Source organism: Acinetobacter sp. (genome assembly GCF_041919735.1).
Lineage (GTDB): Bacteria > Pseudomonadota > Gammaproteobacteria > Pseudomonadales > Moraxellaceae > Acinetobacter.
The window spans coordinates 1-56,611 of record NZ_JAYRTF010000010.1; the positions used below are offsets into that span (position 1 = coordinate 1).

The 56,611-nt window shown below is 44.8% G+C and carries 56 protein-coding genes, 1 other RNA gene and 1 pseudogene (1 of these 58 cut by a window edge); 34 read left to right on the forward strand and 24 right to left on the reverse strand.

Annotated features, from left to right (window positions below; translation table 11 throughout):
* Positions 1–110: pseudogene (locus ACE3T3_RS07555) on the forward strand (IS982 family transposase); the annotation flags it as partial.
* Here the strand turns inward: ACE3T3_RS07555 and ACE3T3_RS07560 are convergent.
* Entirely contained in the window at positions 107–2,041 is a 1,935-nt protein-coding gene (locus ACE3T3_RS07560; protein WP_374665587.1) for an SIR2 family protein, read from the reverse strand. The pseudogene ACE3T3_RS07555 and the gene ACE3T3_RS07560 overlap by 4 nt on opposite strands.
* A gap of 348 nt (positions 2,042–2,389) precedes the next feature.
* Between ACE3T3_RS07560 and mhpT the strand changes: the two genes are divergently transcribed.
* Both mhpT and ACE3T3_RS07570 read left to right on the forward strand, forming a co-directional pair.
* Complete coding sequence (mhpT, locus tag ACE3T3_RS07565; protein WP_374665589.1) at positions 2,390–3,604, forward strand: 3-(3-hydroxy-phenyl)propionate transporter MhpT; 1,215 nt, start codon at positions 2,390–2,392, stop codon at positions 3,602–3,604.
* 259 nt (positions 3,605–3,863) lie between these two features.
* Complete coding sequence (locus tag ACE3T3_RS07570) at positions 3,864–4,190, forward strand: hypothetical protein (protein ID WP_374665591.1); 327 nt, start codon at positions 3,864–3,866, stop codon at positions 4,188–4,190.
* 89 nt (positions 4,191–4,279) lie between these two features.
* Here ACE3T3_RS07570 and glnG read toward each other — a convergent pair whose 3' ends face one another.
* On the reverse strand, positions 4,280–5,758 hold the full coding sequence (gene glnG, locus ACE3T3_RS07575) for a nitrogen regulation protein NR(I) (protein ID WP_374665593.1): 1,479 nt from the start codon (positions 5,756–5,758) through the stop codon (positions 4,280–4,282).
* Complete coding sequence (gene glnL, locus ACE3T3_RS07580; RefSeq protein WP_374665595.1) at positions 5,745–6,854, reverse strand: nitrogen regulation protein NR(II); 1,110 nt, start codon at positions 6,852–6,854, stop codon at positions 5,745–5,747. Before glnL ends, glnG begins: the two co-directional genes overlap by 14 nt.
* Positions 6,855–7,197: 343 nt before the next feature.
* Here glnL and rimO point away from each other — a divergent pair, with 343 nt between their 5' ends.
* The 12 genes from rimO to lpxA all read left to right on the forward strand — a co-directional run bounded on the left by rimO (position 7,198) and on the right by lpxA (position 19,631).
* Entirely contained in the window at positions 7,198–8,541 is a 1,344-nt protein-coding gene (gene rimO / locus ACE3T3_RS07585; protein ID WP_374665597.1) for a 30S ribosomal protein S12 methylthiotransferase RimO, read from the forward strand.
* Between the two features lie 57 nt (positions 8,542–8,598).
* Positions 8,599–9,327 (forward strand): UMP kinase, encoded by a 729-nt coding sequence (pyrH, locus tag ACE3T3_RS07590; RefSeq protein ID WP_374665599.1) that lies wholly within the window; start codon positions 8,599–8,601, stop codon positions 9,325–9,327.
* A gap of 78 nt (positions 9,328–9,405) precedes the next feature.
* Positions 9,406–9,960 carry a ribosome recycling factor gene (gene frr / locus ACE3T3_RS07595; RefSeq protein ID WP_374665601.1) on the forward strand — a complete coding sequence of 185 codons (555 nt, stop codon included), beginning with the start codon at positions 9,406–9,408 and terminating at the stop codon, positions 9,958–9,960.
* Positions 9,961–9,966: 6 nt separating this feature from the next.
* Positions 9,967–10,719, forward strand: coding sequence for a polyprenyl diphosphate synthase (gene uppS, locus ACE3T3_RS07600; protein ID WP_374665603.1), 753 nt, complete (start codon positions 9,967–9,969; stop codon positions 10,717–10,719).
* 3 nt (positions 10,720–10,722) lie between these two features.
* Positions 10,723–11,547 (forward strand): phosphatidate cytidylyltransferase, encoded by an 825-nt coding sequence (locus ACE3T3_RS07605; RefSeq protein WP_374665605.1) that lies wholly within the window; start codon positions 10,723–10,725, stop codon positions 11,545–11,547.
* Positions 11,548–12,744 carry a 1-deoxy-D-xylulose-5-phosphate reductoisomerase gene (ispC, locus tag ACE3T3_RS07610; protein ID WP_374665607.1) on the forward strand — a complete coding sequence of 399 codons (1,197 nt, stop codon included), beginning with the start codon at positions 11,548–11,550 and terminating at the stop codon, positions 12,742–12,744.
* A 4-nt stretch (positions 12,745–12,748) separates the two neighbouring features.
* Entirely contained in the window at positions 12,749–14,104 is a 1,356-nt protein-coding gene (gene rseP / locus ACE3T3_RS07615) for an RIP metalloprotease RseP (RefSeq protein ID WP_374665609.1), read from the forward strand.
* A gap of 44 nt (positions 14,105–14,148) precedes the next feature.
* Positions 14,149–16,734, forward strand: coding sequence for an outer membrane protein assembly factor BamA (gene bamA / locus ACE3T3_RS07620; RefSeq protein WP_374665611.1), 2,586 nt, complete (start codon positions 14,149–14,151; stop codon positions 16,732–16,734).
* Positions 16,735–16,783: 49 nt separating this feature from the next.
* Positions 16,784–17,281, forward strand: a complete 498-nt coding sequence (locus ACE3T3_RS07625) for an OmpH family outer membrane protein (protein WP_374665613.1) — start codon at positions 16,784–16,786, stop codon at positions 17,279–17,281.
* Positions 17,282–17,284: 3 nt separating this feature from the next.
* Positions 17,285–18,355: a UDP-3-O-(3-hydroxymyristoyl)glucosamine N-acyltransferase gene (lpxD, locus tag ACE3T3_RS07630; RefSeq protein ID WP_374665615.1), complete on the forward strand. Its 1,071-nt coding sequence runs from the start codon at positions 17,285–17,287 to the stop codon at positions 18,353–18,355.
* A 5-nt stretch (positions 18,356–18,360) separates the two neighbouring features.
* A complete protein-coding gene (gene fabZ / locus ACE3T3_RS07635; protein WP_374665778.1) occupies positions 18,361–18,846 on the forward strand; it encodes a 3-hydroxyacyl-ACP dehydratase FabZ in 486 nt (161 codons plus the stop codon).
* Entirely contained in the window at positions 18,843–19,631 is a 789-nt protein-coding gene (gene lpxA / locus ACE3T3_RS07640; RefSeq protein WP_374665617.1) for an acyl-ACP--UDP-N-acetylglucosamine O-acyltransferase, read from the forward strand. The genes fabZ and lpxA overlap by 4 nt, the downstream gene beginning before the upstream one ends.
* A gap of 55 nt (positions 19,632–19,686) precedes the next feature.
* Here the strand turns inward: lpxA and ACE3T3_RS07645 are convergent, their stop codons facing one another.
* Positions 19,687–20,595, reverse strand: a complete 909-nt coding sequence (locus ACE3T3_RS07645) for a YbgF trimerization domain-containing protein (protein ID WP_374665619.1) — start codon at positions 20,593–20,595, stop codon at positions 19,687–19,689.
* A gap of 319 nt (positions 20,596–20,914) precedes the next feature.
* Between ACE3T3_RS07645 and ffs the strand changes: the two genes are divergently transcribed.
* An RNA gene (gene ffs / locus ACE3T3_RS07650) (signal recognition particle sRNA small type) lies at positions 20,915–21,011 on the forward strand.
* Positions 21,012–21,114: 103 nt separating this feature from the next.
* On the opposite strand, the gene ACE3T3_RS07655 is transcribed toward ffs, so the two are convergent.
* The 4 genes from ACE3T3_RS07655 to ACE3T3_RS07670 all read right to left on the reverse strand — a co-directional run bounded on the left by ACE3T3_RS07655 (position 21,115) and on the right by ACE3T3_RS07670 (position 24,220).
* Positions 21,115–21,723 carry a regulatory protein RecX gene (locus tag ACE3T3_RS07655; protein WP_374665621.1) on the reverse strand — a complete coding sequence of 203 codons (609 nt, stop codon included), beginning with the start codon at positions 21,721–21,723 and terminating at the stop codon, positions 21,115–21,117.
* Between the two features lie 129 nt (positions 21,724–21,852).
* Entirely contained in the window at positions 21,853–22,896 is a 1,044-nt protein-coding gene (gene recA, locus ACE3T3_RS07660) for a recombinase RecA (RefSeq protein ID WP_374665623.1), read from the reverse strand.
* A 141-nt stretch (positions 22,897–23,037) separates the two neighbouring features.
* On the reverse strand, positions 23,038–23,481 hold the full coding sequence (locus ACE3T3_RS07665; RefSeq protein ID WP_374665625.1) for an RNA-binding S4 domain-containing protein: 444 nt from the start codon (positions 23,479–23,481) through the stop codon (positions 23,038–23,040).
* Positions 23,474–24,220: an HAD-IA family hydrolase gene (locus ACE3T3_RS07670; RefSeq protein WP_374665627.1), complete on the reverse strand. Its 747-nt coding sequence runs from the start codon at positions 24,218–24,220 to the stop codon at positions 23,474–23,476. Before ACE3T3_RS07670 ends, ACE3T3_RS07665 begins: the two co-directional genes overlap by 8 nt.
* Positions 24,221–24,234: 14 nt before the next feature.
* Between ACE3T3_RS07670 and ACE3T3_RS07675 the strand changes: the two genes are divergently transcribed.
* The gene (locus ACE3T3_RS07675; RefSeq protein WP_374665629.1) at positions 24,235–25,086 is read left to right on the forward strand and encodes a 3'(2'),5'-bisphosphate nucleotidase CysQ; all 852 of its coding nucleotides are present in this window, start codon (positions 24,235–24,237) and stop codon (positions 25,084–25,086) included.
* Positions 25,087–25,138: 52 nt separating this feature from the next.
* On the forward strand, positions 25,139–25,879 hold the full coding sequence (locus ACE3T3_RS07680; protein ID WP_374665631.1) for a histidine phosphatase family protein: 741 nt from the start codon (positions 25,139–25,141) through the stop codon (positions 25,877–25,879).
* Positions 25,880–25,955: 76 nt separating this feature from the next.
* On the opposite strand, the gene ACE3T3_RS07685 is transcribed toward ACE3T3_RS07680, so the two are convergent.
* Positions 25,956–26,396, reverse strand: coding sequence for a hypothetical protein (locus ACE3T3_RS07685; RefSeq protein ID WP_374665633.1), 441 nt, complete (start codon positions 26,394–26,396; stop codon positions 25,956–25,958).
* 517 nt (positions 26,397–26,913) lie between these two features.
* On the reverse strand, positions 26,914–27,180 hold the full coding sequence (gene rpsT / locus ACE3T3_RS07690; protein WP_005010321.1) for a 30S ribosomal protein S20: 267 nt from the start codon (positions 27,178–27,180) through the stop codon (positions 26,914–26,916).
* 213 nt (positions 27,181–27,393) lie between these two features.
* Here rpsT and ACE3T3_RS07695 point away from each other — a divergent pair, with 213 nt between their 5' ends.
* From ACE3T3_RS07695 to ACE3T3_RS07715, 5 genes are all read left to right on the forward strand, one after another.
* Positions 27,394–28,059, forward strand: a complete 666-nt coding sequence (locus tag ACE3T3_RS07695) for an NAD(P)H-binding protein (protein WP_374665636.1) — start codon at positions 27,394–27,396, stop codon at positions 28,057–28,059.
* Between the two features lie 11 nt (positions 28,060–28,070).
* On the forward strand, positions 28,071–28,583 hold the full coding sequence (gene rraA, locus ACE3T3_RS07700; RefSeq protein ID WP_374665638.1) for a ribonuclease E activity regulator RraA: 513 nt from the start codon (positions 28,071–28,073) through the stop codon (positions 28,581–28,583).
* A gap of 301 nt (positions 28,584–28,884) precedes the next feature.
* Positions 28,885–29,664, forward strand: a complete 780-nt coding sequence (locus tag ACE3T3_RS07705; RefSeq protein ID WP_374665640.1) for a glutathione S-transferase N-terminal domain-containing protein — start codon at positions 28,885–28,887, stop codon at positions 29,662–29,664.
* Between the two features lie 186 nt (positions 29,665–29,850).
* Positions 29,851–30,531: a response regulator gene (locus tag ACE3T3_RS07710; RefSeq protein WP_374665642.1), complete on the forward strand. Its 681-nt coding sequence runs from the start codon at positions 29,851–29,853 to the stop codon at positions 30,529–30,531.
* Positions 30,532–32,415 carry a sensor histidine kinase gene (locus ACE3T3_RS07715; RefSeq protein WP_374665644.1) on the forward strand — a complete coding sequence of 628 codons (1,884 nt, stop codon included), beginning with the start codon at positions 30,532–30,534 and terminating at the stop codon, positions 32,413–32,415.
* A 92-nt stretch (positions 32,416–32,507) separates the two neighbouring features.
* Here ACE3T3_RS07715 and ACE3T3_RS07720 read toward each other — a convergent pair whose 3' ends face one another.
* The 3 genes from ACE3T3_RS07720 to ACE3T3_RS07730 all read right to left on the reverse strand — a co-directional run bounded on the left by ACE3T3_RS07720 (position 32,508) and on the right by ACE3T3_RS07730 (position 34,818).
* A complete protein-coding gene (locus tag ACE3T3_RS07720; RefSeq protein WP_374665646.1) occupies positions 32,508–33,677 on the reverse strand; it encodes a JmjC domain-containing protein in 1,170 nt (389 codons plus the stop codon).
* Between the two features lie 164 nt (positions 33,678–33,841).
* A complete protein-coding gene (locus tag ACE3T3_RS07725) occupies positions 33,842–34,435 on the reverse strand; it encodes a nucleoside triphosphate pyrophosphatase (RefSeq protein WP_374665648.1) in 594 nt (197 codons plus the stop codon).
* On the reverse strand, positions 34,435–34,818 hold the full coding sequence (locus ACE3T3_RS07730) for a DUF2237 family protein (RefSeq protein ID WP_374665650.1): 384 nt from the start codon (positions 34,816–34,818) through the stop codon (positions 34,435–34,437). The genes ACE3T3_RS07725 and ACE3T3_RS07730 overlap by 1 nt, the downstream gene beginning before the upstream one ends.
* Before the next feature lie 139 nt (positions 34,819–34,957).
* Here ACE3T3_RS07730 and ACE3T3_RS07735 point away from each other — a divergent pair, with 139 nt between their 5' ends.
* From ACE3T3_RS07735 to ACE3T3_RS07750, 4 genes are all read left to right on the forward strand, one after another.
* A complete protein-coding gene (locus tag ACE3T3_RS07735) occupies positions 34,958–36,145 on the forward strand; it encodes a phosphoglycerate kinase (RefSeq protein ID WP_374665652.1) in 1,188 nt (395 codons plus the stop codon).
* A gap of 213 nt (positions 36,146–36,358) precedes the next feature.
* The gene (locus tag ACE3T3_RS07740) at positions 36,359–36,625 is read left to right on the forward strand and encodes a hypothetical protein (RefSeq protein ID WP_374665653.1); all 267 of its coding nucleotides are present in this window, start codon (positions 36,359–36,361) and stop codon (positions 36,623–36,625) included.
* 120 nt (positions 36,626–36,745) lie between these two features.
* Complete coding sequence (gene fba / locus ACE3T3_RS07745; RefSeq protein WP_374665655.1) at positions 36,746–37,780, forward strand: class II fructose-bisphosphate aldolase; 1,035 nt, start codon at positions 36,746–36,748, stop codon at positions 37,778–37,780.
* 113 nt (positions 37,781–37,893) lie between these two features.
* Positions 37,894–38,751, forward strand: a complete 858-nt coding sequence (locus ACE3T3_RS07750) for an EamA family transporter (RefSeq protein ID WP_374665657.1) — start codon at positions 37,894–37,896, stop codon at positions 38,749–38,751.
* Between the two features lie 584 nt (positions 38,752–39,335).
* Here ACE3T3_RS07750 and ACE3T3_RS07755 read toward each other — a convergent pair.
* Together ACE3T3_RS07755 and nfsB are read right to left on the reverse strand one after the other, a co-directional pair.
* Positions 39,336–39,500: a hypothetical protein gene (locus ACE3T3_RS07755; RefSeq protein ID WP_374665659.1), complete on the reverse strand. Its 165-nt coding sequence runs from the start codon at positions 39,498–39,500 to the stop codon at positions 39,336–39,338.
* A gap of 175 nt (positions 39,501–39,675) precedes the next feature.
* On the reverse strand, positions 39,676–40,329 hold the full coding sequence (gene nfsB / locus ACE3T3_RS07760) for an oxygen-insensitive NAD(P)H nitroreductase (protein ID WP_374665661.1): 654 nt from the start codon (positions 40,327–40,329) through the stop codon (positions 39,676–39,678).
* 269 nt (positions 40,330–40,598) lie between these two features.
* Between nfsB and hpaI the strand changes: the two genes are divergently transcribed.
* Both hpaI and ACE3T3_RS07770 read left to right on the forward strand, forming a co-directional pair.
* On the forward strand, positions 40,599–41,396 hold the full coding sequence (hpaI, locus tag ACE3T3_RS07765) for a 4-hydroxy-2-oxoheptanedioate aldolase (RefSeq protein ID WP_374665663.1): 798 nt from the start codon (positions 40,599–40,601) through the stop codon (positions 41,394–41,396).
* A gap of 342 nt (positions 41,397–41,738) precedes the next feature.
* A complete protein-coding gene (locus tag ACE3T3_RS07770) occupies positions 41,739–41,957 on the forward strand; it encodes a transposase (RefSeq protein WP_374665779.1) in 219 nt (72 codons plus the stop codon).
* Positions 41,958–41,993: 36 nt separating this feature from the next.
* On the opposite strand, the gene ACE3T3_RS07775 is transcribed toward ACE3T3_RS07770, so the two are convergent.
* Together ACE3T3_RS07775 and ACE3T3_RS07780 are read right to left on the reverse strand one after the other, a co-directional pair.
* Complete coding sequence (locus ACE3T3_RS07775) at positions 41,994–42,713, reverse strand: UDP-2,3-diacylglucosamine diphosphatase (RefSeq protein ID WP_374665665.1); 720 nt, start codon at positions 42,711–42,713, stop codon at positions 41,994–41,996.
* A 118-nt stretch (positions 42,714–42,831) separates the two neighbouring features.
* Entirely contained in the window at positions 42,832–43,341 is a 510-nt protein-coding gene (locus ACE3T3_RS07780; RefSeq protein WP_067665756.1) for a peptidylprolyl isomerase, read from the reverse strand.
* A gap of 166 nt (positions 43,342–43,507) precedes the next feature.
* Here ACE3T3_RS07780 and ACE3T3_RS07785 point away from each other — a divergent pair, with 166 nt between their 5' ends.
* From ACE3T3_RS07785 to ACE3T3_RS07795, 3 genes are all read left to right on the forward strand, one after another.
* Positions 43,508–45,235, forward strand: coding sequence for a glutamine--tRNA ligase/YqeY domain fusion protein (locus tag ACE3T3_RS07785; protein ID WP_374665668.1), 1,728 nt, complete (start codon positions 43,508–43,510; stop codon positions 45,233–45,235).
* A gap of 157 nt (positions 45,236–45,392) precedes the next feature.
* The gene (locus ACE3T3_RS07790; RefSeq protein WP_374665670.1) at positions 45,393–46,304 is read left to right on the forward strand and encodes a bestrophin family protein; all 912 of its coding nucleotides are present in this window, start codon (positions 45,393–45,395) and stop codon (positions 46,302–46,304) included.
* 115 nt (positions 46,305–46,419) lie between these two features.
* On the forward strand, positions 46,420–46,878 hold the full coding sequence (locus ACE3T3_RS07795) for an SRPBCC domain-containing protein (protein ID WP_374665672.1): 459 nt from the start codon (positions 46,420–46,422) through the stop codon (positions 46,876–46,878).
* Positions 46,879–46,986: 108 nt separating this feature from the next.
* Here the strand turns inward: ACE3T3_RS07795 and ACE3T3_RS07800 are convergent, their stop codons facing one another.
* The gene (locus ACE3T3_RS07800; RefSeq protein WP_374665674.1) at positions 46,987–47,520 is read right to left on the reverse strand and encodes a lecithin retinol acyltransferase family protein; all 534 of its coding nucleotides are present in this window, start codon (positions 47,518–47,520) and stop codon (positions 46,987–46,989) included.
* A gap of 106 nt (positions 47,521–47,626) precedes the next feature.
* On the opposite strand from ACE3T3_RS07800, the gene ACE3T3_RS07805 reads away from it, so the two are divergent.
* A complete protein-coding gene (locus ACE3T3_RS07805; RefSeq protein ID WP_374665676.1) occupies positions 47,627–48,412 on the forward strand; it encodes a phosphodiester glycosidase family protein in 786 nt (261 codons plus the stop codon).
* A 116-nt stretch (positions 48,413–48,528) separates the two neighbouring features.
* Here the strand turns inward: ACE3T3_RS07805 and ACE3T3_RS07810 are convergent, their stop codons facing one another.
* The 5 genes from ACE3T3_RS07810 to putA form a co-directional block, all read right to left on the reverse strand.
* Entirely contained in the window at positions 48,529–48,786 is a 258-nt protein-coding gene (locus tag ACE3T3_RS07810) for a hypothetical protein (protein WP_374665678.1), read from the reverse strand.
* A 47-nt stretch (positions 48,787–48,833) separates the two neighbouring features.
* Positions 48,834–49,004: a hypothetical protein gene (locus ACE3T3_RS07815; protein WP_374665680.1), complete on the reverse strand. Its 171-nt coding sequence runs from the start codon at positions 49,002–49,004 to the stop codon at positions 48,834–48,836.
* 50 nt (positions 49,005–49,054) lie between these two features.
* Positions 49,055–49,279 carry a hypothetical protein gene (locus ACE3T3_RS07820; protein ID WP_130144758.1) on the reverse strand — a complete coding sequence of 75 codons (225 nt, stop codon included), beginning with the start codon at positions 49,277–49,279 and terminating at the stop codon, positions 49,055–49,057.
* A 253-nt stretch (positions 49,280–49,532) separates the two neighbouring features.
* Positions 49,533–50,615 (reverse strand): tRNA (uridine(54)-C5)-methyltransferase TrmA, encoded by a 1,083-nt coding sequence (gene trmA / locus ACE3T3_RS07825; RefSeq protein WP_374665683.1) that lies wholly within the window; start codon positions 50,613–50,615, stop codon positions 49,533–49,535.
* A gap of 175 nt (positions 50,616–50,790) precedes the next feature.
* Positions 50,791–54,540, reverse strand: a complete 3,750-nt coding sequence (putA, locus tag ACE3T3_RS07830; protein ID WP_374665685.1) for a trifunctional transcriptional regulator/proline dehydrogenase/L-glutamate gamma-semialdehyde dehydrogenase — start codon at positions 54,538–54,540, stop codon at positions 50,791–50,793.
* A 125-nt stretch (positions 54,541–54,665) separates the two neighbouring features.
* Here putA and ACE3T3_RS07835 point away from each other — a divergent pair, with 125 nt between their 5' ends.
* Positions 54,666–55,163: an Lrp/AsnC ligand binding domain-containing protein gene (locus ACE3T3_RS07835; protein WP_374665687.1), complete on the forward strand. Its 498-nt coding sequence runs from the start codon at positions 54,666–54,668 to the stop codon at positions 55,161–55,163.
* Positions 55,164–55,245: 82 nt separating this feature from the next.
* Here the strand turns inward: ACE3T3_RS07835 and putP are convergent, their stop codons facing one another.
* On the reverse strand, positions 55,246–56,611 hold the 3' portion of the coding sequence (gene putP / locus ACE3T3_RS07840; protein ID WP_374665689.1) for a sodium/proline symporter PutP. 149 nt of this gene lie beyond the right edge of the window; 1,366 of the gene's 1,515 nt are visible here — the last part of the coding sequence; its start codon lies off the right edge, out of view; its stop codon occupies positions 55,246–55,248.

The window sequence follows — 56,611 nt, forward strand, 5'->3', positions numbered from 1 at the left end:
AAGCTCGTAGTATTCATGGATTTCTGAGTGGGATTTACGCATCGTTATGTGCATATCAACTTAATCATCAAAATAAACCAACAATTCAAATTATGGAATCATTGGCTTAAGCAGGATTCGGGTTATTATAAGCATAGTAACAAGCTAGGTTGTATGTATTGGTTGAATCTAATGCTGCCGCTTTAGTTAAGTAATCATAAGATAATTGATGTTTTGAATCTTGATTTTCTATTTTTCCATACTCAAATAAAATTATTCCATACATTCTTAGATATTCGGGCCTATTTTTTAATTTTTCTAGTGCGCTTTCACTTTTGGTTTTTGCAGATTCTAGATAACTGATATCCTTATTTATTGTATAAGTATTATACATTATCATGCTTGCGTTATGTTGGTAGTTTGATTCAGATGGATTTATTTCTAATGCTTTTTCAAAATATTTAATTGCTTGCTTAAGAATAGATTCATCTTTTGTGAGAAGACCCAATAGTCCTAATGTTGAACCATAATTACTTAAATGATTATCATCTAAAGGGTTTAAGTCAGTAGATAGTTTTAATTGTGCGATGGCATTTTTGTATATATTTATATCTGATGTAAAGTAAGCATAATCAGATAAAAATAAGCCATAGTTACCTATCAGATTGGCATCTAAATTTTCTTTTTGTAATAAGTTCTTGTATAAATCATCGGTTTTTTTAAATATACCAATCTCTTGTTTGTACTGTGAGTAAAGTGCGTTTGCACTACAGTAATCCGTTAATATAGCTGGGTTATTAAGATCAGGTTTTATTCTAAAAACATTTTGAAAATATATAATTGATAGTTCTATATACTCTCCTTTTTTAGTGTCTTCGAAAAATTTTGCACAGACAGTACCTGCTTTTGTATATGCTTGATAAAAATTTGGTTCCAGTTTTATGGCTTTATCAAAGTTGAAGTGAAATTGATTATCATCTTTTGTTAAAAATAACAGGGCTTTACCTAAATAAGCTGATGACAGAATTTTAGAGATGGGCTTGATACTTAAATCTAGATTTTTTTCTTGATTAATTATTGTTTCAAACTTTTTAGCATGCAACAGTTCGGCTAGCTTTATAGTTGTAATCGCAGGTTTATTTGCGTCTGCTATTGCTAAGGTTTTTTTGGTGTCTTCTAAAATATCAATTTCAGTATCTGAGGTTGGAAGGGGGAATTGATTAACTAACTCACAGATTCCTTTTAAGTGCTTAATAGGATCTTTAAATAACTCAGTCGGAAAGCAATTTAATTCTATAGCAAGTTCAAGGAGAAATCTGTCAGCATCCTGTTCTCCAATGAAATTCCTGTGATTAGAATTTACGTCAATAAATTGCTTAACATTAATGTTTGGCTCTTTTGCGTAATCAATCCAAAACAAGCGATGTTGACCAATAAAATTTTCTTCTACTAATTTAAAGAAAGCATCAGCGCCACCGCTATAGCCAATAAATAATGTAGGAGAATTATTGATAGTATTTTTAATGAAAGTTTTTAATTTTTCGGCTTGTTGCTTTGTATCAATATCTGAGTTTGCAAGTTGAAAACCACTCCATTGTCCGTGAAGGTGAACAATTGATTGATTAGGTATAGCAGTAAAGTATTCTTCTGATAGAACTTTAAGATCATAAGTTGGTGGGTAAAAACTATCTAAGCTACATGCGCGATTAAGGATATTGTCAAAGTTAAACGTTAAAACTTTACCAAGATAGCCATTTTTTAAAAGACTTGATAAAGCAATATTAGCCCAATTAATCTTTGCTTTAGAAATGTGTTTCTCAATTAATATTTTTTGCTCATGAGGTGTGAGCCTACTCATGCACACACCGTAATCTTTACGTTGTTCTTCAGTTAAACTTTTGAAATTACCTTTAAATTTTTTATTAATCTCGGCAATCAATTCATTTGCTAAGGGCATACCCGCACTTTTAGAGCAACCTGCACCAGTAAAGACTATTACGGGAGTTCCTTGTTTTCTACTGTCTCTTAGGTTTTTTGCTATATCTTTTACCGTAAAGCTCATTATCAATATTTATTAGTAAGTAATTGTTTGATTGTAATGGATATGAAAAGGATTACATATCCAAATCTTCATTCAAAAATAATTTAAATATTATCTGAAAAATTTAGGAACAATTGTTTTTAGCTATCGCTGTATAGTTTTAAACTTTTATAAATATAAGCAATTGATTTTATGATTTATTTTAAGATATTAAGCGCTAATAAGTATTGATATGCATCCTTTTGGCTATAAGTGAGTGAAATTATTAAATAAAAAACACTTTAATCCGACTATTGTAGAGGTATTTATTCATAGGCATTCATCCCAAAATGCACGGGCAGGCGGCGCAGTGCAGCTTGTGTACTACGGATGGAGTTGGATTATGGCACAAGTACACACAGGGAAAATGCAAAAATTTTAACGGTATTTTTGTGTTTCTGGGTCGCATTCTTTGAAGGTTTTGATCTTCAAGCGCCTGGAATCGCGGCAAAGGGAATCGCAGCGACATTTTCATTAGATCAAGTTCAAATGGGCTATGTATTTAGCCTAGGTGTATTTGGCATGCTGTTCGGCGCATTTTTTGGCGGCCGTGTAGCAGATTATTTAGGGCAAAAGAAAGTACTGATGCTTTCAATTGCAATCTTTGGCGTATTCATGTCTTTAACTGCTTTGGCGCCAAGCGTAGAAGTGCTTTATATTGCTCGCTTCTTTACTGGTCTGGGTTTGGGCGCCGCAATGCCAACTATGATTTCAGTAGTAGGCGATGAAGCAACCGAAGCAAACCGAGGTCGATTGAATAGCTTGATGTACTGCGGTTTACCTGTAGGTGCAATCTTTGTTGCAGGCTTGGCAATCATCTTTAAAGATATTTCTTGGCATACGCTGTTTTTGATTGGTGGTTTAACCCCATTGCTGTTGATTCCGTTCATGGCCATTATCTTGAAAGATAAGCGCACGGAAAAAGCAGAATCAGCATCAGTGGAGGCTGTCCCGCCAATGGCGCAAGTATTGTTTGCTGAAAATCGCTACAAATACACGCTGCCACTTTGGGTGAGCTTCTTCTTTACGCTGATGGTGAACTACATTTTAATCAGCTGGCTGCCAAACTTGCTGATGGAGCAAGGTTTGGAAAAACAGCAAGCGTTCATGATCATGCTGGTATTCCAAGTGGGTGCAGTGATTGGCACTTTGGGTTTGGGCTATTTGCTGGATCGTCTGAAATTGTGGCAAATGTCTGTGCTGATTTACACCGGTTTGTTTATCGCGCTGTTTGCCTTGTTTACCACTTCATCCATCCCTGTGCTGATTGTGGCTGGTGTGGTTGGCGGGATGTTCTCAACCGGCGGTCAATCCATCTTGTACGGCATTTCACCCATCTTTTATTCAAATGCAGGCAAAGTGACGGGTGTTGGCAGTGCAATTTCTCTGGGCCGTTTGGGCGCAATGACAGGCCCATTGCTGACGGGTAAAATTTTAGCGCTAGGATTGGGCACAACTGGTATTTTAGTTGCCAGCGCACCGGGCATTGCGCTTTCAGCAGTCGCGGTGGCTGCGTTGTCAGCCTATAAGGCAAGCAAAAAATAAATTGGCAGTATTGAACTGCTGTCAAGGAAAGGAAGCTAAGGCTTCCTTTTTTTTATGCTGAAGTCTTTTGTTGAAGCCTTTTATAAATAGCAAATAGCTGAAAAGAAGATAGCTGCGGATTTGAGATGGCTGCTTTAGCGCATTTATAAAAGGACGATTTAAAAAAAGCGTTTTAAGCTGAATGGTGAATTGTGCGGAACTGCTAAGAAAATTGGCAGGATTTTGCTAAACTAAGCCGTCTTTTTATGATTGTGATTTTATGACCTATCAATTGGTGCAGCTTGAGATACAAGCAACAGATAACATTCAATGCCCGCATTGCCAGCAGCACGTGATTGACTGGGCAGAAGAGCAGTACGTGCAGCCTTGTGAGCATGTGCTGTTTATTGCAATGGATATTGGCTTTGAATACATCACTGATGAATTTGAGCAAAGCATGCGCCGTACTGTGGATGATTTGCATGCCAATGATGATCAAGTCAATATTTTTGCTGAGCTTGCAGCGGCAAGCTATCCTGAGTTTATGATTTACAAGTCTGATCTCGGGGGTGAGGGCTATTCGCGCTATGTGGGCTTTACAGCATAATGATAGTTTGCTGTATTTAATCTTTTAGATTCGAAACTTAAAGCATAAAAAAGCCAGTCAATAGACTGGCTTTTTTATTGAAGTTGAAATCAGCCGTCGATTTCTTCTTCTACATCATCTTCAGCGCTGTCCATGCCGAGTTCTTTCAGTTTGCGGGTCAGCGTATTGCGGCCCCAGCCTAAAAGCTCTGCCGCATGGCGCTTGCGGCCGCGGGTTTGCTGCAAGGCGGCGTTAATCAATGTGCGTTCAAACATCGGTGTAGCAATGTCTAAAATCTTCATTTCGCCATTTTTCAGCTTTTGCACTGCCCATTGACCGAGCATTTCATCCCAGTGGTGAATTGAGATGCGGTCAATGTTTTGCGGCGCTTGCGCACCGTCGCCGCTTTGCTGAATAGGAATCTGCTTCAACTCAGAAGGCAGATCTTCAGGATAAACCTCACGGCCGGTAATCATCACGGTCAGCCAGCGGCAAGTGTTTTCCAGCTGACGCACGTTGCCTTGCCAAGGCAGCTTCTGCATATATTCCTGAGTTTCTGGACGCAGGATTTTAGGGCTGACGCCAAGCTCTTTGCCGGCACGGGCCAGGAAGTGCTGCGCCAGCATAGGGATGTCTTCGCTGCGGTGCGCCAGTTTTGGAATGTGAATGCGGATCACGTTCAGGCGGTGATATAAGTCCTCGCGGAAGCGGCCTTCATGCACCAGCTTTTCCAAGTCTTGATGCGTGGCTGCCACAATACGCACATCGACTTTTACTGGGATGTGCCCGCCAACCCGGTAGAACTCGCCATCAGCCAAAACGCGCAGCAAGCGGGTTTGGGTTTCAAAGGGCATATCGCCGATTTCATCTAAAAACAGCGTGCCGCCGTTGGCCTGCTCAAAACGGCCTTGGCGCTGGGTGTTGGCGCCGGTAAATGCGCCTTTTTCATGGCCGAATAATTCAGTTTCAATCAGGTCTTTGGGGATGGCTGCCATGTTCAGCGCAATAAACGGCTTGCTGCTGCGCGGTGAATGGCGGTGCAAGGCATGCGCAACCAGTTCTTTGCCTGTGCCGGATTCACCGTTAATCAGCACCGTGATGTGTGATTGCGACAGGCGGCCAATGGCGCGGAATACTTCCTGCATGGCAGGCGATTCGCCAATAATTTCGGTCGATTGAATCGGCTGTGCGGTTTTGGCGGATTCCTGCTGCTGCAGCTTGGCAATATGCAGAATGGCGCGGTTGACCAAGGCTAAGGCTTCATCAATATCAAAAGGCTTAGGCAGATATTCAAATGCGCCGGTTTGGTAGCTGGATACGGCCGACTCTAAATCGGAGTGCGCAGTCATGATGATCACAGGCAAATCCGGATAGCTGCCTTTGACTTTGCTTAAGAAAGTCAGGCCGTCGATGCCCGGCATGCGGATATCTGTCAAAATTACATCAGGAGCATCTGTACTCAGCTGATCAAGCGCAGATTGGGCTTCCTCAAAACTGGTGACATCAAAACCTTCTTCTTTGAATGTTTTTTCCAGCACCCATCGCATGGCGCGGTCATCATCAATTACCCATATTTTATTTCGCGACATGGTCGGACTCCCAAGGTAAATATAAGCTAAATACTGTTTTTCCAGGAACAGATTGGCACTCAATCATCCCGTTATGTTGGTGCATAATGTTTTGCGCAATGCTCAATCCTAAGCCGGTGCCTTTGGCGCGGCCGGTGACCAGCGGATAAAACACCGATTCTAGAATGTCTTCCGGCACGCCTGGGCCGTTGTCTTCAATGTCGATGCGCACAGCAGAGCGCTTCAGCACGCCATTAATGGTGACGAGGCGCTGAATGCGGGTTCTTAAAATCAGTTCAGGCTGATGGTTTTTGAAAAATTCTTTATTTTCCGTCATGGCTTGAATGGCGTTGACGCTGATGTTCAGCATGACTTGAATCAGCTGATCGCGGTCTGCAAGGACGTTAGGCAAAGACAGGTCATAGTCACGGGTAATCTTAATTTTCTTTTTGGTTTGATTGACAATCAGCGCGCGGACACGTTCCAGCGGCTCATGCACATTGACCGGCGCATAGCTGGGCAGCTGGCGTGAACCCAGCATGGTGTCTGCAAGATTTCGCAGGCGGTCAACTTCACTGATGATAATGTCGGTAAACTCGCTGTATTTCGGGTCATTCAAGCTGCGCGCCAGCAGCTGCGTTGCGCCGCGGATGCCGCCTAAAGGATTTTTGATTTCATGCGCCACCCCGCGGATCAGCTGGCGCGCGACTTGATGCTGCTGAATCAGATTTTCTTCTTTTGAAATTTTCAGCATGCGGTCAATTTGGTTCAGCTCAATCAGCAGCAGCGGGTGATACGGCTTGCCGGAGTTTAGCTGAGATGCAGTATAGTCAACGTGAATGTCTTTAAAGTTTACATTGATGGTCGCTTCCCGGCGCGTGTAGTGCTGGCCGGAGTGCAGGGTGTTTTTTAGCGCTTCTTCGGTATTGAATTCATCGTTCGGCATATGCAGCAGATTCAGTACAGGTATGCCGGATGCGCGAAGCAGGCTGATGTCAAATAAGGCTTCGCATGCAGAGTTTAAGTAAAAAATATTCAGATCACTATCGACCAGCAAAATAGCAGTGGTCATATTGTCGACCAAAAGGCGGTAATCGATAGTTATAGGATGATCCATTAGCGATGGTTCCCTGTATTAAAATAGCGCAATGGCATCTTCATAAAAGCATCTGTATAAACGTATTTGGACTGATATGATGCAAAATGCACGCCAACTTTGATAAAAAAGCTCTAAGTTTTGGTGCTTATTTAATAAAATGCGCTGAAAGTGGACTTATATTGAAAGGTATAGCGGATTCTGTTTTTTCTGTAAATATAAAATGAACCAAATTGGTGCAATGCGAATTATATTGAAGAATTTATGGCCTTATTTTAGTGCGTGATGCAAAGAGTCAAGATTCTACCTGTTTTTATCGACCGAAAAGACATACAATACGCGGATTCTAGTGGAGCGCAGATTCATGAAATCCCCCAAAGTCGGTTTTGTTTCTTTAGGTTGTCCTAAGGCATTGGTAGATTCCGAACGAATTTTAACTCAGTTGAAGACTGAAGGTTATGACGTCGCATCAGATTATGATGGGGCAGATTTAGTTGTTGTAAATACCTGTGGTTTTATTGAATCTGCAGTACAAGAGTCTTTAGACGCCATTGGCGAAGCCATGAGCGCAAATGGCCGTGTGATTGTCACCGGCTGTTTAGGCAAAGACGAAGACAAAATCCGCCAAATGCATCCGAATGTCTTAAAAGTGACCGGTGCGGCGGCATATCAAGAGGTGATGGAAGCTGTACATGAGTACGTTCCGGAACCGCCGAAGCATAATCCATTCATTGATTTAGTGCCGGAACAGGGCATTCGCCTGACACCGAAACATTATGCTTATTTAAAAATCTCAGAAGGCTGCAACCATCGCTGCACATTCTGCATTATCCCGAGCATGCGCGGCGACTTGGTGTCCCGTCCAGTCGGTTCCGTGCTGAATGAAGCGCAAGCGCTGAAAAAAGCGGGCGTGAAAGAAGTCTTGGTGATTTCGCAAGATACCTCAGCTTATGGCGTGGACACCAAATACAAATTGGACTTCTGGAACGGCCAGCCGGTCAAAACCAAATTCTTTGATATGTGTGAGGCTTTAGGTCAGCTGGGCATCTGGGTGCGTTTGCATTATGTCTATCCGTATCCGCATGTGGATGCAGTGATTGACCTGATGGCGCAAGGTAAAATTCTGCCGTATTTAGATATTCCTTTTCAGCACGCCAGCCCGCGCATCTTAAAATTGATGAAGCGTCCAGCCCATAGTGAAAATACGCTGGAACGCCTGAAAGTATGGCGTGAAAAATGTCCAGATTTAGTCATCCGTTCAACATTTGTGGTCGGCTTTCCGGGTGAGACTGAAGAAGATTTCCAAATGCTGCTGGATTGGCTGCAAGAAGCGCAGCTGGACCGCGTGGGCTGCTTTACCTATTCACCGGTAGAAGGCGCAACAGCCAATGACTTGCCGGACCATGTGCCGGAAGAGATCAAGCAAGAACGCTATGAGCGCTTCATGGAAGTGCAGCAGGCAATCTCTGCCGCTAAACTGCGAAAACGCATCGGTCAAACCATGACTGTGCTGGTGGATGATCTTGAAGAAGAATTCCCTGTTGCGGTTGCGCGTTCATATGCAGATGCGCCGGAAATTGACGGCAACGTTTTTGTTGAAGATATCGACAAGTCACAGATTAAAGCAGGCGATTTGCTTGAAGTGGAAATTACCGATGCGGACGAGTATGACTTGTTTGCGAAGCTGATCCGCGTTAAATCTGCTTAATGGCTGCATACGAATAAAATTTTAGATTAGATTTAGATATAGGTATTGGAGTTTTAGATGATGGACTCAAAAAAACCGCGTTATGAACGTATTTTGCTGAAACTTTCGGGTGAAGCGCTTGCCGGCAATAAAGACATGGGTATCGATGCGCAAGTGCTCGATCAAATGTCTTTGGCTATTGCTCACTTGGTCGGTTTAGGCGTGCAAGTCGGCATCGTGGTTGGCGGCGGCAACTTATACCGCGGCAGCCAATTGCAGCAAGACGGTTTGGTTGGCCGTGTAACAGGCGACCAAATGGGCATGCTGGCAACGGTGATGAATGGCTTGGCGCTGCGTGATGCTTTGGTGCGCCGCAACATCAAAACTCGTTTAATGTCTGCTTTGCCAATTGGCGCTGTTGTAGAGTCTTACTCTAGCCGTGATGCCATCCGCCATTTAACGCAAGGTGAAGTGTGCGTATTTGTTGCAGGTACAGGCAACCCATTCTTTACGACTGATACAGCAGCGTGCTTGCGCGGCATCGAGATCGAAGCGGATCTGATTCTCAAAGCGACTAAAGTTGACGGCGTATATAACAAAGACCCAAGCAAATTTGATGATGCGGTTAAATATGACACATTGACCTTTGATCAAGTGCTGGATGAAAAATTAGGTGTGATGGATTTGACGGCAATTTGCTTATGCCGTGATCACAATGTGCCGTTGCAAGTATTCGATATGAATAAAAACGGCTCATTGCTTTCTGTGGTTATGGGTGAAAAAGAGGGAACTCACGTCACCAAATAATGACGTGAGCCTGAAAGCGCTTTATACTGCAAATTATTTTATAAATTACACCTTTTAAAATTAAGTAAGGAAGATCACATGATTAACGATCTTAAAAAAGACGCTGAAGACCGTATGAATAAATCACTCGAGTCTTTGGAACATGGTTTTGCAAAGGTTCGTACTGGCCGTGCGCATCCATCAATTCTGAACGGCGTGATGGTTCCTTACTATGGTTCTGATGTGCCTTTAAACCAAGTGGCAAACGTTGGTGTTGAAGATTCACGCACATTATTGGTTCAGCCTTTTGAACGCAATATGGTTGCAGCGATTGATAAAGCCATCCGTGAATCTGATTTGGGCTTAAACCCGATCACTGCGGATGCGATTCGTGTGCCAATGGCTGCTTTGACGGAAGAAACCCGTAAAGACATGCAGAAAGTTGCCCGCAATGAAGCTGAAAATGCCAAAGTCGCTATCCGCAACATCCGCCGTGACGTATTAGGCGATATCAAAGCATTGTTGAAAGAAAAAGAAATTTCTGAAGATGATGAACGCCGCGCGGGTGATGACATCCAGAAAATCACAGACAAATTTGTTGCTGAAGTGGATAAGCGTTTAGCTGCAAAAGAAGCTGAATTGATGAAGGTCTGATTCTGCATGACCTCTTCTGAAGAAAATTCCCGTCTTCCGAAACATGTTGCCATCATCATGGATGGCAACAATCGTTTTGCCAAAAAAAAACAAATGCAAAAGGGCGATGGACACCGTGAAGGAAAAAATGTCCTAGACCCAATCGTTGAGCATTGCCGTTCACATCAAATTCAAGCTTTGACTGTTTTTGCTTTTTCCAGTGAAAACTGGAACCGCCCGCAGTTTGAAGTCGATTTGCTCATGAAGCTGCTTGAAGAAACCATCCGCGAGCAGCTGCCGCGCATGAAAAAATTCAATATTGCTTTGCGCTTTATCGGCGACCGTTCCCGCTTGTCTCCTGAACTGCGCAGTTTGATGCAGCATGCAGAAGACAGCACAGCGCAGCACACAGAAATGACCTTAACGATTGCGATCAGTTATGGCGGAATGTGGGACATGGCGCAGGCGGCCAAGCAGATCGCGGCAGCTGTGCAAAGTAAAAAAATAGATATTGATGACATTGATGTTGACTTATTTGGACAATATGTCAGCTTAAATGATCTGCCGGCTGTGGATCTGCTGATCCGTACAGGCGGTGATTTCCGGCTTTCCAATTTTCTGTTGTGGCAGGCGGCTTATGCTGAACTGTATTTTACGGAAACATTATGGCCTGAGTTTACCATTCAAGAACTAGACGATGCGTTTGCAGTTTTTGCTGGACGTGAGCGCCGATTTGGTAAAACATCAGAGCAAATTCAACAAGAGCAACTTGAGAATTAATAAATGTTAGAGCGGATTATTACCGCATTGGTTTTGGTCGCAGTCGTACTTAGCTGTATGTTCGCTGCGCAGTCACATTATCCAATGTATACGCTGATGATCATTGCAGCTGGCGTGGCTGGATATGAGTGGCTGAAGCTCATGCCAAGAAAAACAGAAAAAGCTGTTAAGCCAATTGCCTGGGGGTATGGAATTGTTACCGCTGCTGTATCAGCTTTGGCGCTTCAATATAGCGACTTTGCTCTGCTGCTTTGGATTGCGTCAATCTTTACCTGGATGCTGAGTGTCTATTGGGTGAAGTCTTATCCAGACTATGACGGCTGGTACAATAATTCTTTAAAGCTGATTGGCTTGGTTCTTGTTTCTGCCGCGGTAACCGCGATTTTTTCCGTTTGGCAAAGCTCGCCGTGGCGGCTGATGTATTTGTTCCTGCTGGTGTGGGGCGCAGACAGCGGCGCATACTTTGTGGGCCGCAAATTCGGCAAGAAAAAACTTGCGCCGGATGTCAGTCCGAATAAATCGGTTGAAGGCTTATATGGCGGTGTTGCGACGGCAATGATCATTGTTATTGCGGTTGAAATTCTGTATCTGGATTTAAGCCTAGCAGAACATATTCTTTTCCTTATTCTTTCAGTCGTTACTGTATTCAGTTCAGTTCTGGGTGATTTATTCGAATCAATGATCAAGCGCCGTGCAGGCATTAAGGATTCAGGCCGAATTCTGCCGGGCCATGGCGGCGTGCTTGACCGTATTGATTCATTGCTGGCTGCTGCGCCGATCTTTGCAGCAGGCATGTATGTTTTAAAACTTATAGGTGTAGATTTATAGATGTCACAGTCTGTTTGCATATTGGGTGTTACAGGTTCAATTGGTCAAAGCACCTTGAAAATCTTGGATGGGCACCCTGAAGAGTATTCCGTTTTTGCAGTCACAGCGCATAGCAGAATTGTAGAATTGGCAGAAATTTGTAAGCAGTACCGACCGAAAATCGCTGTTGTGCCATCACATAAAGTGGATGAGCTGCATCAGCTGCTTATAAGCAAAAATATTCAAGATATCGAAATCCTGCATGATGAAGCCGGGTTGATAGCAGTCTCTGAACATCCGCAAGTGGATGTGGTGATGGCTGCCATTGTTGGCGCTGCCGGCCTCATGCCGACACTGGCTGCGGTGAAGGCGGGCAAGCGGGTTTTGCTGGCCAATAAAGAAGCGCTGGTAATGTCTGGCGACATTATGATGCAGGCGGCGCGTGACCATCAGGCCGCGCTTTTGCCGGTTGATTCTGAACACAATGCAATTTTCCAATGTTTGCCTGCCGGGTATTTTCAAGCCGAGCGCAACGGACAGCCGAAAATGGGCGTGTCACGCATTCTGCTTACAGCTTCTGGCGGCCCATTTATCAATCATTCGCTGGAACAATTGCAGAACGTGACGCCTGCGCAGGCTTGCAAGCACCCGAACTGGTCGATGGGGCAAAAAATTTCTGTTGATTCCGCTACTTTGATGAACAAAGGGCTTGAGTTAATCGAAGCGTGCCATCTTTTTGCAATTTCAGAACATTTTGTAACAGTTGTCGTCCATCCGCAGAGTATCATTCATTCAATGGTTCAATATGTGGATGGTTCAACTTTGGCGCAAATGGGCAACCCTGATATGTGCACGCCAATCGCTCATGCTTTGGCATGGCCGGAGCGCATCCAAACGCATGTGCCGCCTTTGGACTTGTTCACGCATTCGCATTTGAATTTTCAAGAGCCGGATACCATCCGTTTCCCAGCTTTAAAGCTGGCGCGTCAAGCGATGCAGGCAGGCGGTTTGGCGCCAGCAATTTTAAATGCGGCCAATGAAATAGCAGTTGCGGCTTTCTTGAATAATCAGATAGGATTTACTCAGATTCCGCAAATTGTAGAGCGGACTTTGGACCATATGGAAAATGCGGCTGCAAGCAGTCTGGATGTAATCCTGCAGGCTGATCAGACCGCACGCGATCTCGCAAAGCAATTTGTAATGAATAAAGGAAGCTGAAGCCATGAATGCCTTGTTTATTATACTTGCGGCAATTTTTTTATTGGGGCCGCTCATTGCGATACATGAGTTCGGCCACTATTTTGTCGCGCGTAAACTTGGCGTAAAGGTTTTAGTATATTCCATTGGTTTTGGACCGACATTGCTGAAATGGACGTCTAAAAAATCAGGGATTCAATATCAGCTCTCTGCGCTGCCTTTAGGCGGTTATGTGAAGATGCTGGATGAGCGTGAGGGGGATGTCGCTGAAAAAGACCTGCCTTATGCGTTCAACCGTCAAAATCCATGGAAGCGCATTGCCATTGTTGCTGCTGGCCCGCTTATCAATTTGGCGTTTGCCGTGGTTCTGTTCTGGATCTTAATGCTTCCAGCGCAGGAGCAGCTTAATACGCGTGTAGGTAAGGTGTTGCCCAATACGCCAGCAGCTGCGGCGCAAATGCATGCGGGCGATAAGATTACCGCAATCGACGGCATGCAGGTTTCAACTTGGGAAAAGCTGAATTATGCTTTGGTGGACCGTGCTGGTGAGACAGGCGCGATTGCTGTCACAGCGGATCGTGCAGGCCAGGTTGAAAATTTCAGCTTGCCGATTCAAAATTTCTTAAAAGATCAATCTCAGTCACCTTTAGAAGCATTGGGTTTTATTCCGTACCGTCCCCATTTGCCGGCTGTTGTCACTAAATTAAGTGAGGATGGCGCGGCAATCCGTCAAGGCATGAAAGCGGGCGATAAAATCATTGCGATTGACGGCGTAAAAATGAATGAGTGGTTTGATGTTGTGCAGGTTGTGCAAGCATCGCCAGAAAAGCTTTTAAAGATTGATGTTTTAAGAAATAACCAATTGGTTCATCTTGAAGTCATGCCGCAAGGCAAACAAGACAAGATGGGCAAAGTGACGGGTGTGCTGGGTGTACAAAGTGACCCGGGCAAAACCACCATTCCTGCGGATTATAAACAGACCATTCAATATTCACCTGTTGAAGCCTTTACAATGGCAGTCGATAAAACTGGACAAATCTCCGGTATGATTTTGAATTCGATTGTTAAAATGGTTCGCGGATTGATCGGTTTGGAAAACCTGTCAGGGCCGATTACGATTGCAAAAGTTGCAGGCCAGAGCGCAGAAATGGGCTGGCAAACCTTTATATCGTTTATGGCGCTGATGAGTGTCAGCCTCGGTATTCTTAATTTGCTGCCCATTCCGATGCTGGATGGTGGCCACTTAGTTTACTATTTTGTTGAATTAATTCGTGGTAAACCTGTTTCTGAACAAATACAATTGGTTGGACTGAAAATTGGTATGGTACTGCTTGGCAGCATGATGCTGCTGGCACTTTTTAATGATTTTATGCGTTTATAAAACTGCGTAGAAGATGGAATAAATTAACAGCGGAAAAGACTGGCATGCAGCACACACATTTATTTATGCCTCTGGCACTGGTTAGTGCTATGGCAGCAGCACAACAAGTATATGCGGCAGATGATTTTATTGTACAAGATGTAAAAATAGAAGGATTAGTCCGTCTTACGCCAGAAAGCGTATATGGCATGCTGCCGATAACCAGCGGTGACCGCGTTAATGATCCTGTTATTGCCAACGCTATACGCGCGCTATACTCAACAGGCCTATTCGATGACATTAAAACGTCTCAAGACGGCAACACTTTAGTCTTTAAAGTTGTCGAACGCCCAGTTATTTCTAAAATTGAAATGAAAGGCAATAAGCTGATTCCTAAAGAGGCGCTTGAAGAAGGCCTGAAAAAAATGGGATTGGCTGAAGGTGAGGTGCTTAAGCAATCTGCACTGCAGACTGTGGAAACTGAGCTTGAGCAGCAGTACATGCAGCAAGGCCGTTATGATGCGGACGTGACAGTAACAACAACGCCTAAGCCGAATAACCGTGTCGACCTGCTGATTGAATTTGCCGAAGGTAAAGCAGCAAAAGTTTTTGATATCAATATTATCGGCAATACTGTTTTTAAAGACAGCGATATTAAGCAAGCCTTTGCGGTAAAAGAAAGCGGCTGGAGTTCAGTTGTTTCGCGCAATGACCGTTATGCGCGTGAAAAAATGGCGGCAAGCTTGGAAGCGCTGCGCGCCATGTATCTGAACAAAGGCTATATCAATTTCAATATCACAAATTCTAGCTTGAACCTAAGTGAAGATAAAAAACATGTCTTCATTGAAGTTTCTGTGGATGAGGGTGAGCAGTTTAAATTTGGTCAAACCAAATTCTTGGGTGATGCGCTGTATACTCAAGATGAGCTGAAACCGCTGCAGCTGTATAAAGATGGCGATCTTTATTCGCAAGAAAGAGTCAACGGTGTTAAGCAGCTGATGCTTCGCAAATACGGCAACGCAGGCTATTACTTTGCAGAAGTGAATGTTGTACCTGAAATCAATAACGAAACCAAAGTTGTTGATTTAAATTATTATATTAACCCAGGCCAGCAAGTGACTGTGCGCCGCATTAACTTTACCGGCAACTCAAAAACAGCTGATGAAGTTCTGCGCCGCGAAATGCGTCAAATGGAAGGCGCATTGGCAAGCAATGAAAAAATTGATTTGTCAAAAGTGCGTTTAGAGCGGACAGGTTTCTTCAAAACGGTCGATATCAAGCCTGCGCGTATTCCAAACTCACCTGACCAAATTGACTTGAATGTCAATGTCGAAGAGCAGCATTCAGGGACCAGTACGTTGGCTGTCGGTTTCTCGCAAAGCGGCGGTGTGACTTTCCAGGCGGGTTTAAGCCAAACAAACTTCCTGGGTACAGGCAACTCGGTATCGGTTGATTTATCGCGTTCTGAAACTCAAGACTACTACAACTTGAGCGTAACAGATCCGTACTTCACAATTGATGGCGTGCGCCGCGGTTACAATATGTATTACCGTAAAACCAAATTGTCTGACGACTATAACGTCAACAACTATGTAACAGACAGTTTTGGCGGCGGCATTAACTTTGGCTATCCAATTGATGAAAACCAAAGCATTAGCGCAGGTCTGAACATTGACCAGACTGAAGTAACAACAGGTCCATATGTTTCGACTTATGTGCGCGATTATTTACTTAAGCATGGTGGCAAAGCTAAAGGCCAAGGCCAGTATTGTTCTACAGATACACTGATGTCTCAGTGGGAGATAGATAAGGAAAAAGACCCAAATCTTTCTGAACCGACTAATCCGCCTGTTGGTTATTATGATTCGATGTGCGTGGATGCTGGACGTAATAACGTTGGTTTTACTGCATTTGACAATGAGTTTGGCGGTGATTTTCTTACCTATAATTTGAATTTAGGCTGGTCTTACAATACTTTAAACCGTCCAATCTTCCCGACTTCAGGTATGTCTCACCGCGTGAATGCTGAAATTGCATTGCCGGGCAGTGATGTTGAATACCAAAAGTTGACTTATGATGCGCAAGCATTCTTCCCGCTGGGCAAAGATTTTGTACTGCGCGGTTATGGGAAGCTGGGCTATGGTAATGACCTGCCATTCTATAAAAACTTCTATGCCGGCGGTTTTGGTTCTGTGCGTGGTTATGACAACAGTACCTTAGGTCCGAAATATCCAGGCGTAACTTATAATGAATCTCATCAGCGAGATTATGACCCTGAAGAAGTGGGCGGTAACGCTTTAGTGCAATTTGGCGCTGAATTGGCATTGCCATTGCCGTTTAAAGGTGATTGGACACGCCAAGTTCGTCCTGTACTGTTTGCTGAAGGCGCGCAAGTTTTTGATACACAATGTGATATCCCAACAGGTACGCTTTATTTATCGGGGGGGGTAAGTGATAAAGGCACTGATGCGAAGGCATATTGCAAAGACAACTTCGGCTTTGACATGAACAATATGCGCTACAGTGTGGGCGCAGGCTTTACTTGGATCACCATGATCGGCCCATTGTCTCTGAGCTATGCATTCCCGCTGAATGATAAAGCCGGTGATGATACCAAAGAAATCCAATTCGAAATTGGCCGTACTTTCTAAGTACGGTCTTTGGGCCTCCTGAAGAATAAGCTTTAAGCAAGGAATAGTGATGAAAAAGTTATTAGGCGCAATGATTGCGCTTGGCATGATGAGTGTTTCAGCAGCACATGCTGCCGGTTATGGCATTGTTGATTTGGAAAAAATTGTTGAGCAAAGCGCTTATATTAAGCAGCAAAATGCCAGCATGCAGCAGCAAGTTAAGCCGCAAACTGCAAAAATAGAAAGCTTAACCAAAGAATTGGAAGCTTTGCAGCAGCGCGCACAGCAAGGCGTGAAACTGTCTGATGCTGAAAAGAAAACTATGACTCAGCAATATCAGTCGAAATTGCAGGAATTGAATACCTTGCAGCAGAAAGTTCAAGGTATGGTGGAAACCAATATTCAGGCGCTGAACCGCACCATGGACTCAAGAATTAAGCAGGCAGCGGAACAATTGCGTAAAGAAAACAATCTTGATGTTGTTTTGAATAAAAATTCAGCGCTGGCCTATGACCCTAAGTATGATTTAACTGATAAAATGATTCAAAAGGTTAATGCAATCAAGTAATCAATGAATCATCAAAAAATCAGCTTAGAGAAACTCGCTCATCTTGTGCAAGGTGAGTGTGTCGGTCAGCCTGATCTCCAGCTTGCGGGTCTGGCAAGCTTGGAGCATGCAGAAGCCCAGCATTTGGCATTCGTCAATGCCGATAAGTATATTGATTCAGCGCAGCAGTCAAAAGCAGGCGCTCTGATTGTGACTGCTGCATTAAAAGAACAGCTTGCATCTCATAAGAATTTTATTGTTGTCGCGAACCCGTATTTGGCTTTCGCAATTTTGACGCATGTGTTTGAGAAAAAGCATAGCGCGGCTGGCATTGAAAGCACTGCGCAAATTGATCCTTCTGCAATGATTTCCGATACCGCCTATATTGGCCATTATGCCGTCATTGGCGCGCATTGCGTGGTTGGCGATGAGACAGTCATCCAATCTCATTGCAAGATCGATGATGATGTGGAAATCGGCAAGCAATGCTTTATTGATTCGCATGTTGTACTGACAGGCCAGTCTAAAGTGGGTGACCGCGTGCGCATCCATGCAAATACAGTGGTAGGCGGTGAAGGCTTCGGTTTTGCGCCCTATCAGGGCAAATGGCACCGCATTGCTCAGCTCGGTTCTGTGCGTATTGGAAATGATGTGCGTATCGGCTCCAATTGCAGCATTGACCGCGGTGCTTTGGATGACACAATTTTAGAAGATGGCGTCATTATTGATAACCTTGTGCAAATTGCCCACAATGTGAAAGTTGGCGCCAATACAGCCATGGCGGCCAAGTGCGGCATAGCCGGCAGTACAACGATTGGCAAAAACTGTGTGCTTGCAGGAGCTGTCGGCGTGGTCGGGCACATTAATATTGCAGATAACGTGACGATTACCGGTATGTCAATGGTCACAAAAAGTATTTCTGAGGCTGGGAGCTATTCTTCCGGAACGCCAATGCTGGAAAGCCTGCAGTGGAAACGCGCAGCTGTGCGCTTTAAACAATTAGCAGATGTGCCATTGACCCAATTGATGAAAAAACTTGATCATATGCAGTCTCAAGTAGAGTCCCTTGAATCAACTTTTAAATTGCGTAAATAATTATGATGACTGAGTCAAATACTCCTGCGTTCACAAAGCCTGAACTGCCGATGCAAATTCAAACCATCCGTGAATATTTGCCGCACCGCTATCCTTTCCTGCTCGTAGACCGAGTAACAGAAATTACGGATTCGGGCATCGTGGGCTATAAGAATGTCTCAATGAATGAAGAATTTTTACAAGGACATTTTCCTGGCTATCCAATCATGCCGGGTGTGCTGATTGTTGAAGCAATGGCGCAAATTTCAGGCATTCTTGGCTTTGTGATGAACAATCAGAAGCCATCGAGTGATAAAATTTTCCTATTTGCAGGCGCAGAGCGCGTTCGTTTTAAAAAGCAGGTTGTGCCTGGTGATCAGCTTGTTTTAAAATCTGAACTCGTGATGCAAAAGCGTGGCATTTATAAGTACAACTGTATTGCTACAGTTGACGGTATTGTTGCTGCTACTGCGGAAATTATGATTACGCAACAGAAAACAGAGCAAGCATGAGCAATAACGAATTTATTCACCCAACCGCTATTATTGACTCATCTGCAGTAATTGCACCAGATGTGCAAATTGGCCCATATTCAATTATTGGCCCAAATGTTACCATCGGCGCAGGTACGAAAATCCACTCACATGTCGTGATTGGCGGATTTACCAAAATTGGCCAAAATAATGAAATTTTTCAGTTTGCCAGTGTCGGTGAAGTCTGTCAGGACTTGAAGTATGCAGGTGAAGAAACTTGGCTGGAAATCGGTGATCATAATTCGATTCGTGAACATTGCAGCCTGCACCGCGGTACAGTACAGGATCATGGTTTGACCAAAGTCGGCAGCCACAACCTGCTGATGGTCAATACGCATATTGCGCATGACTGTATTGTGGGCGATCACAATATTTTTGCAAATAACGTGGGTGTGGCCGGTCATGTGCACATTGGCGATTATGTGATTGTCGGCGGCAACTCAGGCATTCATCAATTCTGCAAGATTGATTCTTACAGCATGATTGGGGGCGCTTCGTTGATTCTAAAAGATGTCCCAGCTTATGTCATGGTCTCGGGCAATCCAGCACATGCATTTGCAATGAATGTTGAAGGCATGCGCCGCAAGGGCTGGTCTAAAAACGTCATTCAAGGCCTGCGTGAAGCATTTAAGCTGATTTATAAATCTGGCCTAACTTCTGATGAAGCGGTACAGAAAATCCGTGCCGAGATTCTGCCGGAAGTTGCTGAAGCGCAGCTGCTGATTGATTCAATTGAGCAGTCAGCACGCGGGATTGTACGTTAAACGCTGAATTTATTAAAAAAACCGCCAATAGGCGGTTTTTTTAATCTGGAAAAGTTTATTTAAAATATTTTGCTTCTTCCGATTGCGGATAGCTTTTCAGCAGCTTCTGCTTGTACTGAGTGGCCTGAGCAGCGTTGTGGTCAACATCTTTGGCTATGCTGTAAAGCTGATACAGCGCACGGGATGCGCGGGCTGAATTGGGATATTTATTGGCAACAACCGCATAGTTGCGTTTGGCTTCGGCATAATTTGTTGGGTCGATCGCTAAATTAAATTCCGCAAGCCAAAAGTGCGCATTGCTGATGTAGACACTATTTGGGTTGTTTTTAATAAAATTCTGCATTGGCGCAATAGCTTTCTTCGCGCCGCCTTGCTTATAGGCATCTAAAGCAACAGTATAGGCTGCTTTATCCAGCTCAGCTGGAGATGCCGGCTGAGTGCTGACAATCGCTGGCTGAACCGCAGGCTTTGCCGCGGCCGGCGGAACAGCTGCTGCCGGCTTTGCCGGAGCGGGTGGTGGAGCAGTATTGGCGCTTTTTACTGCTGCGGGCTGGCTGGTTGTACTGCTGGGTGCAGTATCCTGTTGGTTATCCTCCGCATTGGCATCATCCGTTGGTTCGACTTTTTGCTGCAGCATTTCCAATCGCTGGTCTAGGTCGGCATAGCGGTTGGTGAGTTCACTTTTTAATTGCGCAATCTCATTGTCCTGTTCTTCCATTTTGCCGCGCAATGCCCGAATGTCATTTTCCAGCTGCTGGTTTTTTTGCATCAGCTGCCAGTTGAGATTGGTCGTCACTGGTGCGCTGTCTGCGGCATTGTTGCTGGAAGAGTAGGCAGCTGGGGTATTTTGACTGTAAGCAGCGCCATTTTGGCTTAAACCGCGCGATTCAATGGGAACATTTGCGAGGACTGGAGCTGCGCATAATAAGGTGATGGCACCAAGAGCATGCTGATGTAGCGTCATAAAATTTCCGTATTGTTTTGCAGAAGCATAATTTCTATTGAAAAGCCTTTAGCCCGTATTTTGCGAGATAGAAATCTGCTTCCTTGTCTGAATGAGATAGTCACATTAAAAACGTCAAAGGATTGAAAAGCAATAAGCATTTGCAAAGTTGTTGTGTTTTAAAGTAAACCTCTGGGCAAGGCGCTTCACTGCAATTTAGCGGGATAATTTGAGTTTTGCTGTATAAATAATCAAACGAATAAGCAGCTTAGTTAAAATCAGCAATTTGCCTTGCAAGTTCATGAAAAATCTCTATACTCTGTTCTTGCAATGGTAGCCCTGCTGGTTACTTCGCAATTGTAATCTACGAACCCCGCCAGGACCGGAAGGTAGCAACGGTAGTAGACCTATGATGTGCCGAAGGCTTGCTGGCAGGGTTGCCACCAGATTCTAAAATAATAAAATTACTTTTCTTCTCTTTCACTCAAATCTCTATTTATTCTTCTTATTGATAAATACTTTTAAGTAAGTGTTTTAGTTTTACTCGTCATCATTTTCTTTTCTGTTAATTGCTTTCATAATTGCATCCATTTCAAAGCCTCGATACATTAAAAAGCGGATTTGCTCGGCTTTGATTTTAGGGTCTTTGGTCACTTCCAAGCCGTATTTTCGTACTTTCAGCTGATAGGCCTGATCTGCCCAATCCGTTTCTTTCAGTTCCTCTGCAATCAATGCGCTATCAATTTTCTTGCTTTTGAGCTTCATCTTGATTTGATTGGGGCCTTTGCCTTTGCGCTTCTGGCTGGACAGCATAATTTCAGCGACACGCTGATCACTTTGATACTGCTGCGCGGCCAGTTCATCGACCAGTGCAATCACTTCATCACGTGATTCGGCATATAAGGCCAGTTTTTCAATTAATTCAGCTTTGGAGTATTCCTTGCGTGTCAGTACGGCAAAGGCGTAAGAGCGCAAGCGGGAGCCTTGCAGGCCAGGTTTTTTTTCAGTGCGTTCCTGCTCAAAATTTAAAGCATTATCGTTTGGGAGGGGGGTGTTCGAATACGAATGTGCTGACTGATCTGGCTCTTCGCCAAATTCCTGTTTCAGCGCTTGGTAATTAATGAGCTTGGGAAATTTTGAATCGTTCATGAAGGTCTGGGCTTATATAGAAAAACGCCCCTCGGGGCGTTTTGCAGTTTAACCTGAAAAGTTTGGAATGTTCAGCTTTTCAGGCTTGGGAATTGATGCTTTCAGCAGAATTGCGTCAAGGATGCAGATTTAAGCGTCTAAAAAGTCCGGCTCAACTTCATCTTTGTCTTCTGCAGGCACAGTGCCAGTCGTTAAAAGCTGATCACGGATCATTTTTTCAATCGTTTGCACTAATTCAGGGTGTTCTTCTAAATGGCGGATGGTATTGTTTTTACCTTGACCAATTTTGTCGCCTTGGTATGAATACCAAGCACCGGCTTTTTGCACGATTTCCTGCTGAACGGCCAAATCTACCAATTCGCCTAAGTGGTTCACGCCTTTGCCGTAAAGAATCTGGAAGATGGCTTCACGGAAAGGAGGGGCCATTTTGTTCTTCACGACTTTAACTTTGGTTTCAGAGCCGATAATTTCGTCGCCTTCTTTCACTTGGCCGATACGGCGGATGTCTAAACGGACAGACGCATAGAATTTTAATGCGTTACCGCCAGTGGTGGTTTCCGGGCTGCCGAACATGACGCCAATCTTCATACGGATTTGGTTAATGAAGATCACCATGCAGTTTGAGCGTTTAGCGTTACCGGTAATTTTACGCAAAGCTTGGCTCATCAAGCGGGCTTGCAGGCCCATATGCGAGTCGCCCATTTCACCTTCAATTTCAGCGCGAGGCGTCAAAGCGGCAACGGAGTCGACAACGATCATGTCAATCGCGCCAGAGCGCACCAGCATGTCGGCAATTTCCAGCGCCTGTTCACCGTTGTCGGGCTGCGATACGAGAAGATTGTCGATATCTACACCCAGTTTGCGGGCATATTGAGGGTCAAGCGCGTGTTCCGCATCGATAAATGCGCAAGTGCCGCCAGCTTTTTGACATTGCGCAATTGCTTGCAATGTCATGGTGGTTTTACCTGAAGATTCAGGGCCGTAAATTTCTACAATACGGCCTTTCGGTAAACCGCCAATGCCAAGCGCGATATCTAGAGTTAAAGAACCCGTCGATACGGCTTCAACAGCTTGAACGGTATTGTCGCCAAGACGCATTACGGTATTTTTGCCGAATTGCTTTTCAATTTGGCTCAGGGCCGCATTCAGCGCCTTGCTTTTATTATCATCCATCTTAGAACCTCAATACGATGTCACAAACTATATACTCAAGTGGATGTATGTACTTAAAACGTTTTCCACAGGGGTATAGTGACAGAAATTATCCTTATGTACAGTAAAAATCACAATATGTGCGACATATTGTGACGCTCTCTATTCATCATCATTATAAGACCAATGCTGGTCAAACTGCTGATCATTTTCTCTTTTAAATTTGCCAATATCTCGGCGGTCTTTTTTGCTGGGCCGATGATCTGGGCGTGCCAGATTATGCAGCTTTCTTTGCGATGCAAGCAACTCTCTTTTGGCGATACTGACTTCAGTTTCTTCATACAAGAGCTGAGCGGCCGGCGCCGGCCCGCGTACATCTGACAGCGCTTTGACGACAACTGATTTTTTTTCAATGCCTTGCACAATGGTCAGTTCCATGCCGATGCGGACTTCACGCGATACTTTGACCCGTTCGCCATTATGATGCACTTTACCGCCTTCAATGGCGTTTTTGGCAATCGAGCGGGTCTTGAAAAAGCGCGCAGCCCAGAGCCATTTATCTATACGCATTCCAACCGCATCTTCGGCCAGATTTGATTTACGCATATTTTTTCAGTTCCTCATCTTGAACAGCAATAGAAATTTCAGGAATAGCGCTTTCTGCAGCAGGATGCTCTACGTGTGAACTTTCTAAAATAGCAATTAAATCTGTTAATGCGTCCAGCATAGGAAAATTGCAAGCGCTGCGCGGTGAATTTGCCGATGAGGGCTGTGCAATACTGTACAGGTTTTGAATGCCGAAGGCGGCAGCGCCATTCAGCACTTTTTCAGTGTCATCAATGAAATAGCAATGCTTCGGGTCAAAGGCGTGCATTTGCTGCAGCTTTTGCCAAAAAGGCTGAAATTCTTTGGCATGCCCCAACGTTTCACTGCTGACCATCACATCAAAATATTCGCCAATGCCGGTTTCTTCTAATTTGAAGGCCAGTCCAGCGGTATCCGCATTGGTTGCCAGCCAAACAGGATAATCATTGGCTTTTAAATAGCTCAGCAGTTCAATGCAGCCTGCGCGCTGCGCAACGCGGTGCTTATGCTCAATCTGCATAGCGAGCACATCAACCCCCACTTTGGCTGTCCAAAAGCGTGTTGAATACCAATTTAAGGTATGATTATGTTCTTGATAAAATTCGGCCAAGATCTGTTTGCTGTGTTCTAATGAACAATCATGCGTTTGCGCATAGCGGATAGGCAGAAGATGATTCCAGATGAAATCATCATAGTCAAGATCAAGCAGCGTCCCGTCCATGTCGAAAATGATTACGGGTTTGTCTGAGTAATTTGGCATATAAAAGGCTTTCTATGTTTAAAACAGCAGCGTCGCCGCAAGATTCAATGATTTTACAGCTGGTGCCCATTGTGACACAGGCTTGCGAAATTTTGCGAGAAGAATATCAGCGATATTGCGCAGGTGATGCGTTTAATGTGGAAGAAAAAGCGGATCATTCTCCGGTTACGCAGGCGGATTTTCGCGCCAATGCATATATTGCTTCAGAGCTGGCTAAAATTTCTGATTTGCCGCTGCTGTCCGAAGAAGGCGAACAGGATGGGCGGCAGAATTGGCAGCGGTTTTGGCTGTTGGATCCGCTGGATGGCACCAAAGAATTTTTGCACAAGCGCCCAGAATTTACCATTAATCTCAGCTTGGTGGACGGCTCGGAAACGGTCTTTGCGGTATTGGCGATACCGGGGGAGCAAACCTTGTATTTTTGCCCGGAACAGGGCTTGCCGCTGAAATTCAACTATCAGCAGGCACAGTGGTATAGGTATGCGGCGCCAGAGCATCAGCGCGGCGTGCAGATCGGCTTAAGTCAAAGCAGTCAGAATAAGCCGAAATACGCAGAGTATTTAGATGAACTGGCAGCGCTGACTGAATTCAGTGTGTATAAAGCCGGCAGCGCGTATAAATTCTGCATGATGCTGGAAGACCGTGTGGATATTTATCCGCGCTTTCATCCGACCTGTGAGTGGGATACCAGTGCAGGGCAATGCCTGATTGAACGGATTGGCGGCGGCTTGGTGGATTTTAAAGGCCGGCCGTTCTTGTACAATCAGCGCGACACCTTGCTGAATGGCGGATTTATGGCATATAAAAATGCAGAGATGAAGGAAATTGCGATGCAGGCGCTGGCTTTGATGCAGAAACGCCATTGAGCAAAAAACTGTTCATGTTATAGTGGTTGGGTACTCTTGAGTTAAAAGAATTATGCCCTTAGATTTGCTCCCGTCCAGTATGTTCAATGCAATAGACTTATTGCCGGACGCAAAGACTCCTGTAACACTATTTACGCGGCATTCCATCCGTGAAGTTGTGGTTGGGCAGGGGCTTGCAGGCTATGATTTGCAGCTGACCAACCAAGGGAGGGACTTGGCTGAATCTTGGGGCTCCTATCTGATTGATAATACGGATCGGGTCATTCAGCACTGCATTTCTAGTCCAATTCAGCGCTGTGTCGATACCGCTGCGCTGATGATCCAAGGCGCTGATGCGCAAACAGTAGAACCGAATACGCATCATATTGAAATTATTGAGCAGGGGCTTTTGGTTGAGCCGGGCAGTTTTGTTTTAGATATTAAGCAAGCCGGACCGTATTTTCAAAAACAGGGTGCCCTGGGGTTTATCAATAGCTTTGTGAATAATGCATTGCCCGGCATGAAGCATCCGATTCTTGGGGTGGTGGATGTTTTAGAGCTGATTTACAACACGCATCCAACCAATCCTTATGGCCTAAGCCTTGCGGTAAGCCACGATACAATTCTGGCGGCTATTTTAGCGGTGATTTCAGGCAAGCATATTGTTACTAGAGAAGATTGGCCGAAGATGATGGAAGGTCTATTTGTCTGGTTTGAGGGCGATGTGTTTTTGGAGTCCAAACTGAAATGGATCTGGCGCGGCCAATTGAACGAACTGGATATTGCGGAATTTCAGCAGCAAGTCCAGCCGTAAAATGGCGATAAAAAGCACTGTCTGATGAAATGTGCAGGCAGTGCTTTTTTATGGCCATTGCAGAGGGGATGCGGCTCTAAATTTTTGCTTTGAGGCGTTCAGGAAACTCGTGCAAGTCGAGTGTCATTCCGTCGTCATTCAAAGGCCAAAGTGCAGTATTCACGGGCACGCTTTGCTGATGAATGTGGCTGTATTTATCTGCGGCAATCAAGGTGGCAATTTGATGATCTGGGATGGTATAGGCTTCGACAACAGCCTTTGGGTATTGCGTTCGGGTGTAAAAAGCGTCTTCATTTTCGCCATGATGCAGTGCGAAAATACGCTCGACTGCAGGTAAATAGACGCCATAGCTCAGCCATGCATCGACGCCTTGCGACGCTTGAATTTCTGCGGTGCCTTTCATGTTGGAAATGACTTTTCCCAAGACGTCTTTTTCGCCTTTGGCTGTGAAATATTCTATGTATTGCTGTTCTGCGGGCTGAAATTTTTCAAGTGTAGGAAGAAATTTATTAATCATCAGAATCACCTGTTTGTTATTTGGATCACAATGACCGCCAGAAGCACAATACCATAATTTTTTTAAGTGATTATAGTTTTACCTTATGTTTTAAAAAAATCTAATCCAGAGCCTGTGACTCTATAAATACTTTCTAAATGTGAAAAAATTTGATTAGCTTGCTCATCTATATCTAAATTCAGCTTTCCACTTGGGGTTGGGGCAGCGCTTCCAATAGTTTTAATCCATCCACGTATGAGACATGTTTGAGAGTTTCAGATTTATTAGGGAAATCCGTGACATTTTCTACAACTCAAATCCTAAATATTGTTGAGAGGAATCATTGCTATTCGCTGCTTGGCTAATGATTCTAAAACTTTGCGTATATGGCGTTCACGATAAAAAGAAGATGATTTAAATATATTTTTTCGTTAGAGGAAATGTCTTGCCGTTTATGGAAAAAGCAGTCATTGATCGGGAAATAAATATTTTAGATATAAAAAAAGCCCGAAAGGGCTTTTTTTATTTTTGCATCAAATTAGTTAGCTAAAGCTTTAACTTGTGCATTTAAACGGCTCTTATGACGAGCAGCTTTGTTTTTATGGATGATGCCTTTATCAGCCATACGGTCAATTACAGGTACCGCAGTTTTGTATGCTTCTGAAGCAGCAGCATAATCACCAGCAGCGATAGCCGCTACTGTACGTTTAAGATAAGTACGAACCATAGAACGTAAGCTAGCGTTGTGTTTGCGTGCTTTAACGTTTTGACGAGCACGTTTTTTAGCTTGAGCAGAGTTTGCCACTCGTGCACTCCTTGAAATAGATTGGTCTGGGCGGGCTGAAATTCAACTGAAAACCACATCAGCAGAACTATCACCAGCCCGTAAACAAGTGCCATATTTTGATGAGATTATGCAGTTAAGTCAAGTCTTGACATGCTTTGACAACATTTTAGATGAAGAAAAATTTCAAAGAAAACGTTAGATTATTCAGAATGCAGGGAGATTGTTCAAAAAATGATTAAATCTATTGAAAATGCAATTGTAATTGGGGCCACCGGTTTGGTTGGGCGTGAGCTGATTCGGCAGCTGAGTCAAAATGCCAATTGCGCGAATATCACCGCCGTGGTGCGCCAGCGCGATGAAGAATTTAACCATTTGGCAAAAGTTCAGCAATTTGAAATTCAGGACTTCTTGATGCTGAATGAACAGGACGTCAGCGGCTATACCCATGCTTTCAGCTGCCTGGGAACGACTATGAAGCAGGTGGGAACGAAGGAAAAATTTTACAATACTGACTTTGTTATCAACGCGCATTTTGCTGATTTGCTGGAAAACATGGATACGCATTATGTCCTGCTCAGCGCGCTGGGGGCGGATGCAAAATCCACTTTTTTCTATAATCGGGTGAAAGGCGAGCTGGAATATTATGTGCAAAGCTTGAATTTGCCTTGCACTTCTATTGTCCGTCCATCTTTATTGCTGGGCCAGCGTCAGGAGCAGCGCAAACTGGAAGATGCTGCGCAAAAACTGTATCAGCGCTTTTCGCATTTGGTGCCGGATAATTTTAAATTCAAGCCAGTGACAGCGCGTCAGGTGGCTCATACTATGGTCGATGCGGCGCAAACTCAAACTGAAAAATTTCAGATTTATGATAATTTACGCATACAAAAAACCAAATGAGGGATAAAACCGTGTCTACAGTGCCTTTTGTAACTTGCGATCTATTGGATGACAACCCAGAAAAAAACATTCAAGTGGTTACGCCATCGATGGATGGAAAATTTTTCAAAAGTTATGGCGCGCGCAAAAGTTTTGGCGGACAGGCTGTAACTGTAAAGTGTTTTGAAGATAATTCACGGGTTAAAGAGCTATTGGCAACAGACGGCACAGGCAAAGTATTGGTTGTCGATGGCGGCGCGTCGATGCGCTGTGCGCTGATGGGCGATATGATTGCAGAGTCTGCAGTGCAGCATCATTGGAACGGCGTCATTATTTATGGCTGTGTGCGTGATGTGGATGCCATTGCACAGCTTGACTTGGGTGTTCATGCACTGGCGTCTATTCCGCAAAAAAGCAACCGTAAAGGCGCAGGCGAAACGGATCTCCAGCTGAACTTTGGCGGCGTGAGCATCTCATCTGGCGACTTTGTCTATGCAGACAATAACGGCATTGTGATTGCGCAAGAAAAGCTGGTCGATCTTTAAGTTTTCGAACGGCAGCGCAGAAAAGCGTGGATCAAGCATCCATTGATTTGCTTGAAAATGATCCAAGCTAATAAATATCAGCAAATGCGCATCAGCTGCACAGCCTGCTGATGCGCAAAGCGGGAATTTGATATGTCCTTGATCGTCAAAAGTGCCAATCGTGTTGATATTGATGCTATGGATATGGCCAGCCATATCGCCATCCTGCGGCAATAAGATGGATTTATAATGATACCGAGACGCATCTTGGCGGTCTCTTTCAATAATTGAATACAAAAAAATGCAAAAATGGAAAATAATTATGCTGAAACATCAAATGAAAGTCGCGCAATCTTTATTGTCCAGTTTGGCCGAAGGCGGGCGTGGCGCAAGCGGTACGCCGTATCCGATTCAGCCTGAAAAAAAATTAAGGCTCTATGAGTTTGAAGGCAGTCCATTTTGCCGCAGAGTGCGTGAAGTGCTGACGGTGCTGAACTTGGATTATGATGTTTATCCCTGTCCGAAAGGCGGGCAGCGCTATCGCCAGGAAATGAAAAAACTGGGCGGTAAAAAGCAGTTTCCATTTTTAGTTGATGAAAATACTGGCGATCAGCTGTATGAGTCGCAAGACATCATTCATCATTTGTTTAAGCATTATGGGCACTCTGGGAAAACACCGCGCAAGTATGCCCGCTATCCTAAAATTCCTGTTGCAGCCTTTGCCGGAACCCTTGTCAATGGCGCCCGCGGCGTTTGGGTGAATCAGGCGGTTTTGCAGCGGGAGGCGCCAAAACAGCTTCTAGAATTATGGGGTTTCGAAGCCAGCCCTTATACCCGCATTGTGCGCGCTGAATTGTCTGAGCTGGAATTGCCTTACACATTTCATAATGTGGCGAAAGAGCGCTGGCAGGATCAAGGCTTGGCTGTGCTGCGTTTGAAGCCTGGCAAATATATTCCTTTGGCTGGCGGAAAGCGTGAGCAGATTTTAAAAATCATGGGAAACAATGTGCAAGTGCCGTACTTGGCAGATCCAAACACAGGGGTGAAATTGTTTGAATCAGCAGATATTGTGCAATATTTAAAACAGCAATACGGCGCTTAATTGGATTGATGGTCAGGCCGTGCGCCGTGCAAATGATATTTGCTGAGGATACAAATACTTAGATTTAGCATGGTTCGCATGATTTAATTGAAGAATATCTGGAAATATACTTAGAAATAGGGATATGCTGCAGTTTTCTAATTGCATAAAATTAGAAACTTTTGTTGGCAATTAGGGGATGTCGCTATGGATGTGGTTTTACCGGTACCAGTTCTGGTGGTTGAAGATGAAGAAATCATCCAATTGCGGCTGCGGAAAATTCTGCTTGAATTGGGCTATGCTGATGATGTGCTGCTGTTTGCGAAAAATGTAAAAGAAGCTTTTGATATTTTACAGCAGCAGCCTATTTCACTGGCTTTAATTGACTTGGGTTTACCGGATGGGCATGGCACAGAAATTATTGAAAAAATCCGTTCATCTGAAAGCAATGCCCTCATTTTAGTGATTTCTGCATGGAGTACGCAGGAAAGCCTATTCGGCGCGATTAAAGCAGGCGCGACAGGCTATGTGCTCAAAGAGCGTGATGATGCGGAGGTTTTGCTGTCAATCCGCAGTATTTTACGTGGCGGTGCGCCTATTGATCCATTTATTGCGCGCGAAATCCTCAAGCAAATTGCCGTTTCTGATATAGACACCCCAGCCGCTGCTGAAAACACTGCCGTAGACACTGAGCAAAGCCTGCTGACAATACGTGAAAAGGAAATACTGGGCTTGGTTGCTCAAGGCCTAAGCAACCGTGAAATTGCCGAGAATCTGTTCGTTTCGCGTTATACAGTAGAAAGCCATATTAAGCATATATACCGTAAACTTTCAGTGACCAAAAGAACCAAGGCGGTCAGCGCTGCAAGATCATTGGGAATTCTGTAAATGGCACTATGGAAATATTTTTGCTGTATTTGCATATGTTGCCTGTTCAGTACGCTCAGCAGCGCATCCAGTATTTCCTATGCAATCAACAGCCAGTGCCAAGTAAAGATCAACAGCATCAGCAAAGTCAAAACATCATCTCATTTAGAATTGCCGCAAAAGGGCTGGGAAGCGGTAAGCTCGCTGCCTGACAATTGGTATAAAACATGGCCCAATTATTCCGGCGGTGCATGGTATAAGCTGAAATGGAATTGGTCTTGCAAGGATAATGCAAGGCTGGCGGAACCGATCGCATTTTCCATCAGCTATATCAGTACTGCGGGCGCCATTTTTTTAAATGGCGACGTGCTCTGGAAAGATAAGCATTTACATGAGCCTTTATCTAAAAGCTGGAATATGCCACGATTTTGGGCAATTCCAATATCCGGATTAAAAAAAGGTGAAAATGAAATTCTTATTTATGTTGTTGGCTATTCTGCCATGAGCGCAGGTGTTGGTAATTTAAAATTTGATAATGTCATTAATGCTTATGATTTAAATAAAAAAAGGGTTTGGAATACACGTACGCTGTTTCAAATCAATTTGATTCTATCCGCTACGCTGTGTGTATTTTGTTCGGCTATTTGGCTATTCCGCCGTTCTGAATCGAGTTTTGGCTGGTTTGCTGTCAGTTCTGTGATTTGGATTATTTTTATTGCCAATATCCTTTCGACAGAAACAACGGTCTTTTCCAGTTCAGTGATGTCGGCCAGATTCAATCTGATTGCTTTTATGCTGTATATAATGTGCTTTTGCACGTATTTGCTGCGTTTTATTCAGGTAAAAAAACCAGCCTTGGAGCGGTTTTTTTGGATTTTAACCGCCGCATTGATTTTAGCTGTCATAACCGTTTCTTTTGAGCAGATGAAAGCGTTTTTTGATGCTGTATTTTTGCTGTATTGCTTCATGTATTTGATGGTCTATTTATACCTTTGCATTACGGCAATTAAAGTCAGGCGGGGAGACTATATCCTGCTGGCGATCTGCATGACTGCAATTGTGTGCTGTTCTTTATATGACGTCAGAATGGCTTTTATTTGGGAGGGTGGTGATTTAACGCCTTTACTGCCTTATACTTCGCCTTTGATTACGCTGTTTATCGTGCTGATTTTGAGTGCAAGATTAAGCAAAAATGTTAAAAAAATAGAAAAATTCAATGAAGAGCTGTCTGCAAAGGTACAGCAGGTGAGCCGCGATTTAAGCGCAAGCTTAACAGATAAGCATAGTTTGGAATTGAGCAATGCGCGCCTGCAGGAAAGAATGAAGCTGTCGCATGACCTGCATGATGGATTGGGCTCATCTATCGTCCGCTCCATGATTTTAGTGGATCAGTGTGATAAAGAAATTCCAAATCAGCAGTTTCTGTCAATGCTGAAGCTGATGCGGGATGACTTGCGTCAAATTATTGACAGCGGTTCAGTAGAAGGCAGTAAAATTCCAGAAAATCCGTTAATTTGGATTGCGCCAGTACGCCACCGTTTCAGCCAGCTGATGGATGAAATGGATATGCAGGCGGAATGGAAGATTGCCCCAGATTGGCAAACTAAACCGTCCGCGCTGCAGTGCTTGAATTTAATTCGCGTTGTAGAAGAGAGCTTGACCAATGTTTTGAAGCATAGTCAGGCGACACGGGTCAAAGTCAGCATGGAATATACTGCCCCGGCGCAGTTAAAACTCGTGATTCAAGACAATGGCGTTGGTTTTGATGTGAGTTTAGTGAAGCAGAATGGTTTAAGTATTGGAATGCGCAGTATGCAAAGCCGTATCGAGCGGATGGGCGGGCAAGTCAGCATTCAATCGCAAAAAGGATTAACAGAAATTCTTGTGATTATTGATTTGTCATGAGCAGGGTCGAGGTGTTTTTAAAGCCAGCTTGCAACATGCGCATATAAAAAGAGGGCCTGAGCCCTCTTTTTATTGGTTTCGCTGAATCAGGATTATTCTTCAGATTCTGCAGGCAGCAGCATCAGCACGGATTCATTCATCAGCATGGCGATATCTTCTAAAATATCCTGATCGAATAAATTTTCATCCAGCGCAACGGCTTGGCCGTCTGCAATATTTTTCAAATGTGGCGCAAACTGCTCTGAAATGCAGATGCTTTCGCCATTGGCCCAAAACAGCAGTTCATCTTCCTGATCGGTGTAGAGCAGGCGGGAAGCCGGTTCCAATATAAGTAAATAGCCTTGTTCCAGCGCGTCTTCTAAATCGCCTGTGCCGATTTCTTCGGCTTCTGGAATGTTTTCAGGATATTTCGGCTCAGACATGAGGCTGACAATGGCATCTTCAATCATGGTTGAGTTCTGCAATTGCGCAAAAATTTTCTCTTTTAAATATTCCAGCTCATTTTGCGTGATTTGACCAATCGGGCTTTGCTGATCGCGGATGATATCCAGCAGCGGGTTTTTCAGCAGCTCATTTTCAGAGAATTTGTCGCATACGCGGTCCATCATATTCGTGACATTCGGCATGCGGAAACCAAACGAGAAAGTCAGGCATTCATCTTCTGCAACGCCGTAATGCGATAAGCCTGGCGGAACATACAGCAGGTCGCCGGGTGCAAGCACTTCATCAAAATGCACATCCATTTCAGGCAGCAGTTTTAAAGGCTGGCCTGCAGCGAAATCTGTATCGGCATCGCACATTTGACCCAGCTGCCAGCGGCGGTGGCCGCAGCCTTGTACAAGAAAGACATCATAAAAATCGAAATGCTTTCCGACGGAGCCGCCTTGAGGCGCATAAGAGACCATGATGTCGTCGCGGCGCCATTGAGGAATAAAAGGAAACTTCTTCCACATTTCGGCCAGATCAAATGAGTAATGGTCAACAGCCTGTACCAGCAGCGTCCATAATTTCGGCATTTTTTGGAAATCGGCTTTCAGCAAGGGTGATGATTTTACAGACCATTGATTTGGGTCACGGTCTTTCTGCTTGATCAGGCGGGCAGTGACGTTTTCATCCAGCGCCAATTCCATCACGTCATTCGGTTCCAGCAGGCCTGCAATTTCTGGCAGCGCATTGCGCACAAGGAGTGGTTTTTTTTGCCAATATTCGGCAAGGAATTGTTCAGCGGTGATTCCGCCAAGAACGTCTAAAGGCTGGGACATTATTCTGACTGCTTAAAAAAATCAAGGGTATTTTCGCCTGTACTGACTGTGACTGCAAGTACAGCTTGAAGATCGAAAAATACGGGAGATGCGGATCGGGGGGAGAGGGATTCAGGCGGCTTATCAGCAGCATCTGCCGTGGATAAGCCGGATCGGTGAACTGCTTAAGGCACCAAAACATTCAGCTGGCGCAGAATATTGCACAGCTTGATCATCGGCATGCCCATCAGCGTCGTTTGGTCATGGCCCATCATTTCTTCAAATAAGCTGATGCCTAAGCTTTCGCACTTAAAGCTGCCAGCGCAATGCAAAGGCTGCTCCATTTCGACATAGCGTTCAATTTCCGGCAGGCTCAGTTTGCGGAATTTAACTTTATAGTGTTCGACGAGCGTCTGTTCAAAGCCAGTCGAATGCTGCTGCACGCTGAGCGCCGTACTGAAATACACAATTTTATCGGAGTTGGCCTGCAGCTGCTTCACGGCTTTTTCCGGGCTGAGGGGCTTGCCGATGAAAATATCCGGCGCGCCTTCACGCCAAGCCACTTGGTCTGAACCAATGACAATCGCATCCGGATGCTGTCCGGCAATGCATTTGGCTTTTTCTAAAGCTAAACGCATGGCCAGATCATCGGCGTGGCTTTCACCGCGCGGCGATTCATCAATATCAGGCACTATAGACAGGTAATCAATCCGTAAGCGGTCCATTAAATCTTTACGGGTTTGGCTGCTGGACGCCAAAATGATTTTTTGAGTATTCATTACACTGCATATTCCATGAGTACATGAAGCGGCACATAAGACAGTACGGCTTGATGACATGCTTGTATTTTAATAGGCGGGGCAATGCCGGCTTGGTATGCTTCCACCCAACGGGTCACACAGATGCACCAGAAGTCTCCTGGCTGCAGGCCTGGAAAACCGGCTTCAGGCAGTGGTGTGATTAAATCATTGCCCGCTTTTTGAGAAAAGTTTAAAAATTCGGAAGTCATTTCTGCACACATGGTGTGCTGGCCCAGATCGGTGGCGGCGGTGTGGCAAAAGCCGTTGCGGAAATATCCGGTAATCGGATCAAAGCAGCAGCTGGCCAAAGGCTCGCCTAAAACATTTAAACGGTTAATATTTGGATCTGGATGAATAGACATAAGCTCTGAATCTTTAAGGGGCTTTTGACTATGATAGCAAAAGTTTGGCTTTCGATGCCTTTTCTGCAAAAGAAGCTAACCTTTTTCTGCATAATCATTTAAAATCTCCGCGTTTTGATATCAATAAAGAGAGCTATACATGAACTTTCAGCGTATGACTGACCTTGATTTAGCAGGCAAGCGTGTTCTTATTCGTGAAGACCTTAACGTTCCTGTTAAAAACGGTGTGATTACCAGCGATGCGCGTTTACGTGCGGCATTGCCAACAATTAAAGCTGCTTTGGCAAAAGGCGCAGCTGTAATGGTTTATTCTCACTTAGGCCGTCCTGTTGAAGGTGAACCGAAAGCTGAACAATCTTTGGCCCCCGTTGCTGCTTACTTAACTGAGGCTTTGGGCCAAGACGTGAAATTATTCACTGATTATTTAGATGGCGTTGAAGTTCAGCCAGGCCAAGTTGTATTGCTTGAAAACTGCCGTTTCAATGCAGGTGAAAAGAAAAATAATCCAGAGCTGGCTGCTAAATATGCAGCGCTTTGCGACGTATTCGTGATGGATGCCTTTGGTACGGCGCACCGTGCAGAAGCGTCAACTGAAGGCGTAGCGCGCTTAGCGAAAGTAGCCGCAGCTGGCCCATTATTGGCAGCCGAATTGGATGCTTTAGGCCGTGCGCTAAAAACACCTGAAAAGCCAATGGTTGCCATTGTTGCAGGTTCAAAAGTTTCGACTAAATTAGATGTGCTGACTTCATTGTCTGATATCTGTGACCAATTGATTGTCGGCGGCGGTATTGCCAATACATTCTTGGCGGCAGCTGGCTTCAATGTAGGCAAATCATTGTGCGAACACGATTTGATCGATACAGCCAAAGCCATTGCGGCTAAAGTGGCTGTGCCGCTTCCTACAGACGTTGTAGTTGCCGATGCTTCAGAAATCGACTTCGGTGATTTCCTCGGTTCATTGGCTGCGGCAAAAGCAGTTGTGAAGAAAGTGGAAGATGTTGCTGACAACGATATGATTTTGGATGTTGGCCCAGAAACAGCAAAAACGTTTGCAGAGATTTTGAAAACTTCAAAAACCATTCTTTGGAATGGCCCAGTAGGCGTATTTGAAGTGGATCAATTCGGCGAAGGCACAAAAGCATTGTCTTTAGCGATTGCTGAATCTGAAGGCTTCTCTATTGCTGGCGGCGGCGATACTTTGGCAGCGATTGACAAATATGAAGTGGCTGACAAAATCGGCTATATCTCTACAGGCGGCGGCGCTTTCCTTGAGTTTGTTGAAGGCAAAACTTTACCAGCAGTTGCGGTATTGCTTGAGCGCGCGTAATACTCCATTTCAAGTGCTGAATGCTAAGTGCAGAATTATAAATGCTGCACGTTAAGCATTGAGTTTTGAATAGAAAAAGGCTGGCATTTGTCCAGCCTTTTTTTATGTTCTTCAGCCGGCGTGAAGTGATTCATTTTTTAGTCATCAAAATGAAATATAACTGCAATAAAATTTTCTGCAGTTACTTCTAACTCACCTCAGATAGGAAAACGAATGAAGCTTAAACTGGCACTTGCTGCACTATTAATTGCCCCACTTGCATTAACAGCATGTTCTAAAAAAGAAGAAGCCCCTAAAACTGAAACAGAGGCTTCTGCGCCAGCAGATAATGCACAGACGACACCAGAACAGCAGGCTGCAATTGATGCCTTGGATAAGCCGGTACTGGACGAAAAAAATCAGGATGTTCCTGCTGAAGCTGCCAATGCGCCGGCTGATGAAGCCACAGCTGATGCTGAATCTGCATCTGCTGCGCGCTAATTGTTGTTTTTATTTTAAAAGTCCCTGCATATGCGGGGATTTTTTTTATAAAACGGCTTTTTGATGCTGATTTGAAATCATTGTACATGTAGAATATGTCGCATTACCTGGGAGGACACTATGGCTCTTATTTCATTGCGCCAGCTCTTGGATCACGCCGGCGAACATGCTTACGGCGTACCAGCGTTTAACGTAAACAACTTAGAACAAATGCGCGCAATTATGCTTGCAGCAGATGCAACAAACTCACCTGTGATTGTGCAAGCCTCAGCAGGCGCGCGTAAATATGCAGGCGCGCCTTTCTTGCGTCATTTGATTTTAGCTGCGATTGAAGAATGGCCACACATTCCTGTCGTAATGCACCAAGACCACGGCACAAGCCCAGACGTTTGCCAGCGTTCTATTCAGCTTGGCTTCTCATCAGTGATGATGGACGGTTCTTTAGGTGTGGATGGCAAAACACCGACTTCTTATGAATACAACGTAGATGTGACACGCCGCACAGTGGCGATGGCGCATGCATGCGGCGTATCTGTAGAAGGCGAAATCGGCTGTTTAGGCAGCCTTGAAACAGGTATGGCGGGTGAAGAAGACGGCGTAGGCGCAGAAGGCGTGCTCGATCATTCTCAACTGCTGACTTCTGTTGAGGAAGCGCGTCAATTTGTTGCAGATACCAATGTCGATGCTTTAGCAATTGCGGTGGGTACATCGCACGGCGCATACAAATTTACCCGTCCGCCTACAGGCGACATTTTGGCAATCGACCGCATTAAAGAAATTCATGCGGCGCTTCCAAATACGCATCTTGTTATGCATGGTTCTAGCTCTGTGCCGCAAGAATGGCTGGCTGTGATTAATCAATACGGCGGCGACATCAAAGAAACTTATGGTGTGCCAGTTGAACAATTGGTTGATGCAATCAAGCACGGCGTGCGTAAAATCAACATTGATACCGATTTGCGTTTAGCGTCTACAGGTGCAATGCGCCGTATGATGGCTGAAAAACCAAGCGAATTTGATCCGCGCAAATTCTTTGCTCAAACGATTGAAGCCATGAAGCAAATCTGTGTTGACCGTTACGAAGCATTTGGCACTGCGGGCAATGCTGACAAAATTCGTCCAATTTCTTTAGAGAAAATGGTTGAACGCTATTAATAATCCGTCATAGATTATTTTTGAAGAAAAGCCCACCACTGAAGTGGGCTTTTCTTTGTCAAAGCAATAGAAAATACAGCGCTGAAACGCTGATTCAATGAAAAGAGCATGTCATGGAACTGATTTTTGCCGCTGCACTCTGCAGCGTTGCAGTCTCTATTCTGCTGAAAATCTGCAAGGAAAAAGGCTATAACACCTTTCAGATGATTGCATGGAATTACGCTGCAGCCAGCATTTTATGCTATCTGTGGTTTAAACCTGATTTGCAGCATATTTCGGTGCAGCAAACACCTTGGTGGCTGATTTTAATTTTAGGCATTTTATTGCCTGCCATTTTTCTATGCCTAGCAAAATCATTGCAAACCGCAGGCATTCTGAAAACTGAAATTGCCCAAAGGCTGTCCGTTGTTTTGTCTTTGTCGGCGGCGTATTTTATTTTCCAGGAACAGTTTAATCCGCTGAAGATCTTTGGCATTGTGCTGGGAATCGGCAGTGTGCTTTGCATTCTCATTTCACATCGTACAGCAGATGGATGGTCTGATCAGCCGCAGGCTTTTATATACATCGCCAGCGTGTGGATCGGTTATGCCTTAATTGATATTCTGCTGAAATATACGACTGGCTTAGGGGTGCAGTTTTCAGTCGCGCTAAACCTCATCTTTATTTATGCCTTTATTCTGTCGCTGCTATATACGGCGGTACGCTATAAAAGCACGGGTTCGCTTAAAAATATGCTGGCAGGATTCGGACTGGGCATTTTAAATTTTGCCAATATTGCGCTGTATGTGAAAGCGCATATGCTGCTGAAAGACAGTCCTGCGATTGTTTTTGCGGGCATGAACATTTTAGTGGTGCTGTTCGGTGTACTCAGCGGCTTAATCATCTTTAAAGAAAAATTAAAGGCAGTTTCGGCGCTGGGGCTGTGTCTGGGGATTGTCAGTGTGCTGTGCTTAGCTTATGCCATGATTTGATTCACTCCACAGCGTGGCAGATGTTTAAAATATGTTGATAAAGCCTGCAATAGCAGGCGTTATCGGTTTTTCTGGATTGGCGGCTGAAGGAACTTTCTGCAATCTGCAGGGAAAAGTGATGACATTAAGTGAATGCGGTATGGCTTTCAGCATGTGTGCAGGTCAGGGATTGATGCTTCTCTAAAGAGCCGTGATGTGGGCGGCTTTAATCGCAGGCTTTATACATTCAAATTTTATCGGCAGGCCGAATAAGGCAGGGTTAAAACAGATTTTGAAGATATTCAGCGCCATAGAAACAGCGCTCAATCGAAACCATGCAAAACTCTGTATTGTTAAAATATAAGCAATGCACAGGACAGCATTTGTTATGTATTTGAAATACCGCATGCTGCGGGATGGAATTTTGACAGGATTGATTTAAACGGGATATTTTTTGAACGCCGCCATAAAATAGCCCATCATGCAGACAGGCTAGAAAAGATGTTAGGTGTGCAATTTGAAAGCTTTTGAGCGGTTAGGCTTTTGGCTTTCAAGTGTGAGCTATATCTTTTATTTAACAAAAAGAGGGATAGCTCTAGGCAGGCTTAGCGGTTGAAGCGCAGCGCAGTGTCTTGGAAATAGCTTTTTGCAATCGCCAGCGGATATTTGAATAAATCATGCGTTTCAATTGTGCCTTGCAGCTGGCCGGCATGCTGGCAATTCGGGCAAGTCGGGTAATTGAGGAAAGCGTCTGAATTGTATTTATGCATGTAGACGGTTTTGCATGCTGTACATTTAAATTTCATGGGTAATTTTGGCGCAACAGGCATAATCAGTGACCTATTTTGTATTTGCGCAAAATATACTCGATTATTGTTTAAAAAATAAGTCCTGAAATGACAAAAAAGGGGAAATGTTCCCCCTTTTATCGCTTTTTTATAAAGATTAGAGCTTCGTGAAAATATCTTCTTTCACTAAACGGGATTTAGGCAGCTTTGCATTGAAATCATTTTCACTGCGGTAGCCTAAAGTCAGCAGCACAGAAGGAATTAAGCCTTGTTCAGCCAGTTTAAGTTCTTCTGAAATGATATCTTCATTAAAACCGCCAATCGGGGTGGCATCAATGCCTTCAATTCCTGCAGCTAAAAGAATTTGCCCTAAAGCGATAAAGGTTTGATTTTCTGCCCAGCGCTGAACATCGCCTTTTTCATTGCGGTAATAGTCAACATAACCTGCACGGCCATTCTTTTGATCTTGTTTGGTTTGTTCGTCTTTAAAACGGCCATTCACATCATCTTGGTTCAGGATTTTATCTAAATGCTGCTCTGTAATATCGGCTTTGGTGCAAAACAGAATCGTATGTGAAGAATCCAATACTTTGGGTGCATTGTAGGCATATTTCCCGACCAGCGATTTGGCAATACGCTGTTTCGCCGCATCATTGTCCGCAATGAAATAATGCCAAGGCTGGATATTAATCGAAGATGGAGCTAAACGGAGAATCTGCAATAAGCGCTCAAACTGTTCCTGTGGAATTCTTTTAGTTGGATCATAGGCTTTGGTGGTATAGCGGTTTTTAGAAATGCTCAGCACATCCATGAATGCAGTCTCCGTCAATCAATTTGCTTTATCTTAATCTTACCGGGGCCAATCTTATAATAGATTAGAAGAATTTTCATTCAACTTAAATTTTATTTAGTTGAAAAGAACCGTCTAAACGCATGCATGCGCCGCATGACGAAAGCATGTGAGGGCTTTGGCTACGCATTGATAGTTCATTTCAATCAGGAAAGATATTTTCGCTATTGGTACTTTTGCTGAAAAGGGGTTTAATCAATGCAATACCTCATCCAGCATTGAGCAAGTATATGATTGACTACACCAACCACTTTAAGCGCAAATTAAAAACCCAACAGCAAATTGGTTTATGGGTTGGCCTTGCAGATGCCTATGGAACAGAGATTGCGGCCAATGCAGGATATGACTGGCTGCTGATTGATGGTGAACATGCGCCTAGTGATTTAAGAACGACATTGTCGCAGCTGCAAAGCATTGCAGCTTATCCTTCTCAGGCTGTGGTGCGTCCGCCTATAGGCAGCGTGCAGCTGATTAAGCAGCTTTTGGATATTGGGGCGCAGACTTTGCTGATTCCCATGGTCGAAACCGTAGAGCAAGCTGAGCTGATGGTCAAAGCTGTACACTATCCGCCTTTAGGCGTGCGCGGAGTAGGCGCAGCATTGGCGCGCGCTACCCGCTGGAACAGTATTCCAGACTATTATGCACAGGCGCATGAAAATATTTGCCTGCTGATTCAGATTGAATCGGTAACCGGACTGGCAAATCTGGAAGATATTTTGAAGGTTGAAGGCATTGATGGCATCTTTATTGGCGCAGTTGATCTCTCTGCAACTATGGGCTATGAAGGCAATCCTAATCATCCTGAAGTGCAAAAAGCGGTGATTGATGCCATCAAGCGCATACGCGCCGCAGGCAAAGCTGCAGGCATCTTGTCGACCCAGCATGAAGCGACGCAGCAATATATGGAGCTGGGAACAGAGTTTGTTGCAGTTGGCGTGGATACTAGCGTGCTGATGAACTCACTGCGTGAGCTTTTGCAAAAATACAGGCCAGATGCTGAAGTGATCCGCTCAGCAGGCGGCTATTAAGTCCAGCAGAGTGCGTGCAGAGATCAGTATTCTTCGTGTTTATATGATGTTATGGTGCATATAAGTTGAACAACTAATATATGCAAGGTGTAGAATAATAAGTGCTTAATTCTAAACTTTGCATATATTGTAATGACAATGTATAATAAAAATCTATTTGAAAGATGGGTGAGTTGCCTGTCTGATTTTTTTAATAGCTGATTGTGATTTATTAGTTTATAGCCAAATGGCTTAAGAACTGTGTAGAAAGCTGCATGGCTGCAGTCGAAGAATTATTATTCCAAACCCGTTTATTAATCCTCTTTGTTGTGTCACAAAAAGCTCACAAGTTGAGTGAATATTTTGGAAATTTTAAATCAATGGCGTCAAGCCAAAGCCGTCAATGGCGATGTTGTGCAAGTAAAAGTTGTTCCGCTTAACCGTAAGCAAAATACAGTCGATGGTTTTATTTGGGTTCCGGTAGGAGAAGAAGTTTTATTGGAATCTGGTGAAACCGTCCCGATGAATTTGGACGGGGCAAGTTTTTACATTGGACAGAATCAATTATTCCGTTTGCGCTAAATCTGGCCGAATAAAGGATGAGTTAAAAAAATGGCATTAATACTGCCATTTTTTTAGCGCCAAATTCAGCTCAGGATCATGAGAATCCAGTTCTAAAATCTGCGCTTCATGTTCGCGCCAGTCCCCTAAAACGATACGCTGCTTTCCATGCACATCATGGATGTGCGGGCGGTGTGTATGGCCATGAATTAATACTTCAGCATCAGCCAAAGCGCGTTCAACAGCGTGCTGATTGACGTCCATGACGGCATAGCTTTTGAATTGATTGGCCTGCTGGCTTTTTTTGCGGAAACCATTCGCCAGCTTCTGCCGGAAGCTTAAAGGCATTTTTTTTAAAAAGCCTAAGAGCAACGGGTTGCGGATGATTTTACGGAATTTTTGGTAGGATACATCATCGGTGCAGAGCAAGTCGCCGTGTTCGATTCGAATACTTTTTTGGCCAATGTCTAAAATTTCAATATCATTCAGTAAAATGGCATTGAATTGATTGAGAAAGTTTTTGCCCAAAGCAAAATCGCGGTTGCCGGATAAAAAATAAATCTGATTGCCAGCTTCAGAGAATTGTTTTAGAGCCTGAACAATTTCATCCAGCCACGGCGCGCGGTCATCATCGCCAATCCAGGCATTAAACCAGTCGCCTAAAATATACAGCTGGGTATTTTTGTCTTTATAGGCATCCAGCAAAGCTAAAAACCCCCGAACGAGTCGAGGGTGATTGGGTGACAAATGTAAATCAGCGATAAACAGATAGGTCACGGATCTTTTCCTTGTTTTAGAATCCCTCCCAGCCTCCCTTTTTTCAAAGGGAGGAGTTCTGCATCTAATTTTAGAAGCGCCCTCCTTTATTAAAAGAGGGCTGGGGAGGATTTAAATATTACTCAGAAATGATTTTAGCAGATTCGATGACTACGTTTTCTAGCGGTACATCAGCGTGGTAACCGCGGTTGCCTGTGCGAACGCCTTTAATTTCGTTTACAACATCTAGGCCTTCAGTCACTTTACCGAAAACTGCGTAGCCCCAGCCTTGTGCATTTTTGCCAGAGTGGTTCAGGAAAGCATTGTTGCCGACATTGATAAAGAATTGCGCAGATGCAGAGTGAGGCGCTTGTGTGCGCGCCATAGCAATTGTGCCAAGGTCATTGGTTAAGCCGTTGTCAGCTTCGTTTTCAATCGCATCACGTGTTGCTTTTTCTTTGAAGTTTTCATCCATGCCGCCGCCTTGGATCATGAAGCCGTCGATCACGCGGTGGAAAATTACGCCGTCATAGAAACCGTCACGAACGTATTCTAAAAAGTTAGCAACAGTTTTTGGCGCTTTCTCACTGTTAAGCTCAAGAACAATACGGCCTTTATTGGTGTTTAATTCGACTTGAGGAAAACTCATTGTGTAATCTCCTGAACATGGCTTATAAAGCCATGGGTTTTTTGGTTGTGAGAAGCATAAGCAAACTGTAAACTACAAGGCAAGTAAAAACGTTATTTTCTTTGTTAAAAAAACGAAATAGCGTTTTAATTCTCATAATTTTTATTTTAGAAGTGATTTTACTGTTATGAAGCCAAATGATGTTGTTTCAACACTGCCAAACACCCCGACACCAAATAGTAACGCCGTCGATGCTGTGCAGCAGGAACAACAGCCTGGCTTAGACTTTGTGCGTCAGGTGATCACTGATGATTTAGCTGCTGGCCGGACTCAACAAGTAGTCACACGTTTTCCGCCTGAACCGAATGGTTATCTGCATATCGGCCACGTCAAAGCGATCTGCTTAAACTTTGGTATTGCCCAAGAGTTTTCAGGTTTATGCAACCTGCGTTTTGACGATACCAACCCAGACGCTGAAGAGCAAGAATATGTAGATGGCATTGCCAATGATGTGAAATGGCTGGGTTTTGAATGGAATGGCGAACCGCGCTATGCATCAAGCTATTTTGATCAGCTTTACACGTGGGCGGTGCAATTGATTGAACAAGGTGATGCTTATGTCGATTTGCAATCACCTGAAGAAATTAAACTGAACCGTGGTAATTTCGTTGAGCCGGGTAAAAATTCACCACAGCGTGATGCTTCAATTGAAGAGAACTTGGCGCGTTTTGAACAAATGCGTAATGGCGAGTTGGGTGAAGGCAAAGCGGTGCTTCGCGCAAAAATTGATATGACTTCACCAAACATCCATATGCGTGATCCTATTTTGTACCGTGTACTGCATTCTGAGCATCACCAAACGGGTGATAAATGGAAAATGTACCCGATGTACGACTATGCGCATCCATTATCAGATGCCATTGAAGGCATCACGCATTCACTCTGTACATTAGAGTTTGTCGATCATCGTCCATTCTATGATTGGGTTGTGGAAAAGGTTAAATCACCGTCTGTGCCGCATCAGTACGAATCGAGCCGTTTGAATGTGGATTACACCATTACTTCGAAACGTAAATTGCGTAAATTGGTTGAAGGTGGTCATGTGAATGGTTGGGATGACCCACGTATGCCAACTGTTGTGGGTATGCGCCGTCGCGGTTTTACCCCTGAAGGCCTGCGTGATTTCTGTAAACGTGTCGGTGTAACCAAAGTCGATGGCAGTATTGTTGATGTTGCCATGCTGGAATATTGCATCCGTCAGTCTTTGGAAAATACAGCAGCACGCGGTATGGCTGTGTTGAATCCACTGAAAGTAACATTGACTAACTTGCCTGAAGCAATGGATTTAACGCATGCGCGTCATCCAAACGTAGACATGGGCGACCGTATCATTCCATTGACTCAAGAGATTTACATTGACCGTAAAGACTTTGAAGAAGTGGCGCCAAAAGGCTTTAAACGTTTAATCCCGGGCGGTGAAGTGCGTTTACGTCATGCCTATGTGATTAAGTGCGATGAAGTGATTAAAGATGCTAATGGTGAAGTGGTTGAACTGAAATGTTCAATTGACCCTGAAACTCTAGGCAAGAACCCTGAAGGCCGTAAAGTGAAAGGCGTTGTACATTGGGTTTCTGCAAGCAAAGGTATTCCTGCAGAAGTGCGTATTTACGACCGTTTATTCACTGAATCTGATCCTGAAGTGGGCGATGATTTCCTTGCGAATTTAAATCCAGAATCATTAAAAGTGGTTCAAGCGGTGATTGAGCCAGCTTTGGCGGAAGCGCAAGCAGAAGACCGTTTCCAATTTGAACGTGAAGGTTATTTCGTTGCAGATCAGTTTGATCACAGCGCGGAAAAACCGGTGTTTAACCGTATTTTAGATTTGAAAGACAGCTTCAAGCCTAAGCAAGGATAAGCAAAGCACTGCTTTGCCCGAGCGCAAGAGATGAATCTGTGATACAGGTAAAACATTAATTGAGATAAATATTCCAAAAGCTCAACTTCGGTTGGGCTTTTTCATGTAAAAGTATTGGATCAACAGTAAAGCGAGCAAGTTTTATGAGGGGAAATCCGTGATTATTCGGGATAAAAATAATAGCTTTCTGCTGTTATTTGCATGGCATGGCACAATTTTACCTAAGGTGATGCCCGCGCTCGCGGTTGTTGTCAGCTTGTCGGCACTGCTGGTGTATTTAAGTGCTGCGCATTTCTTGACGACACCAGAAGTTCCCGCCATTGGTTTTACCATTTTTGGTGTGATTCTATCGATCTTCTTAAGTTTCAGGAATACGGCCTGTTATGACCGTTGGTGGGAAGGGCGTAAGCTTTGGGGCGCACTGATTGCCAATACGCGGCATATGATTCGTGATAGCCATGTACTGGAAGATGCTGAGCGTCAGATTTTGATGTATCGCGTCATGTTGTTTTGCTATTTACTGCGCGACCGATTACGTCATCAAACGAAGGATATTCAGCATTTCCGAGATCAGGTGAATTTAACTGATGTGCAATGGCAGCAATGTGCTGAACATATCAATGCGCCGCAGTACTTGCTTGAGATCATGCAAAAAGATTTGGTGCAGCTGTATAAGCAAGGTCAGATCAGCGACATCATTTATAGCACGCTGACTCGGCATACGGTGGCTATGGGCGATATTCATGCAGGCTGTGACCGTATTATGACCACACCATTGCCATTTTCGTATTCCGTTTTATTGCATCGGGCTGTTTACTCATTCTGTTTAATTTTGCCGTTCAGTATTGAAGCGAGCTTTGGTCTTTGGACACCTGTGATTGTCGCGTTAATTGCTTATTTGTTTTTAGGTTTGGATGCGCTTAGCGCAGAGTTGGAAGAGCCTTTTGGACTGCAGGAAAATGACTTGCCGCTCGATTCGATTGTGCGGAATATTGAGCGGGAAATGCTCAGTTCTTTAGGTGTGGAATTGCCGCCAGTGATTGCTGCGCAAAAAAGCAATCTAAGCTGATTCGATGATCTTTTTATGATCTTCCTCTTGTGATTTACAGATAACAATTCGGTGATATGCTTATTTTAAATAAATATGCTATCACTGAATCAACATCTAAAAAGAGGGGCTGAAAATGAGTGCAGTCATCGAAACTCAGATGCTGATCCGTAAATCAATTAATATTGTCTTCAATGCCTTTGTCGATCCACTGATTACCTCTCAATTTTGGTTTAGCCATTCGACAGGCTATGTAGAGAAAGGCAAATTATTGCAGTGGACTTGGCAGAAATATGGCGCCAAGGCAGAAGTTCAGGTTTTGGACATTCATGAAAATTCATTGATACGCATAGAATGGGGCGAACCCAAAAGCAAAGTGGATTTTAAGTTTGAAAAAATCTCAGCGATGGAAACCTATGTCACCATTAAAAATTATGACATTCCATTGCAAGGACAGGCTTTAATGGATTTTGTCATAGACAGCACGGGCGGATTTACCACGGTGCTGGATGCCGCCAAAATTTATTTGGAGCATGGCATATCGCCAAACTTGGTACAGGATAAGTTTCCGCCCTTTGGGGCTGCTGAAGAATAGCAGGCGGCTTGCGGCAAAGGTTTAGGCTTTCCGGATCATTTACCCATAGCGCAGCTGATCAGCCTCGAGGTGTGCAGCTGACAGGGCCAAGTCAGAACAGATGTATCTTTAACGGTTTTTGTGCTGCTGTTTTAAATAGCGGTACATCGGCATCTGCATTTTGGCTTTTTCACGCAGTTTCTTTTTAATATAGAACACCAGCGCAAAACAGGTGGTGGTGACTGTCAGCATCATGCTGCTCATATAGGTCATCACAGAGCTGATATAGCCAATGGTGGTTAAGCGGTTCATCATACGGACCACCTGCGGGCTGCTTTCGACGCCGGTAATCGCCCATGTGCAGAGATGTTCGCAGTTGTTGATGATGAGGTGATAGTTGTTTTCATGCATTCTGGAGCGCATGCGGCGAATCACTTTACGGCCGGTATATTTAGGCGTGGTGTATTGCTGGATTTTAAATTTTTTGCCGCGGCAAAAGGTCTCCATTGAAGTCATTTCAATAGGATGTTTTTTGAATAAGTGTGCGAAACCGGAGTAATGGATTACTCTGCCTCGTCCTGCGTAGATTCCATGATGGCTATAACCAAAATGCTTAATGATTAAATGCGCCCCTAAAGGAATCCGTGGTGTCTGCTGTTGCATGTAGACGCGTACCGATAAAGCTGCAAATGTATTTTTAGACCTTAGTGTACTTCTTTTCTGTGAATTAATCGACTGATTTGGCTGACTGGCAAGAGGAGGATTTACCGTGCAATTATTCATAACATCCGCTAGGCAATTTCCGGCGGCGCTGTATTTTACAGGATTCCTGACGGCATCTCTGCCGCTGCATGCCGGGCCTCATGCTGCGGCCATTGATCAGCCGATCAGGGCTGCAGTGGTTGAGGTGAGCGAAATGAAATATTTGGCTCTATATTTGTATGATCAAACTGGTACTCAACAGAAACCGGCGCCTTATTTGACTTTCAACAAGCTGAAAGCGGCGCTGCAGCAGCAATGCAAAAGCATGACATTCGCAATGAATGCCGGGATGTTTCATGCCGATTTTTCACCGGTTGGGCTGTATGTGGAAAATGACGTGCAGCTGCGTCAGTTGAACCGCGCTCAGCACGGTTATGGCAACTTTTTGATTCAGCCCAATGGCGTATTGGCTTGGAATGATGATCACGCTGTGATTGAGACGACGGATCAATATAGCCGTAAAGGATTTAAAGCGAAATATGCCACGCAGTCAGGGCCGATGCTGGTGATTGATGGCAAGTTGAACCCTAATTTTTTGCCGGACTCCAGTTCTTATAAACTTCGCAATGGCGTGGGGATCAAGGGCCAGTCTTTATATTTTGTGATCAGCCGTGAGCCAGTGACTTTTTATCAATTCGCTTCTTATTTTCAAGATCAGTTAAAGACCCCGAATGCACTGTATTTGGATGGCTCGCTTTCCAGTATCTATTCGGAAGATTTGCATCTGCATGATGCCTTCCGCGCTTTAGGGCCAATGATTGCCTATACCGAGCCTGCAGCAGCATGCAAATAATGCGGGTCTGCCGCTGCAGGCAGTAGGCTGGCAAAACCTGATTCTCACCGCCAGATAGAGAGCAGCTCAGCGGATGATCGCTCAGGCCGTCATTATTATCTTAGATGCGCGAAGCATCAATCTGGAGATTGCGTCGCCATGCCCAAGATGGAATTCTGCATATTGCATGCCTGAATGGCATCTTCGTTGCTTAAGCCTTTTAGATTGGCCTCAAACTGCTCGCGTTGCGCTTTAATCTGCTCTTCAGGCAGCCCCATTTGTTGAGCAAGCGCTTCAATCTTCTTCCATGATTCTTGGCATTCCTTTGGCATCTGGCTGCAGGCGCTGAGGCTCAGTGAAAGCAGAACCACGCTTAGGGTTAAAAATGGCTTCATGGTTTTTCCCTCCATCGTTTATTGTTTATCTTTGCTTGAGCTATTCTTTAGCTATTGATAAATAGTTCATCTTTAAAAAATAAGTACGGCATGATGATGAACAATAGGCTGCTGGTATTTTTAAATGCGGCGCTGAATAAGGTATCTACGCGGTATAAAGGCCATTTAAAGCGGATGTGATGTTCAAAGTCAAATTTAATAGGCAATAAAAAAGGCATTGAGCCCAATGCTGAATGCCTTTTTTGCCAATAAGCTGGAACGGTATGCGCTACTGAAGCGGTAAATGTTGCAACTCATTTAATTCTTTGCGGCTGTAGCCCCGTGATGCCAAAACCTTCTTGATGCCGATGATGACATCTTCATCTGTTGCTTTTGCCAGTGCTTGCAGCAGCTGTTCATTGGTTTTGCAAGAGCAATCATTTTCAACACAAGCAATTTGGTTTTTATGCTCGTTTTCCTGTTCATTAGAGAACAGCTTTTGCCAAAAACTCATAGAGCCTTCACTTACGACCTAACATAGGATGAAATATAACCAAACCAGTAAATAAAACAAGCCTATAGGAGATAGAAAAGCATCACTTGAATGCTGATTTTTCCGATCATCAGTTTTGAAACTGATGAAGCATATAGCTTTATCTTATATATTTGATGTTAAGTGATTCATATGTAAAACTATTTCAGGATAATAAAAAAGGGATTAATTCAATCCCTTTTTTATGACAGTTCAATGACCGGTAATAAATTGTTTAAATCTTTTCCAGCAATACGCCTGATTCTACATGATGGGTGTATGGGAACTGGTCAAACATCGCAAACTGCACAATTTTGTGAGACTGCAATAATACGTTTAAATTGTCATGCAGCGTATCTGGATTGCATGAAATATAGATGATGCGCTCAAAGCGCTGCAATAATTTCAGCGTTTCATCATCAATACCAGCGCGCGGCGGATCGACAAAGACGGTATCAAAGTCATAGCTGCTGATGTCAATGCCGGCTTCTTCCAAGCGGCGGAATTCGCGTTCGCCATTATAGGCTTGGGTAAATTCTTCTGCAGACAGGCGGGCAACTTGAATGTTATCAATCTGGTTTTGTTCTATATTCCACTGCGCGGCGTAAACAGAAGACTTAGCCAGTTCAGTGGCCAAGACACGGTTAAAACGTGTAGACAGCGGAAGGGTGAAGTTGCCGTTGCCGCAGTACAGTTCCAATAAGTCTTTGTCCGACTGCTTCGCTGCATTGCAGGCCCATTCCAGCATCTTTTGGCAGACTTGCGCATTGGGCTGGGTAAAGCTGCTTTCAATTTGCTTGTATTGATAGCTGCGGTCAAAGACTTTGAGTTCTTCAGCCACATAGTCGTCAGTTAAAATGACGCGCTGCCCGCGGCTGCGGCCGTAAATTTTAATATTGAGTTTATTCGACAGCGCTTTGGCTGCGGTTTCCCAGTCTGCATTGAGCGGGCAGCGGTAGACCAAAGACACCAGCATTTCGCCTTTGAGCGTTGCTAAAAAGTGAACCTCAAATAAACGCTTTGAAAGAATGTCCTGCGCTTTCAACTCATCGAGCAATACCGGCATTAAGGCATTAATGCTTTGATCTGCAATTGGAAAATCTTTGATTTCGACCACTTTCTTTTGATCGTCTGCATCACGTTCAAACATCGCATAGAACATATCATCTTCAGTATGCCAAATACGGAATTCTGCACGCATGCGGAAGTGCTGCTCAGGTGAGTCAAATACTTCTAATGAGGGAGGATTAAATTCGGCAAATTGCGCTGAAATACGCTCAACTTTTGCATCAAGTTGTTGCTGATAAGATGAAGTCATATACAGAAAAAATCACAAACATGTTCAAAACAGGGATGGTAGCAAAGATTGAAGTTCAACGGTCAAATTATTGTTTTAAATCGTGCAAAATTATCCGCTTTTCAGCTTTTCTTCAGGCTAAAAAAGCAAACCCGTACGAATACGGGTTTGCCTCCTCTGAGGGAGAGAGGACTGATCAGCTCATGGTCATCAGGCTGGCGTTGCCGCCTGCCGCCGCGGTATTAATGCTGATCGCGCGTTCAATGACAAAGCGTTCCAGCGGAATATCGTATTGGCCCGGTTCTAAGCGGGTAATGCCGATAATTGCGCCGTCACGGGAAGCAATTTGCTTTTGCAGCTGAAGCAGCTGCGTTTTAGTGCCATGCAGCAGCACGGCATCAAATTTGCCTGTTTCAATTTTAGGAATGACCGCAATCCGATTTGCAACCGCTTGAGGCATTTTCTGCAGATATTTCAGAATAAAGGTATTCTCTGCCAGCACCGCAGGCTGTGCGCCGACTTTGAAAATGGCGAGCAATTGATGCAGATGATCGGCGTCTTGGTCGGCCAGCAGCAATACGCGATGACGCGGCAATACGGCATATTGGTTGCTTTCACCGGTTGGGCCTTTCAGTTCAAAGCTGCTTCCGGCACAGAACTCTGCTGGCAACTGCAATTTAATCTGAGGAAAGGCTTGTTCTGCCCATTGCTTAAATGGTTCGTACAGCGCTTGAGATTTGGACAGGGTTGCCGCTTTGCCTGCTGCAAAAGGCTGCGCCAATTTTTTCTGGCTGCAATGCTGCATGAGGCGGTAAGCATAGATTGGGCCGCCTGCTTTCGGGCCTGTGCCGGATAGGCCTTCGCCGCCAAAAGGCTGCACGCCAACCACTGCGCCGACAATGTTGCGGTTAATGTATAAGTTGCCGACTTCTGCTTTAGCAATCACCGTCTGAATGGTTTCATCAATACGGGTATGCAGGCCCATGGTGAGGCCATAGCCCTTGGCATTGATTTGATCAATCAGCTGATCCAGTTCGCCGTATTTATACGTAATCACATGCAGCACAGGGCCAAACACTTCACGGCGCAGATCATCCAGATTAGGCAGTTCAATCAGCGTCGGCGCAACAAAAGTGCCTTGGCTTAACGCGCGCTGATCCGAATTGCGCATCAGCTGATGCACTGTATGGCCTTTGGCGCGCATGCTGTCGATGTGCTTATCAATAATGCCTTTGGCTTCTTGATCAATCACTGGGCCAATATCGGTCTTGAGCAAATAAGGCTTGCCGACATTCAGCTGCTGCATCGCGCCTTTCAGCATGGTGATCACGCTGGCGGCATTGTCTTCCTGCACGCATAAAATACGCAGGGCAGAACAGCGCTGGCCGGCACTGTCATACGCTGAGTTCACTACATCTAAAATAACTTGCTCAGTCAGCGCCGAGGAATCCACAATCATGGCATTCTGGCCGCCAGTTTCAGCAATCAGCGGAATAGACTGTCCTGAACGGCTGATGCGCTGAGCCACAGTTTTTTGCAAAATGCGGGCAACTTCAGTCGAACCGGTAAACATAATGCCTTGAACACGCTCATCGGCACTCAGTTTGGCGCCGACTGTTTCTCCGCGGCCCGGCAAGAGCTGAATTGCAGATTTCGGCACGCCGGCATCCCACAGTATCTGCACGGCTTGCGCGGCAATCAATGGGGTCTGTTCAGCCGGTTTAGCAATAACGGTGTTGCCAGTCACAAGCGCTGCGGCAATTTGACCGCTGAAGATCGCCAATGGGAAGTTCCAAGGGCTAATGCACAGTACTGTGCCTAAGGGCTCAATTTGAACACTGTTATCCAAATCAATCGCTTGCGCTGCATAGTAACGCAGGAAGTCAACCGCTTCGCGCACTTCTGCAATGGCATTGCCATATGTTTTTCCGCTTTCTCGGCACAGCAGCACCAGCAAGGACTGCAGATTGCTTTCCATGGCATCCGCTGCCCGCTGCAGGCAGGCCGCGCGTTCATTTTTAGGCATGTTCTGCCACGCTGACTGCACTTGTTCAGCATTGGCTAAGGCGGCATCCACCTGTTCAAGGCTTGCTTCGGTCACATGGCCGACAATGTCCAAATGATCTGCAGGGTTCAGAATGGCAATTGAGGTGGAATCTGCCGCATCCGCCTGCAGGTTTTCGCCCATCGGCGCCGCTGACCATTGCGTCTTGCTCAGTTCATAGGCGGTATGATCCAACGCTAGCAGATCGTGATCATTGGCCAAATCAAGACCGGCAGAGTTATTGCGCTGTTCGCCGTATAGCTGTACTGGATAAGGAATAGCCGGGTGCTTTAAGCCGGCTTTGCCTTCAGTTTTAGCTGCCTGTTCAATCGTAATGCGCGGATTTTCGATCAAATCATCAATTTTTAAGGTTTTATCGGCAATGCGGTTTACAAATGATGTGTTTGCGCCATTTTCCAATAGGCGGCGCACCAGATAAGCCAGCAAAGTTTCATGATTGCCCACAGGCGCATAAATACGGCACGGCACACCCAGCTTATGATCTTTCTTATCGCCAACCACTTGTTGATACAGCGGTTCACCCATGCCGTGCAGGCATTGGAATTCGTACTGGCCGGCATAATACTGCGCGGGATCGGCTAAATGATAAATGGTCGCTAAGGTTTGCGCATTATGCGTTGCAAACTGCGGATATATATATTCAGGTGCAGCCAGCAGTTTTTTCGCGCAGGCGATATAAGATAAATCGGTATGCACTTTGCGGGTAAAGACCGGGTATTCGCTCATGCCGTCAATTTGCGCTTTCTTGATTTCGCTGTCCCAGTAGGCGCCTTTGACCAGGCGGATCATCAAGCGTTTTTGGCTGCGTTTCGCCAAGTCCACAACGTAATCCACCACATAGAAACAGCGCTTTTGATAAGCTTGAATCACAAAGCCGATGCCTTTCCAGTCGTTGAGCTGCGGCTCAAAGCATAGGCGTTCCAAAAGCTGCAGTGAAATTTCTAAACGCTCAGATTCTTCAGCATCAATGTTCAGGCCAATATTGTACTGTTTGGCCAAGACGGCAAGCTGCAGCACTTTTTCATACAGTTCGTCCTGCACGCGTTCAATCTGCGCGCGCTGATAGCGCGGGTGCAGGGCAGACAGTTTAATCGAAATGCCTGGGCCGTCGTAAACGTCTTTATCTGCAGACGCTTGGCCAATAGCATGAATCGCATGGGTGTAATCATCATAATAGCATTCTGCATCATGATCGGTTAAAGCCGCTTCACCCAGCATGTCGTATGAATAGCGGAAACCTTTATCTTCCAGTGTTTCAGCATTTTTTAACGCTTCGCTGATGGTTTCTCCAGTCACAAACTGCTCGCCCATCATCCGCATGGCTGCGTCAACTGCTTTGCGGATAATGCCGCGGCCGCTGCGCGCCAATAGGCCAGTCAGCAAGCCAGACAGGCTTTTTGATTGCGGGGTTTCCATCAATTTCCCGGTCAGCATTAAGCCCCAAGCCGCAGCGTTGACAAACATCAGGCTGCTTTGACCCAAATGCTCTTTCCAGTTGCCTTGGTTGATTTTGTCTTTGATCAATAAATCGCGGGTGGCTTTATCTGGAATGCGAAGCAACGCTTCCGCCAAGCACATCAGTGCAATGCCTTCTTGTGACGATAACGAAAACTCTTGCAGCAGACCTTGCACGATGCCGGCTTTGCCTGAATCGCCTTTGCGCTCACGCAGGCTATGCGCAAGGTCAAAAGCCAATTGATAAATGCGGTCTGAAATTTCCAAATCGACTGTGCTGTTTGCCAGCAAATTTTCGACAGCTTCACTTTCGTCACGGCGCCAAGCGCGGTTGATTTCCAGTTCAAATTCGGTTTTCGCATCAAATGGGGTGATGTAACCGGGCTGTGTTTGAGATTCGCTGAATTGAGATCTTGCTTCCATCATTTTTACGCCAACATCCTGTGACAATGAAAATTTAAATTGAATATTTGAGTTTATTTAATTTATGATCACAGAAAATATGCCGCACAACTCACTATATTTTGCTTAAATTTTAGGGAAAAATTCAGATGGCGAGCCCAATTATGACGTTGGACCGTACAGATATCAGGATATTGGATATCCTGCAAAAAGATGGCCGGCTTTCCAATATTAAACTTGCAGAAATGGTGAATTTATCGCCGACAGCTGCGCTGGCGCGTGTGCAGAAACTGAGCAAAGACGGTTTTATTTTAGGCTATGAAGCCAAGCTGAATCCAGACTTGCTGAATAAAAGCTTTGTGGTTTTTGTCGAGATTCTTTTGGATAAAACCACCCCCAATGTGCTGGAAGAATTTACCGACGCGGTGATTCAATATCCTGAAATTGTGGAATGCCATATGATCAGCGGCGGTTTTGATTTTGTCGTGAAAATCCGCTGCGCCAGTATGGAGGAGTTTCGGAAAATATCAGGGCAGGTGCTGTGGCAGCTGCCGGGGGTGAAGGAAACCCGCAGCTATCCGGTGATGGAGGTGATTAAGGAGACCTCTCAGATTAATATTAAGCAGCCGGTGAAAAAAATAAGCTGATTCATCATATTGGGATGAAACTTTCGGCATTAAAAAGGGACGATAAACTTCCCTTTTTAATTGAAAGCTGAAAAGCTATAAATTACTTGCTGTCACGCAGCTCCTGCATTTCTTTTTCATAAATAGCATTCGCTTGATCAAAACGCTCAGTGACGTCTTTAGACGGCGCTTTGCTGAGCAGGCTGAAGACAACAATGCTGATCGCTGAAAGAATGAAACCTGGAATAATTTCATAGATGCCTGTAGCGGCCATGGTGTTTTTCCAAAGAATCACTGTGATTGCGCCCACCAGCATGCCGGCAATCGCGCCATTCAGGGTCATGCGCTTCCAAAACAGCGACAGGAGAATGAGCGGGCCAAAAGCTGCGCCAAAACCGGCCCATGCGTAGGCAACCAGGCCTAGAACTTTGCTGCTCGGATTCAATGCAAGGAAAATCGCCAAGACGGCAATGGCCAGCACCATCAAGCGTCCAATCCAAACCAGTTCTTTTTGCGATGCGTCTTTACGGATAAAGGCTTTGTATAGGTCTTCAGTCAATGTGCTTGAGCAGACCAGCAGCTGGCAGCTGAGCGTACTCATCACAGCCGCTAAAATAGCAGCCAAAATGACGCCGGCAATCCATGGATTGAACAAAATTTTAGTTAATTCCATGAATACGGTTTCAGGGTTGGCGGCTACAGCGGAAGCAAACTCAGGATGCACTTCAAAATAAGCGATGCCGAAATAGCCGACTGCAACTGCACCGCCCAGACAAAGAATCATCCATGTCATGCCGATTTTACGTGCAGCAGGAATAGACTTCACTGAATCGGCGGCCATGAAGCGCACCAAAATGTGCGGCTGCCCAAAATAGCCTAAGCCCCATGCCATAGAGGACAAAATGACGACAGCACTGAGATCGGAAATCCAGTTGTTTGCCAGCGGACGAACAGACTCAATCACCGTGGTGACGTGCTGCGCATGATCATCCAGCGCCATATAGGTCATGATTGGCGCCAAAAGCAAAGCGAAAATCATCAGGCCCGCTTGGAAAGTATCTGTCCAGCTGATGGCAAGGAAGCCGCCAATGCAGACGTAAGTGATGGTGGCAATTGCGCCAATCCAAAGGGCGGTGGTGTAGTTCCAGCCAAAGAGGCTTTCAAATAAGCGCGCGCCCGCAACCATGCCGGATGCGCAATAAATTGCAAAGAAAATTAAAATCACAAAAGCGGAAATAATCCGCAGAATTTTTTTGCTGTCGCCAAAACGGCTGGTGAAATAATCCGGCAAGGTTAATGCATTATGCTGAACTTCAGTATGAACGCGGAGGCGGCCGGCAACCAGCAGCCAGTTGAGCCATGCGCCGATGATGAGGCCGATTGCGATCCAAGCTTCAGATAAGCCGGATAAATAAATTGCGCCTGGCAAACCCATCAGCAGCCAGCCGCTCATGTCGGATGCGCCGGCA

Coding starts and splice junctions, on each gene's coding strand:
- ACE3T3_RS07780 (WP_067665756.1), bottom strand. CDS start 43,341: ATGAGTTTTCCTCAAGTCGAATTAAACACCAATAAAGGCCGTATTGTT.
- ACE3T3_RS07750 (WP_374665657.1), top strand. CDS start 37,894: ATGGAACTGATTTTTGCCGCTGCACTCTGCAGCGTTGCAGTCTCTATT.
- nfsB (WP_374665661.1), bottom strand. CDS start 40,329: ATGGATGTGCTGAGCATTTCTAAAAACCGCTATACCACCAAAGCCTAT.
- glnL (WP_374665595.1), bottom strand. CDS start 6,854: ATGGATCATCCTATAACTATCGATTACCGCCTTTTGGTCGACAATATG.
- lpxA (WP_374665617.1), top strand. CDS start 18,843: ATGAGCAATAACGAATTTATTCACCCAACCGCTATTATTGACTCATCT.
- ACE3T3_RS07820 (WP_130144758.1), bottom strand. CDS start 49,279: ATGAGTTTTTGGCAAAAGCTGTTCTCTAATGAACAGGAAAACGAGCAT.
- ACE3T3_RS07680 (WP_374665631.1), top strand. CDS start 25,139: ATGCCCTTAGATTTGCTCCCGTCCAGTATGTTCAATGCAATAGACTTA.
- ACE3T3_RS07725 (WP_374665648.1), bottom strand. CDS start 34,435: ATGAATACTCAAAAAATCATTTTGGCGTCCAGCAGCCAAACCCGTAAA.
- ACE3T3_RS07605 (WP_374665605.1), top strand. CDS start 10,723: ATGTTAGAGCGGATTATTACCGCATTGGTTTTGGTCGCAGTCGTACTT.
- ACE3T3_RS07720 (WP_374665646.1), bottom strand. CDS start 33,677: ATGTCCCAGCCTTTAGACGTTCTTGGCGGAATCACCGCTGAACAATTC.
- ACE3T3_RS07645 (WP_374665619.1), bottom strand. CDS start 20,595: ATGACGCTACATCAGCATGCTCTTGGTGCCATCACCTTATTATGCGCA.
- ACE3T3_RS07570 (WP_374665591.1), top strand. CDS start 3,864: ATGACCTATCAATTGGTGCAGCTTGAGATACAAGCAACAGATAACATT.
- ACE3T3_RS07735 (WP_374665652.1), top strand. CDS start 34,958: ATGAACTTTCAGCGTATGACTGACCTTGATTTAGCAGGCAAGCGTGTT.
- putA (WP_374665685.1), bottom strand. CDS start 54,540: ATGATGGAAGCAAGATCTCAATTCAGCGAATCTCAAACACAGCCCGGT.
- rimO (WP_374665597.1), top strand. CDS start 7,198: ATGAAATCCCCCAAAGTCGGTTTTGTTTCTTTAGGTTGTCCTAAGGCA.
- ACE3T3_RS07655 (WP_374665621.1), bottom strand. CDS start 21,723: ATGAACGATTCAAAATTTCCCAAGCTCATTAATTACCAAGCGCTGAAA.
- fba (WP_374665655.1), top strand. CDS start 36,746: ATGGCTCTTATTTCATTGCGCCAGCTCTTGGATCACGCCGGCGAACAT.
- ACE3T3_RS07755 (WP_374665659.1), bottom strand. CDS start 39,500: ATGCATAAATACAATTCAGACGCTTTCCTCAATTACCCGACTTGCCCG.
- ACE3T3_RS07795 (WP_374665672.1), top strand. CDS start 46,420: ATGAGTGCAGTCATCGAAACTCAGATGCTGATCCGTAAATCAATTAAT.
- recA (WP_374665623.1), bottom strand. CDS start 22,896: ATGGATGATAATAAAAGCAAGGCGCTGAATGCGGCCCTGAGCCAAATT.
- ACE3T3_RS07670 (WP_374665627.1), bottom strand. CDS start 24,220: ATGCCAAATTACTCAGACAAACCCGTAATCATTTTCGACATGGACGGG.
- glnG (WP_374665593.1), bottom strand. CDS start 5,758: ATGTCGCGAAATAAAATATGGGTAATTGATGATGACCGCGCCATGCGA.
- ACE3T3_RS07800 (WP_374665674.1), bottom strand. CDS start 47,520: ATGCAACAGCAGACACCACGGATTCCTTTAGGGGCGCATTTAATCATT.
- ACE3T3_RS07785 (WP_374665668.1), top strand. CDS start 43,508: ATGAAGCCAAATGATGTTGTTTCAACACTGCCAAACACCCCGACACCA.
- fabZ (WP_374665778.1), top strand. CDS start 18,361: ATGACTGAGTCAAATACTCCTGCGTTCACAAAGCCTGAACTGCCGATG.
- ACE3T3_RS07560 (WP_374665587.1), bottom strand. CDS start 2,041: ATGAGCTTTACGGTAAAAGATATAGCAAAAAACCTAAGAGACAGTAGA.
- ACE3T3_RS07835 (WP_374665687.1), top strand. CDS start 54,666: ATGGCGAGCCCAATTATGACGTTGGACCGTACAGATATCAGGATATTG.
- ACE3T3_RS07695 (WP_374665636.1), top strand. CDS start 27,394: ATGATTAAATCTATTGAAAATGCAATTGTAATTGGGGCCACCGGTTTG.
- ispC (WP_374665607.1), top strand. CDS start 11,548: ATGTCACAGTCTGTTTGCATATTGGGTGTTACAGGTTCAATTGGTCAA.
- mhpT (WP_374665589.1), top strand. CDS start 2,390: ATGGAGTTGGATTATGGCACAAGTACACACAGGGAAAATGCAAAAATT.
- pyrH (WP_374665599.1), top strand. CDS start 8,599: ATGATGGACTCAAAAAAACCGCGTTATGAACGTATTTTGCTGAAACTT.
- ACE3T3_RS07685 (WP_374665633.1), bottom strand. CDS start 26,396: ATGATTAATAAATTTCTTCCTACACTTGAAAAATTTCAGCCCGCAGAA.
- lpxD (WP_374665615.1), top strand. CDS start 17,285: ATGAATCATCAAAAAATCAGCTTAGAGAAACTCGCTCATCTTGTGCAA.
- ACE3T3_RS07710 (WP_374665642.1), top strand. CDS start 29,851: ATGGATGTGGTTTTACCGGTACCAGTTCTGGTGGTTGAAGATGAAGAA.
- ACE3T3_RS07815 (WP_374665680.1), bottom strand. CDS start 49,004: ATGCCTTTTTTATTGCCTATTAAATTTGACTTTGAACATCACATCCGC.
- ACE3T3_RS07810 (WP_374665678.1), bottom strand. CDS start 48,786: ATGAAGCCATTTTTAACCCTAAGCGTGGTTCTGCTTTCACTGAGCCTC.
- ACE3T3_RS07625 (WP_374665613.1), top strand. CDS start 16,784: ATGAAAAAGTTATTAGGCGCAATGATTGCGCTTGGCATGATGAGTGTT.
- uppS (WP_374665603.1), top strand. CDS start 9,967: ATGACCTCTTCTGAAGAAAATTCCCGTCTTCCGAAACATGTTGCCATC.
- frr (WP_374665601.1), top strand. CDS start 9,406: ATGATTAACGATCTTAAAAAAGACGCTGAAGACCGTATGAATAAATCA.
- ACE3T3_RS07740 (WP_374665653.1), top strand. CDS start 36,359: ATGAAGCTTAAACTGGCACTTGCTGCACTATTAATTGCCCCACTTGCA.
- ACE3T3_RS07715 (WP_374665644.1), top strand. CDS start 30,532: ATGGCACTATGGAAATATTTTTGCTGTATTTGCATATGTTGCCTGTTC.
- ACE3T3_RS07665 (WP_374665625.1), bottom strand. CDS start 23,481: ATGCGTAAATCAAATCTGGCCGAAGATGCGGTTGGAATGCGTATAGAT.
- ACE3T3_RS07730 (WP_374665650.1), bottom strand. CDS start 34,818: ATGTCTATTCATCCAGATCCAAATATTAACCGTTTAAATGTTTTAGGC.
- ACE3T3_RS07675 (WP_374665629.1), top strand. CDS start 24,235: ATGTTTAAAACAGCAGCGTCGCCGCAAGATTCAATGATTTTACAGCTG.
- ACE3T3_RS07705 (WP_374665640.1), top strand. CDS start 28,885: ATGCTGAAACATCAAATGAAAGTCGCGCAATCTTTATTGTCCAGTTTG.
- hpaI (WP_374665663.1), top strand. CDS start 40,599: ATGATTGACTACACCAACCACTTTAAGCGCAAATTAAAAACCCAACAG.
- bamA (WP_374665611.1), top strand. CDS start 14,149: ATGCAGCACACACATTTATTTATGCCTCTGGCACTGGTTAGTGCTATG.
- trmA (WP_374665683.1), bottom strand. CDS start 50,615: ATGACTTCATCTTATCAGCAACAACTTGATGCAAAAGTTGAGCGTATT.
- rseP (WP_374665609.1), top strand. CDS start 12,749: ATGAATGCCTTGTTTATTATACTTGCGGCAATTTTTTTATTGGGGCCG.